Origin of the sequence: Aliidongia dinghuensis, from assembly GCF_014643535.1 — a bacterium.
GTDB classification, from domain to species: Bacteria; Pseudomonadota; Alphaproteobacteria; order ATCC43930; family CGMCC-115725; genus Aliidongia; species Aliidongia dinghuensis.
In genome coordinates this window covers 221782-277253 of record NZ_BMJQ01000010.1, presented here as the reverse complement: position 1 = coordinate 277253, position 55472 = coordinate 221782, and the positions used below count along the sequence as shown (strand labels likewise).

The following is a 55472-nucleotide window of genomic DNA, read 5'->3' as shown; positions in this document are numbered from 1 at the left end:
CGATCGACATGCCGCGCATGATGATCCCCGTGACCGAGGCGAGCAGGCACATGGGCACGATCAGCACGATCGACAGCGGCAGCTTCCAGCTCTCGTACTGGGCGACCAGCACGAGGAAGACGAAGAGGGCTGCGGCGCCGAACACCAAGAGCGTGGGCGTGCCCTTCTGCTGCTGCTGATAGGCGAGGTCGGTCCATTCGAACGCGATGCCCTTGGGCAGCACCTGGGTCGCCAGCTCCTCCATCCGGTGCAGCGCCGTGCCCGTGGCGACCCCCGGAGCGGCCACGCCCTGGACCTCGGCCGCCGGGAACAGGTTGTAGCGCGGCACGCGATAGGGGATCGTCCGGTCACGCATCTCGGCCACGGTGCCGATCGGCACCATTTCACCAACCGCGTTGCGGGCCTTGAGGCGCGAGATGTCGGAGGGCGTGCGCCGGAACGAGCCGTCGCCCTGCACGATCACCTCGTAGCTGCGGCCCAGGTAGTTGAAGTCGTTGACATATTGCGAGCCCATGTAGACCTGGAGCGTCGAAAACACGTCGGTCGGCGTGAGCCCCACTTTCTCGGCCTTCAACCGGTCGATGTCGGCATAGACCGAGGGCGAGCCGTTGTTGAAGAGCGTGAACACGCCGGCGAAGTCCGGGTCCTTGTTCGCGGCGGCGACGAGCGTGCGCGCCGCCTTGACCAGCGCGTCCGAGCCGAGGCCCGCGCGGTCTTCCAGCATCAGCTTGAAGCCGCCGGCGCTGCCCAGGCCCTGGACCGGCGGCGGCGGGATGGTCAGCACGAACGCGTCCTTGATGACCGAGAGCCGTTTCCGGAGGTCGGCCAGCACCATGTTCGCGTTCACGCCCGGCATGTCGTGGTTATAGAGCGACGGCAGGGCGGAGAAGATCGTGGCCGCGTTGGACGCGACGGTGAAGGTGGTGGCATCGAGGCCGGCGAACGGCGCCACATGCTCGACGCCCTTGGTGCCGAGGATGATGTCGATGCCGCGCTGCACGACCTTCTCGGTCCGGGCCAAGGTCGAGCCGGGCGGCAGCTGGATGACGTTGATGAGGTAGCCCTGGTCCTGCTCCGGGATGTAGCCGGTCGGCGTGCTGGCGAATTCGAGGCCCGCAACGCCGATCAGGCCGACATAGACGACGAGCACGATCGCCGTGCCGCGCACCAGCCGGCGGGTGAGCCCGCTGTAGCCTAAAGACAGCCGCTCGAAGCCGCGGTTGAAGCCGCCGAACGCGGCGTGGAGCCAGCGCGTCGCGCGATTGGCGTGGCTGTCGTCATGAACATAGTGCGGCTTGAACAGCACGGCGCAGAGCGCCGGGCTCAAGGTCAGCGACACGAAGCAGGAGATGACCGTCGAGGCCGAGATCGTGACGGCGAATTGCCGGAAGAACAGGCCCGTGATGCCGGAGAGGAAGGCCGACGGCACGAACACGGCGCAGAGCGTCAGCGCGATCGCAATGAGCGCGCCGCCGACCTCGTCCATGGTGCGGTGTGCTGCTTCGAGCGGCGACATGCCATCGCGCATGTTGCGCTCGACGTTCTCGACCACGACGATCGCGTCGTCGACCACGATGCCGACCGCCAGCACCAGGCCGAACAGCGACAGGTTGTTGATCGAGATGCCGGCGGCGGCGAGGACGGTAAAGGTGCCGACGAGCGAGACCGGGATCGCGATCACCGGGATGATGGTCGCGCGCCAGCTCTGCAGGAACACGAACACCACGCCCACGACCAGCAGGATCGCGACGAAGATCGTCCAGATGACCTCGTTCACCGAGTTCTGGATGAACGTGGTCGGGTCGTAGATGATGATCGAGTCGACGCCCGGCGGGAAATCCTTCTTCAGCGTGTCGACCTCGCCCAACACCTCATGCTCGACCGCGAGCGAGTTGGCGCCGGGCTGGGCATAGATGAGCAGGGTCGCGGCGTTGGCATGGTCCATATAGGCCGTGCTGCCGTAGTCGGCGGCGCCGACCTCGACCCGGCCGATGTCGCGGACGCGGGTGACTCGGCCGTTCGCATCGGACTTGACGATGATGTCGGCAAACTGGTCGGGCGAGGCCAGCCGGCCCAGGGCCTCGATATTGACCTGGTAAGCCTCGTCGCCGGCCGTCGGCGGCTGGTTCAGGATACCGGCCGAGACCTGCAGGTTCTGTGCGCGCAGCGCCGCCAGCACCTCGCTCGCGTTGATGTCATGCACCGCCGCCTTGTCCGGGTCGAGCCAGATACGCATGGCATATTCGCGGGCACCCTGGAACTGCACGTCGCCGACGCCTTGGAGCCGCGCGAGAGCGTCCTTGATGTGCAGCGTCGCGTAGTTCGAGAGATAGAGCGTGTCGCGCGTCTTGTCCGGCGAATAGAGATGGACGGCCAAGAGGATGCTGGGCGTCGATTTCCTCACCTGCACGCCCAGGCGCTGCACGTCGTCGGGTAGGCGCGACAGCGCGTCCTGCACCCGGTTCTGGGTCAGGTTCAGCGCCACGTTCAGGTCCGTGCCGATGCGGAACGTCACGGTGATGGTGAGGTTGCCGTCGCCGGTCGACTGGCTGCTCATGTAGAGCATGTTCTCCACGCCGTTGATCTGCTGCTCGAGCGGCGTTGCGACCGTGCGCGCGACCGTCTCGGCCGAGGCGCCGGGGTAGGAGGTCGTGATTTGCACGGTCGGCGGCACGATTTCCGGATATTGCGCGACCGGCAGGATCGCGAGCGCGCCCAGGCCGAGCAGGGTCACAAAGATACTGAGCACCGTCGCGAAGCGCGGCCGGTCGATGAAGAAATGAGTGAGGCGCATGGGTCTGGCTCAGTCCTGACCTTGGGCCGTTTGGCCGGCGGTTGCGGCGGCGAACTGGATCGCGCCGTCCTGCGGCGAGACCTTCGCGCCGGGTGCCGCGAAGGGAATGCCCTCGATGATTACCTTGTCGGTCGGCGTGAGGCCGGAGCGGATGATGCGCAGGCCGCCGCGCATATCGCCGATCTGCACCGGCTTCGGTGTCACGATCCCGTCCGGGGAGACCGTCAGCACGATATGTTCCGACTGGTCGGGCAGCACGGCCGCGTCCGGGACCAGCAGGGCCGCGACCGGCGTGCCGACGGAGAGCCGCACGCGGGCGAACTCGCCGGGCGTCAGCAGCAGGTCGGCGTTCGGCACGGTTGCGCGGGCATGGAGCGTGCCGCTGGACCGGTCGAGCACATTGTCGACGAAGTCGAGCGTGCCCTGCCGGCCGAAATCGCGCTCGTCACTGAGCTCGACCTCGACCTTGTCGGCGAGCGGGCCTTTCTGCTTGGCGCGATCGCGTGAAAAGGCGAGGTAGTCGCTCTCGCTCATGTCGAAATTGAGGTAGATCGGATCGACCGAGACGATCGTCGCGAGCAAGGTGGTGGGGCTCGTCGCGGTCCGGCTGCCGGCGACCAGGTTGCCGACGGAGACCTGGTGCGTACCGATGCGCCCGGTGAACGGCGCCGCGATCCGGCAATGCTCGAGGTCGAACCGGGCGTCCTGGATCTGCGCCTTGGCGTCGTCCACGGCACCCTGGGCCGCCTGCTGGTCGGCCGTGCGCTGCTCGACGTTTTCCGTGGAGCCGGCATCGCTCTTCTTCAGCGCCTGGGCACGGGCCAGTTCGCGATTGGCAAGCTCGAGCCGCGCCGTGGCGCTCTCCAGCTGTGCCGTCGCCTGGGCGAGCCGATATTCGTAGGGGCGCGGATCGATGACGAAGAGCAGGTCGCCCTTGTGGACGATGTCGCCGTCCTTGAAACGGATCTCGGTCAAGGTGCCGCCGACCTGGGCCCTGAGCTCGACCTGGTCGACTGCCGAGAATTGGCCGAGGAAGCCGAGCCGGGAATCGAGCGTGCGTTCGAGCGGCTTGCTCACCACGACCTGGGGCGGCGCCGGCGGGCCGGCGTGCTCCGCGGCCTCGCTCGCGTGATAGGAATAGGCGAACCACGCGACGCCGGCCGCCGCAATCACGGCGCCGGTGCCGGCCCAGAGTTTGACCGGCGCCCGTCGGCCGGCTCGCCCGCCTTGCTGTCCGGCGCCCGGCCGGCTGCTTGCTTCGCTCACTTTTTCGCTCTCTCCGTTCCGCGGAACTTGCCCGCCCGGTTTCGCTGGAGCTGGCCGGACCGGCGGCAGCGCCAGGTCGACCGGCGGCTGAGGGATTGTTGGTATAGAGGGTGCATGCCCTCTATATTGCGGCGTTAGATGGTGCGTGCCATCTAAAGGTCAAGAGAGGATCGCCAACCACAATCGGTCCGCGATGCAGGCCAGATACGATTCGAAATCCGGTTAGAGGGTGCCCATAATCAAAACCACGAAGCGGCGCCCAAGCCGCCTGGTGGAAGAGTTACGACGCATGAAGAAATCACGGGCCGAGACCGCCGAGACGCGGCGGCGGATCGTTGCCGCGGCCGCGGAGGAATTCCGCAAGAACGGCATTCACGAGACGAGCCTCTGCGAGCTCATGGCGGCCGCGGGCATGACCGAAGGCGGTTTCTACCGGCACTTCAATTCAAAGGACCAGCTGGTCGCGGAGGCCTGCGCCGCCGGATTGAAGTCGACCGCGGAGGCGATCAAGGCCGCGGCCGAGGACGGCGACGGCAAGACCGGCCTAGAGGCGATCGTCGAGACCTATCTCTCGCCCGAGCATCAACGGGACCGATGGCAAGGGTGCCCGTTCGTGTCGCTCGGCAGCGAGATGGCGCGCGCCGACGAGGCGACGCGCGCGGCCGCGACCGAGGGGTTCAAGCGGCTGGTCGACGTCGTCGCGACGCAATGTCCCGAGAACGATCCGGCGATCGCGAAGGAGCGCGCCGAATTCATCCTCTGCTCGCTGGTCGGCGTCATGACGATGGCACGCTTGGTGACGGATCCCGACCTGGCGATCGCCATCGTGGAGAACACCAGGAAATATCTCGCCAAGGCCTGAGCCGACCCGCGCCGCCGACGCCCCCAAGTAGGAAGGCCTAGAACCCCAGTCGTCGAAGATCGTCCGCGACCAGCGTCTGGCCGCTTCGGCTCCTGACACTCGGGATGTCCGCGACCTTCGCCCGCCATTTGGCGAGCGACGTCAAGTCGGCGGGGGCCGCGAGGCCGGCGACCTCGGCGAAGGCCAGGCCCATGAAGACTGTGATATCGGCCATGGAGAAGCTTTCGCCGGCGACGAACGGCCGGCCGCTCAGGATCTGGTCGAAATAGCGCATGCCGCGCAGCGCCCGCTCGCCCTCGCGCCGGCCCCAGTCCGCTCGATGCGCCCAGTCAGGGCTCTTGTGCGCCTGCAGCGTGGGGCCGAGGCCAGGCGTCGCATGATGGAAATAGTGGCCGACCGCGTCGATCAGTTCGGCCTCGGCCCGCCGCTGCATCATGTGAATGACGCCCTTGTCCCGCGCGGTGGTGCCGGTCAGGGTCGGCTGGCCGTCGAGATTATCGAGATATTCGGTGATCGCCGTGCATTCCGACAGCAGCGTGCCGTCGTCGAGCTCCAGCACGGGGATGACCCCCGACGGGTTCTTAGCGAGGAACGCCTCGCTCTTGTGCTCGGCGCCGATCACGTCGACGGGCATGAATTCGACCAGCTCGTCCAAACCCTTCGCTGCCAGCACAACGCGGATGCGGCCGGCGTTGGGGAAACCGGAACGGTCGTACAGCTTCATCTTCATCTCCTCTGAACTTACCAATCGATAGGTAAGCTCCCAGCGATATGAGCCTTGTCATGCGGCGAGTCAAGCTCTATCTACCGATTGGTAAGTTTGGAGATCGACGTGGCGACACCGGATACCCGCGAGGAGATCATGGGCCTAGCCAAGAGGACCGTGCAGGCCCGCGGTTACAACGCGCTCAGCTTTCGCGAGCTGGCGAAGGAAATCGGCGTGACCAGCGCCAGCATCCACTATCACTTTCCGACGAAAGGCGATCTCGCCGCCGCACTGGCGCGGCGCTATACGGAGGACGGTGCGCGCTATCTGGAAGAATTACTGGGTTCCGGCGCCGATGATGCGGCGTGCATGCGCCAGTACGCCGAGATCTTCCGGGCGGCGCTGTTGAACGGCAACCGCATGTGCCTGTGCGGCATCATGGCGGCCGAGCGCGACGACCTGCCTGATGCGGTCCGGGTCGAGGTCGACCGGTTCATCGACATGAACGTCACGTGGTTGACGAAGGTACTCTCCCGGGCCGAGACCGCAGCCCCGATCGCCGAACGTCGGGGTCGGGCCCTGGCGGTGTTCGCGGCGATTGAGGGTGCCCAGCTGATGGCGCGGGGGCGTGGCGACGTCGCGGCGTTCGACGACGCGATCGCCGCCTATCGGCACGCCGGGCTCGTGCCCTGAGTATCCGTCGCCGGATGAAATCCGGCGGCCGGCGCCGTCAGGCCGCCGGCGGGTAGTTCGACGGGAACATGGCGCGCCGGGCTTCCTCGTCCATCTCCTGCTTGAACTTGTGGTCGCTGCCGACGGCACGCGCGCGGGCGACGGCCGGCCGGCTGTTGATCGACTGGAACCAGCGCTTCAGGTTCGGGAAGGGGGCGAGCGGGTCGTCGTCACCCGGCAGCGCCACGGCCGCCCGGTCGAGCCAGCCCCAGGCCGACATGTCGACGATCGTGTAGCTCTCGCCGACGATCGTGGTGCGTCCGCCCAGATGCTTGTCGAGCACCTCGTAGTGGCGCTGGACCTCGCGGCGGTAGCGGTTGATGGCATAGGGCAGGGGCTCGGGTGCGGCCCGCTGGAAATGCACCGCCTGGCCGGAATAGGGGCCGATGCCGCTCGAGACGAAGAACAGCCAGGACAGGAGCTCGCCCCGGTCGGCCGGCGTGCCGACGAAGCGGTCGAGCTTGTCGCCCAGGTAGAGCAGGATGGCGCTTGAATCGAACACCCGGACCTCACCGCCGATGCCGTCGGTATCGACGATGGCCGGCAGCTTGCCGTTCGGATTGATCGCGCGGAACGACGGCGCGTGCTGCTCGCCCTTGCGCGTGTCGACCGGCACGACCTCGTAGGGCAGGCCGACCTCCTCGAGGAACAGCGCCACCTTCAATGGATTGGGCGTCGGATGGAAATAGAACCGGATCATGATCTTCCCTGGATTGTTGACCGACCGATCGATTATTCCCGACTTTCCCTGCCTCAGGGAACCATCGCCTTCAGGAGCGGCGCGAGGTCGGTGAGGCGCGCCACCCGCCAGTCGGGCTCCAGGCCCAGCCGCTCGGCCTGGCCGCGCACCAAGCGGGCGAACTCGGCCGGGCCGACGTCGGAATTCTGCGGAGCCGGCGCGCCCGCCGTCCGCTCGATGCGCGCCACCTTGAAGCCGAACTGCTTGGCACCGGCCACGTCGAACCCGTTCGACGAGACGAACAGCACCTCGTCCGGGGCGACGCCCAGCGCGGGCTCGACCAGCGCGTAGCAGGCGGGATCCGGCTTGAAGCTGCGGGCCCGGTCGACGCTGATGACGTCGGCGAAGCGCCCGGCGAGGCCCGACGACTCGACGAGCGCCTCCAGCATCCGCGGGTTGCCGTTCGACAGGATGGCGAGCGTATAGCCGCCGAGCGCATCCAGCGCCTCCTTCGCCTCGGCATAGAGGTCGAGGCGAAGGTATTTGCTCATGAGCGGCTCGCACAGCGCCGCAGTCGGCGTGATGCCGGCGCTCACCAGCGAGAATTCGAGCGCCGCGCGTGTTACCGGCCAGAAATCCTCGTATGTGCCCATCAGGCTGCGCAGCCAGCTGTATTCGAGCTGCTTCAGCCGCCAGAGCTGCGTCACGAGCTCGCCCTTGTCGCCGCACAGGTCGATGGCGAGGCTGCGCACCGACTGCACGTCATAGAGCGTGCCGTAGGCGTCGAAGACGAGCGCGCGAATGGTCATGACGAAGTCTCCCTTGCCGGACGACGAAAGGGATATGGGCAAGCCGCCCGAGTCTCTTTCGTCATCTCCCGTGTCCTGCGCCGTTTGTTTTCAACCGTCAAGATTGTGGTGGATCGCTTCGAAAGCAAAGTAAGCCAACCGTAATCACGATTGTGCGTCACTGCACTGCAATATGAAATTCCACCAATGATTGTGAGAAGCGCGACACACCGCGTTTTTGCAGGTCCGTCATAGGATCATGGCGCGGCTCGGCCTCTCGACGGCGCGTTCGCTGCAGGAATACTTTTCTTGTCCGCAGGCCCGGTTGTCGAGCTTTCGGTCGCTCAGGGCCCTTTTCGCCGGTGTGGCACCGTGCCGGCATGTTTCTCTTCCGATTTATTGCATTGCAGCATAAACTACGACGAATTCCCTGCTCGAAAGACAGCTCATGCGCCCGGTCCCCTTCAAAGGTAACCTCATCGTCACCAATCTGCCCGACGACATGACGGCACCGAAGCTTGCGGATCTGTTCGAGGACTACGGCATTGTAATCGGCGCGGAAATCCGCCAGATCCCGGCGAATTCGGGCCAGGCGCGGATCGGCGTCGTGGCGCTGGCGCCCGATGGCGCCGTCGAAAAGGCGATCAGCGCGGTCGACCGGACCATGGTCGGCAAGCGCAAGATCAAGGTCGGCCGCGCCAAGCCGCCGGCGCCGAAGTCGGCCAAGGCCGCCGCGGCGGCATCCCGGCCGAAGCCCGCGCCGATGCCGGCAGCGGGTCCGGCGCCCGTGCCGCGCCCGTTCGTGGCCGAGGCGCTCGATGGCAAAATCGCCGCGCCTGCGGCAAAAACTGCGCGAACCGTCGTCGTCGAATACAAAAAAAGTCGGATTGTTCGGCCATAAGGCTTATATGCGGTGCGGCCGATCCGTGGGTGGGGCGGTCGAGAGCCACTGTCCTTTTGATTTCGAGATGGTCCAGCCTGCATGAGCGAAGACGTCGAATTGGTGAAAGCTGCACGCTCCCTCATCGAACAGTTTGGCAAGAAGGCCGCCGACCAGGCGCGCAAACGGGCCGAGAACAGCAGCCTCGGCGGCAGCATGTCCGCCGCGCATCAGTGGGAACTGGTGGCGAAGAAAATCGAAGCGATGGCGCGATAGGCCGGGTTTAGGCCGGCATCGTTTCCTCAGGCATCGTTTCCTCTGGCATCGTCAGGTGACGATGTCGATCGCGTCCTTGGCGAGCTTGTCGACCGTCTTCAGCACCTTGGCATTTGCCTCGTAGCTGATCTTGGCGGCAGCGACCGAGATGAGATTGGTCGACAGGTCGCCCCCAGCGCCCCCAAGCTCCTGTTGGGCAAGGGCCTCGTGAACCTGGCCGGCGGCCGGGCCGATCTGGCCGCCCGTCAACGGTGGCGCATTTCCGGACGTCGCTGGGCCGGACGATGTCTCCGACGACGCAATTCCGTCGCTGGCGTTTGCGATATTGGACGCGGCCGTGGCGATGCGGTTCTGCGCAGCCTCGAGGCCACCCAGCGCGTTGGACGAGGCGCTCGCCAGCGAATCCACCATCGTCGTTGCTCCCAAGTTTTCGGTGCCGTTCCGCTCGCCGCGCCACCCTGAGTTGCCATCCTACGCCTGGGGCGCGGTTCTGGGCGGCGAAAATCCCTTGGCCGGTTCGGCCGCAGTTCCGGTCAGGCTAGTAGCGCCGAGTTAACACGGCGTTGAAGACCCTTGGGGGAAGATCCTTGGAGACGGCGATGGACGAGCTTCTGCACCCGATCGCGACCCGGCTCGAGGAGCGCGGCTTCGCGTTCGTCGAGGCGGATGCGATGACTTCGGTCTTTCGGCAGGCCGGCCTGGACGACTGGGCGCGGTTCGCCCAAAGCTGGAACGATCTCGGCCTCGATACCTATATGGCGGACGGCGGCCGCTATCGCCGTCGCCGCCACGCCGCCTTCGCCGTCTCGGCCGCCGGCATCCAGCGCAAGCCGCATCAGCCGCACTATCAGAGCCGCGACTACAACCCGCTGAACGGGGGGCTCGAACGCTGGTTCGAGCCGATCCTGCCCGAGGTGGGGACGCATCCCGCCATGACGGCGATCCTGACCGCGTGCTTCACGCTGTTCGACGGGCTGACGCCGGCCGCGACCCGGCCCGGGGCCTGGCATGTCGAGGTGCACCAGTTCCGCATCGAGGCGCGGGCGGGTGAGGAAGGCCGCCCGACGCCGGAAGGGCTGCATCGCGACGGCGTCGACTGGGTGCTGGTCCTGCTGGTGGCGCGCGACAATATCGCGAGCGGCGTCACGACGATCCACGACATCGATCAGAAGCCGCTCGGCAGCTTCACGCTGAAGCAGCCCCTGGATGCAGCGCTCGTCGATGACGGCCGGGTGTATCACGGCGTGACGCCGGTCGAGCCGCTCGACCCGGCGCAGCCGGCCTATCGCGACGTGCTGGTGGTGACGTTCCGCCGTTGAGGCGTGGCCGGCGCTGATCGGCGGGGTTGTGGTGCGCATTGCGCGCGTGAATTCGCTGAACTATATGCCGTTCAGTGCCCATAACCGCCCGGTGTCGAATTGTCGTTGCGCCTTGTCGTCGATCGGTTCCGTAACCCAGGATTGCTCGTTGCCGTTGCCGGGCTGATGTTGACGGTGGGGGCGCCCGCCCAGGCGGAAACCGCCGCCGAGGCGGCCAAGAAAGCGCCGCCGGCTGCAGCCCCGATCCCGCTGCCGACCCTGTCGCCGCTGGTGAAGCGCGTGCTGCCCTCGGTCGTCAATATCGTCGCCGAGGTCCCGGCCGAGGCGTCCGGCGACGGCAACGACATCGCCGGCAGCGAGGGCGGGCAGGGCGAAACGCCGTTCGACGAGTTCATGCGTCGCTATTTCGGCGAGCACGGTCAGCCGGTCCCGCCGTCGACGCCGCGGCCTGGCCAGAAGAACATCTCGCTCGGCTCCGGCTTCATCGTCGATCCAGCCGGCTTCGTCGTGACCAACAACCACGTCATCACGAACGCGAACAAGGTCACGGTCGTGTACCAGGACAATTCCCGGCATCCGGCAACCATCGTCGGGACCGACCCCAAGACCGACCTTGCCGTGCTCAAGATCGCGACCAAGGTCAAGCTGCCGGCGCTCACCTGGGGCGACAGCGACAAGATCGAGGTCGGCGACTGGGTGATGACGGTCGGCAATCCGTTCGGGCTCGGCGGCACGGTGACGACCGGCATCGTCTCCGCCCTCGGCCGCGACATCCAGCACGGGCCGTTCGACGATTTCCTGCAGATCGACGCGCCAATCAACCGCGGCAGTTCGGGCGGGCCGACCTTCGACACGTCGGGCCGCGTCGTCGGCATCAACACGGCGATTTATTCGCCGTCCGGCGGCAACATCGGCATCGGCTTCGCCATCCCGTCCAGCATCGCCCGGCTGGTCGTAAAGCATCTGCAGGAGGAAGGCCACGCGAACCACGGCTATCTGGGCGTCAGCGTCCAGGTCGTCGGGCCGGAGATCGCCGGTGCGCTGCACCAGGATCCGGACGATCCGCAGGGTCTGATCGTGGTCGAGGTCGTGCCGGGCGCGCCGGCCGACCAGGCGGGCCTGCAGGTCGGCGACGTGATCAAGAGCGCCGACGGCCATCTGACCCAGGCGGTGCACGATATCTCGCGCCTGGTCGGCCGCGCGCGGGTCGGCGACAAGCTCACGTTCAGCGTCGACCGCGACGGCACGCCGCTCAAGATCGAGGCGATCGTCGCGAAGGCGCTCCGGAACGATCCGAACGCCGAGGCGGCGGCCCCCACGGCCATGACCGGGGCGACCCAGGCCAACAGCGCCCGCGGGCTGTGGTTCGCGGCGCTGACCGCCGACGTGCGCCAGGAGGACAATCTGACGCCGGAAGCGCCGGGCGTCGTGATCGGTGGCATCGCCGACGACAGTCCCGCCGCGGCGGCCGGCCTCCTGCCCGGCGACGTCATCCTGTCGATCTCCCGGTTGCCGGTCGAAGACCCGCAGGATGCGGCCGAGAAATTGCGGCTGGCGTCGGCGACCGGCGACGTGCTGGTGCTCATCAACCGGCACGGCTCGACACTGTTCATGGCCATCTCGGCCGACGCCGATCCCAAGGGCGGGCCTGCGAAGAAATAGTCTCGAGGGCAGCCCTGGAACGGGGCCGTCTTTGATATTTCACGGCCTTTGATACTTCACGGCCTTTGATACTTCACGGTCGGGACGCATATCGAATTTTCATGCGCTTTCGGCCCAAGGTTCGGCGTTGCGGCAGGGCCACGGGGGATCCTGAGAGCGATCTTGCCGACCGCCGCGCCGTCTCGACCGCTGCCCGTGCAAGATGACGTTTGCAACATGACATTCCCGCTGGATCTGCTGCCGCCCGACCGCGTGTTCGGCGGGCTCAGCGCCACGAGCAAGGCCGAGGCCCTCGGCCAACTCGCCGCCCGAGCCGCCGCGGCGTTGGGCCTGCCGACGGGCCTCGTGCTTCAGTCGCTGCTGTGGCGCGAGGCGCTGGGCTCGACCGCGATCGGCCATGGCGTCGCCATCCCGCATGCGGTGTTGCCGGTGCTCGACCACAGCTTCGCGCTGTTCGCGCGCGCGGCGGTACCAATCCCGTTCGACGGGGTCGACGGCCGGCCGGTCTCGGCGATCTTCCTGCTGCTGACGCCGGAGGATTGCGCCGCCGAAAGCACGCATCTGCTGGCGCAGGTCTGCCGCGGCCTACGCGATCCGCAGGCGCTGCCGGCGCTCGACCGGGCGGGCTCCGATGCGGCGCTATACGCCACCCTGACCGGCCTGCTCGTCGGGCGCCGGGCCGCCTGACGGAGAGGGCGCTACGGTCAGGGCGCCGCGGCCACCACGGGCGGCGGGTCGAAGTCCACACCCTGCCAGCCGCCGCCCAGCGCCTTGTAGAGCGCGATTACATCCTGGACCAGGGCGAGGCGGCTCTGCGCCTCGAGATCCTCGGCCGCGAAGGCGGCGCGCTCGCTGTCCAGCACCTTGAGGAAGTCGGTGAGGCCGGCGCTATAGAGCTTCGTCGCGCGATCCTGCGCCAGGTCGCTGTCGGCCGCCGCCTCCTTGAGCGTGCCGTTGCGCTCCGTCTCGGTCTGGAAATTGACGAGCGCGTCCTCGACGTCGCGGAACGCGCCGCGCACGGTCTCCTCATAGCCGATGCGCGACGCCTCCGCGGCGGCCTTGGCGCTTTCGATCCGGGCGTCGGTCTTGCCGCCGTCATAAATAAGCGTGCCGGCGGCGAGGCCGACCGACCAGTCGAGGCTCTTTGCCAGGAACAGGCTGCCGATGGTGCCCGAGGTCGGCTCCAGCATCAGCGGGATCGAGAAATGCGGGAACAGGTCGGCCGTCGCGACGCCGATGCGCGCGGTCGCGGCGGCGTAGCGTCGCTCGGCCCGGCGGATGTCCGGCCGATTGACCAGCGTCTCCGACGGCAGCGCCACCGGCAGGGTCGCCGGCACGGCCATCAGGGGTGCCGGCTTCGAGAGCTCCTTCTCGAGATCGCCCGGGAAGCCGCCGAGGAGCAGGGCGATCGCATGGGCAAGCCGTGCGATCGACGCGCGCAAGGCCGGCGGGGCGGCCCGGACATTGTCCCATTGCGCGCGCGCCTGGGCGACCTCGAGATCCGTGCCGAGTCCGCGCTGGAACTCCTGCTGCGTCAGGTCGAACGCCTTGCGCGACGCCTCGATGTTGCGATTGGCGATGTCGAGGCGCAGCTGGCTGGCGCGCAGGCTGGCATAGTCGCCGGCGAGCTCGCCCAAGAGGCTCACCAGGATCGCGCGCCGGTCCTCGATCGCGGCGCCGATATCGGCGTCCGCCGCCTCTTTCGCCCGGCGCGTGCCGCCGAAGATGTCGATTTCCCACGAGGCGTCGAAGCCCAGTTCCCAGGTGCGGTACTGGCCGATGCCGGGCGGATAGTCGACCGTCGTGCTCGAGTTGGATTGCAGCCGCGCCGCCTTGGCCTGGACCTGCGGATAATCGACCGAACCAGCGATGGCGCGGGCCGCGCGCGCCTCGATAAGCCGCTGCCGGGCGATCTTAAGGTCCTCGTTGCCGGCGATTACCTGCTCGACCAGCCGGTTGAGCACCGGGTCGTTGAACGAGGCCCACCAGTTCCTGAGGCGCTCGAGTGCCACCTGGTCGGTCCCGGGTGGTTTCGCCTCGGTCCAATCGGCCGGCACCGCCATCTCGTCCGGCTTGTAGTCCGGGCCGACCGTGCAGGCGGCGGCGAGGCCGGCGAGGACGAACGGGCAGAGGCGGTGGAGCAGGGGGCGGTGGATGAGCGGGCGACGGCGCACGTCAGAGCACCTGGTCCAGTGCATCACGCAGGCGGCCGATCAGCGTCGTCGGGGCCTGGCCTTCTGCGCCGACCGAGATCGTGCAGGTCGAGCCGGCGGCGAGCGTTACGCCGTCCGGCACATGGTCGATGGCGATGCGCACCGGGATGCGCTGGGCGAGGCGGACCCAGGTGAATACCGGGTTCACGTCCTGCAGGCCCTGCTTGTCGGGCGAGGCGTTGCGGTCGTTGATGCCGCGCGCGATCGTGTCGACATGGCCGGTGATGATCGGTGCATAGCCCATGAGCTTGATCCGCGCCGGATCGCCGTTGTGGATCTTGCCGAGCTTCGTTTCCTCGAAATAGCCGCTGATCCAGAAGGAGTCGGAATCGATCACCGAGACGCGCGCCTGGCCGGCGGTCGCGTAGTCGCCGACGCGCAGGCGCAGATTGGTGACGTAGCCGTTGACCGGCGAATGGATGACGGAGCGCTCGAGATTGAGCTTGGCGAGATCGAGCGCCGCCTGCGCCGCCTCGAGTTGCGCGCTCGCGATCGAGGCGTTGCTGCGTGTATTCTCCTGCTCCTCGGCCGAGACGACGCCGGTCAGCCCCTGCCGGCGCCTGGCGTCCGACTGCCGGAGCTGCAGCTGCTCCTTGGCGCCGTCGACCGTCGCCTGGGCCTGGGCGATCGCGATCTTGAAGCGCACCGGGTCGATCGTGAACAGCACGTCGCCCTTGTGCACGAACTGATTGTCGCGCACCGGGACGTCGACGATGGTTCCGGGCACCTCGGGCGCGACGTCGACGACCTCGGCGCGCACCCGGCCGTCACGCGTCCAGGGCGCCAGCATGTAGCGCTGCCACAAGGCGGCGACGAGGAGGGCGGCCAGCAGCACCATGACCAGCGTGATCGCGGTGCGTGAGAATCTGACGAGAAAACGCATGGAAGGTCACATCCTTCAGGGAGCCGGCCAGAGCAGCACGAGAAGCGACAGGATCGACAGGAAAAGCGCCACCTCGAACAGGGCGGGGTGCCAGATGGCGCGCCAGAAGCCCAGCCGCGTGAGGACGACGCGGATGACGATAAAGATCGGCACTGCCGCAAGGACGAAGGCGACGATCGGCGCCATGTAGATGCCGGCGACGTCGAGCTCGGAAATCATGCGGCGAGCATCCTCGGCAGGAAGCAGGGCGGGACGGCGAACGCGTCAGGTCTCATGGTCGTTGCGCTCCGTCGCCTTGAGGGCGGTTGCCAGCACGTCGAATACGCGCCGCGTCGACGACAGGTCCGCTTCATCGGCCCCCTCGAGCAACCGATCCGCGACACGGCTCGTGACCGCAACGACCTGCTCGTAAACGCGCCGGCCGGCGGGCGTCATGACGATGGTCTTGGCACGTCGGTCGCCCGTATTCTCCCGGCGCTCGACCAGCCCGTCCCGCTCCAGATTGTCGAGCAGGCGGACGAGCGACGGGCCCTGGATCTCCATGGCCTCGGCCAGTTCCGTCTGGCGCAACCCATCGCCGAGCCGGCCCAGGTGGAACAGCGGCCGCCAGGTCGCGTCGGTCAGGCCGTAGCCCTGCAGCTCCTCATCGATGACTCGACGCCAGCGACGGCCTAGCTGGAACAGCTCGACGCCGATCTGCCACTTATGCTCAAGGTCTGGCATGGGGATATTCCCGCTCGGATAGGGTGACGGAAAGATCCATCTCAGATAATTTTCATCCTATTTATTATTTATCTATCTATTCTCTTTCTACGTAATTTACGCAGCAGGGCTGCATGAGGCGGCACAGGGGGCGTCTCCGGCGAAGCGTCTCACGATACCAGCAGGGTTGGATGATCGCACTCGGCGGAACGGCGGATCCCGCGCGCCAATACAGTTAAGGCATGGCTGCGCGGGTCGGTAATGTGCCCTCGAAGAAGCGGCGATGGCGGGTCAGCAGCAAGGCGATGTCGTGAAAGTCCGCAGCAACACGCAGCAGGCGGCCGCGCTCGGCCGGTGGCTCCAGCTCGCCGGCGGCAGCCAGCAGCCGGGCGGCGGCTATGCGCATGGTCTCGATTGCGGCGTCGGGCGCCGCCTCGACGCGACAGAGCGCGGCCCAGGCGGCCTCCACGCGGCGCGCCGGGTCCGGCGGCAAGGCGAGGCCGCCCAGCCAATGGTGTGCCCGCATCATGTCGCGGCCGATATGAATGGCCGCCATGCCGCCTTCGATCACCGCGGCGCGCTCCGGCGATGTCGCGAGCCGCGTGCCGAGCCGGGACAAGCGGTCGAGCATCGTGGTTTCCCACACGGTCGGTGAAGCCGGCATCCGTCGTCGCGCCAGGTCGCCGACGTCGTCCCGCATCTGGGCCATCAGGCGCCGGACGGACCGCGCCTGATTGGCCGGCCATAAGGTGCGGAAGACCAGGACGCCGCAGGCCGAGCCGAGGACGAAGGCGACATCCGTATTGAGCGCCTGGGCGACGTCGTACTGCATGGGATTGCGCAGGCTGAGGAACGTCGTGAAGAAGATGAGGAAGGCGGTTGACGAGCCGGCGTGCTTGGGGAGGGTCGAATAGAGGCAGGCCGTCACGAGAAACGGCGCCACCATGACCACGAGCAGTGGGAAGCCGTCGACCGACGCCAGGAGGTAGAACTCGCAGACGAACGCACAAACCGCGCCGAGCGCGATGCCGCGGGTGAAGGCGATGCTGGCCTGCTCCGGCGCGTCGGTGGTGCCGAGCAACGCGCAAACCGGCAGCAGCGCTGCCAGCATCTGCGTGCCGGATGACCAGGCGGTCGCGATCCAGAACGAGCCGGCGATCAGCGTGGCGATCGCGGCGCGCAGGCCGTTGATGACGGCGGCCTGCCGGTCGCGATGATAGGAGACGGGCGTCACCTTGCGGCCGGTTCGGTCGTGTTCGATGTCGTCGAGCAGGTCCCGCGCGAGCGTGAGTTGATCCACGACGTCCTCGAGCCGGATCGCAAGCGCCAGGGCGTCGAGGGTTTCAACGGTTGCCGGCGCCGCTGTGAGCTCTGCTGTCAGGGCTTGCCCGGCCTGGCGGGCGGCGGCGAGCGCTTCGCCGGTCGTCGGCGACAGGAAGGCTGCGGTGCCGCACTGCGTGCGCAGCAGATCGCGCACCATGTCGCGCAGCGGCGTGATCGCGGCCGCGACCGGGCTTTCGAACCTGAGCGCGGCCAGCGCTTCACGTACGCTCGTGGCCAGCGTCAAAAGATTGACAAGGATCGAGACGAACAGGCGGACGGCCGGAGCCTGCTGTGCCGTCTGTGCCGACTCATTGGCCGCGGCGACGATCAACGGATCGAGTGCCGCCAAGCGTTCGGCAACGGCGCGGCGCCGTTCGGGCAGGCCGGGCTCGAGGTCGAGCGCTCGGGCGGCGAGATCGGCGGTCGCCGACAAGGCACCCTCGAGCGCGGGCTGGAGCCGGAGTTGGCCGACCTGCAGCGCGAGCAGGCTCTTCACCAAGGCGGTGCACACGATACCGACGGTCACGACGGCAATGCGGCCGGTTGCCAGATAGAAGATCTGGTCCGGATCATCGAGGGCGGGCAATGCCACAAGGCTGATCGTGTAGCCGGCCAGCACGGCGGCATAGGCGCGGAAATGGCGCAGCAGCGAGGAGGTGTAGGTGCAGATGCCGAGCCAGATGGCAAGCGCCAGGATGAAGGCGAACGGGCTCTGGGCGAAGCGGGCGATAAGCGCGACCGAGATCGCGAGGCCGACGAGCGTGCCGATGAAGCGCCACAGGCCCTTCGACAGCACCATGCCCGGCAGCGGGCTCGACACGATGAGCACGGTGACCACCGCCGAGCCCGGGCTGTCGAGCTCGAGCGCGCAGGCGACATAGAACGCCAGCATCGCGGCCGCGTAGGTCCCCAAGGCATGGTACCAGGCCTTGGCCGGGAAATGCGGCAGCCAGCTGGGGCGCCAGGAGGGGCGGAGCGCGGCGGTCGTATGAGTCATCGTTGACATGAGGGTGATGGGAATAGGCTATTTATTCTCATGCTATTGATTAACATGCTACCGAATCGGCGCAAACCATCAGGAAGTGATCGGTACGCATGCCTGGCGTTCAAGCACCGAAGCCCCAGCGCTGGATCGTCGCGCGCTCGATCAGCCGGAAGATCAGGCCTTCGATCAAAAGCCCGATCGCGATCACGACCAATAGTCCGGCGAACACGCTGGCGATGTCGAGCTCGTTGCGGTTCTCGTAGATGAACCAGCCGATGCCGCCCGAGCGCGAGGAGACGCCGAAGACGAGCTCGGCCGCGATGAGCGTGCGCCAGGCGAAGGCCCATCCGATCTTGAGGCCGGACAGGATCGCCGGGAAGGCCGCCGGCACGAGGATGAGCGCCACATGGCGCCAGCCGCGGATGCCGAGGTTCCAGCCGACCATGCGCAGGGTCTGGTTGACGGCGCCGAAGCCGGCGTAGGCATTCAGGCTGACCGACCAGAGCACGGAATGGACGATGACGAAGATCAGGCTCGGCGCGCCGAGGCCGAACCAGAGCAGGGCGAGCGGCAGCAGCGCCACGGCCGGCAGCGGATTGAACATGGCGGTCAACGTCGAGAGCGCAGCACGTCCGACCAGGCTCGACATGGCAATGGTGGTGAAGACCGCGGCGGCGGCGAGCCCGAGCGCATAGCCGGTGACGAGGATGCGCAGGCTCGTGAACACGCGCGCCGGCAGCACGCCGTTCCGCGTTGCATCCCACAGCGCCGAGAGCGTCTCGCCCAGGGTCGGGAACAGCAGGTCGTTGCCGATCCAGCGGCCATAGCCTTCCCAGGCGACCGCCAGCACCAGCAGCACGACGAGCCGCCAGAACCCCAGACTGCCCCTGAGCCGCTGGAACGGGCCGAGCGGCGTTGCAAGATCGGCGATCTCCGGCAGCACGGCGCTCGAGATTTCGCGCTCCGGCCGATCATCCGGCATGGGACGGTTCCCCCATGTGATTGCTCGCCAAATGGTCACTCGCCATGACCAGGGCTTCGATCCGCTGCTTCAACCGTTCCTTGGCCGCGGGCGGCGCGTCGGGGGCGACGCCTGCGAATTCGGCGCGGACCCGGCCTGGATGCGCGCTCAGCACCAGGATGCGCGTGCCGATCAACAATGCCTCCTCGACCGAATGGGTGACGAACAGCACGGTCAGCGCCATGTCGAGGCTGAGGCCCAGGAGTTCGCGCTGCATGGTCGCGCGGGTGAGAGCATCGAGCGCCGCGAACGGCTCGTCCATCAGCAGCATGGCGGGCCTGAGCGCCAGCGCGCGGGCGAGGGCCGCCCGCTGCTTCATGCCGCCGGAGAGCGTGTGGGGATAGGCATCGGCGAACTTGGCGAGGCCGACGCGTTCGATCATCTCCGCGGCGCGTGCTTCGGCCGGGCCGCGCGCGAGGCCACCGGCGCGGCGCAGGGCCGAGACCACGTTGCCGGCGACCGTCTGCCAGGGCAGCAGCTGGTCCAGGTCCTGGAACACCATCATCCGGTCGGGCCCGGGCTCGCGCACCGCCTCGCCCTTGAGCCGGATCGCCCCGGCGCTGGGCCGCACGAAGCCGGCAATCGCCTTCAGCAGGCTCGACTTGCCGCAACCGGATGGGCCGAGCAGGACGAAGCGATCTCCGGTGAGCACGTCGAAGCTCACGTCGTGAACGGCGGTTACGAGCCGCCCGGGCACGCGGTACTGCAGCGAAACCCGGTCGACCGACAGCAACGCGGCGCCTAGTAACGGGGCGCCTGGTAACGGGGCGCCCGGCCCGTTCGGAGCGGTCGCCATCAGCTCCCCCTCATCAGCTGCCTGGCCGGTCGTGGATTTCCGGGAAGAACAGGTCGCGCCAGCCCGTCGCCTCGACCTTGACGGCGCCGGTCCGATAGAGGAAGCGGGCGGTCTTCAAGGTCTGCAGCGGCGTGGCGGTGAAATCGTTGGCCGGGTCGCGGATGACGGACTCGACGAAGTCCGGCGTCAGCTTGGAATTCTCCGCCTTGATATAAAGTGCCGCCGCACCGGTCGGGTCGGCCTTGATCGCCGCCATGGCCGCGTCAAGGGCCGCGAGCAGCGCGCGATAGGTCTTGGGGTTGGCCGCATGGAACTTCTCGGGCGCGTAGAGCACGTTGAAGGTCGCGGGACCGCCCATCTGGTCGTAGTTGCTCAGGACCTTGTGGATCTTGGGATTGGCCAGTTCCTGGTTCGAGAAGGGCGGGCTCGTGAAATGGGCGTCGATTTCGCTGGCGCCGCCCAGGAGCGCCGCCGCCGCGTCCGGATGCGCCATGCTGACGGTGATATCGTCGAGCCGGTTCTGCTGGCCTTGGCCGAATGCTTGCTCCGCTGCCATCTGCAGCATGACCGCCTGCGCGCCGATCTTGACCGCGGGCAGCGCGATTCGGTCCTTATCCGTGAAATCGGCGAGCGTCCTAATGTGCGGATTGGACGTGGTCAGGATGTTCGGCATGGCGCCCAGCGCCGCGACGCCTGCGATCTTCAGCGACGTGTGGGTGCGCGCCCAGACGATGATCATCGGGCCGACGCCGGCTGTGGCGATATCCAGGTTCCCGGAAATCAGCGCATCGTTCATCGCGGCCGCACCGCTGAACTGCGCCCAGGTCACCGTCGGCTGCGGCAGCCCGGCCTCGACCACCGCCTGCTCGAGCAGGTGGCGCTCCTTCATGACGATGAGTGGCAGGTACGAGATGCCGAATTGCTGGGCGATCCGGATCTCCGCCGTTTCGGCCGCAGCCGGGCTATGGACCGAGAGCAGAGTGCCGGGCGTCAGTAGTGCTGCGAGGACCAGACGGGGGTAGTTCGGCATGACATCCCTTCGTCGCTAGCGTTGTCCGACGAGTCGCCATGAAGCAGGAAATTGCCAGTTTGATCAAGATATTGGAGTGCCGCCGGCGGGCGACGGCATGACGGGCCTCGAACGGCCGTCGGCGCAACAAAAAAGGGGCGCCCTGGAGCGCCCCTTCTTCATGAGCCCAAATCGGCTCAGTTGGTCGAGGTCGAGGTCGACGTCGATGTGGAGGAATTCGAACCGTTGCTGTTGCTGCTCGATGAGGCCGCAGCGGCGATCCCGGCGACCGCGAGGACGCCGGCACCGACCGCGGCGAGCGTGCCAACCGACAGGCCGGCGACACCCGCCGTGCCGGCAGCACCAGCCGCAGCCGGTGCGGGGGCCGCTGATGTCGGTGCCACCGGTGCCGCCGGCGCGGTCTGGGCCACGGCGATGCCGGTCGAGGTCACGAGCAGGCCACCAACGGCGAGAGCGGCCACAACCTTGCTAAACATTCGATACCCCCGTGCCTGATTTGCGCAACTGGTTCGACAGGCGCCCCGATGCCGCTAGGACTCAACTCTGTCGTTTCAAAAATAACCTAGAGGAGGTTGTGGCGCCGCGCCAACCCTGAAAGCGGCAAATCTCCATGGTTTTCAGAATGTCCGCCGGTGATTGTGGCTTTTGTGCTGCACTGCGGCTGCGCTGACCGGCATCGACGACGTGCGATCGGCGGTTGCGTCGGAAGAAAGTCAGTCCGGCATGAGGCGCCGCGCAGGACACACGCAGTCGGCGGTTGCGACTCGCAACAAAAAAGCGCCCGATCGGGCGCCTTTCCGTTCCGGCCGGAGTCGGTTAGTTGGTCGAGGTCGAAGTCGACGTCGACGTGGAGGACGAGGTCGAGCCGCTGGCGCCGTTGCTCGACGAGGCGGCGGCGGCGATCGCGGCCACGGCGACGACGCCAGCGCCGATCGCGGCAAGCGTACCGACCGACAGGCCGGCGACACCCGCCGTGCCGGCAGCACCGGCGGCGGCCGGGGCGGGAGCTGCACCCGCAGGTGCTGTGGTCTGAGCGACGGCGATGCCAGTGGAGGTCACGAGCATGGCGCCGACGACGAGCGCGGTTAGGATTTGTTTGCGCATTCGAAGCTCCTGCCTTGGAAACACCAACTCGTTCTAAGGGCGTCGCGGCGCCGATAGGAATTAGCCCTGTCACTCACCCCTAAGGTAGTCGAGCTTGCCTTCGCCCGCCAACCCTGAATCCGCTTTCCTGGAGCAATTATTTCAGTATCCGCTTGGGATTGTGACATTCATGTTGCAGCGCGGCCGCTCCGGGCGGGTGCGTCGGCCTTGAGCTTGGCCATTCGTGCCAGGATTGCAGCATGGGACAGGATGCCGTTCTTGAGGCAGCGCAGCTCGAACTTCTCGTTCGGCGAATGGATGCGGTCGTCTTCCAGGCCGAAGCCGAGCAGGATCGATTCCAGCCCCAGATGCTCTTGCATCCAGCCGACGACGGGAATGGAGCTGCCTATGCCCATCAGCACCGCGTCGCGCCCGTAGATCTCTTTCAACCCGGCCTTGGCGGCGCTCATGTAAGGCGTGTCGGTCGCGACGCTGATCCCGGGCGACTGGCCGAAGAACTTGATGTCCCAGCGGCAATCCGGCGGCGTGCGTGCCTCGAAGAACGACTTGATGCCGGCGACGATGCGCTCGGGATCCTGCGCCGCGACCAGCCGGCAGCTGAGCTTCGCTGAGGCCTCGGCCGGGATCACGGTCTTGGCGCCGGCGCCGGTATAGCCGCCCCAGATGCCGTTGATATCGCAGGTCGGGCGCGACCAGAGCCGTTCGAGCGCATGCCGGCCGCCTTCGCCGCTCGCCGTCTTGAGGCCGATCTCGGACAGGAACCGTCGTTCGTCGAAGCCCAGGGACTTCCAGGCCGCGAGCTCGTCCTTCGAAATTTCGACCACGTCGTCATAGAAGCCCGGGATCTGCACCTGGCCGCGGTCGTCGCGCAACTGGCCCAGCACGTGGGTCAACGCGTTCAGCGGGTTGATCGCCAAGCCGCCGTAGAGGCCGGAATGCAGGTCGCGGGACGGGCCCTTGAGCGTCACTTCGGCATAGACCAGGCCGCGCAGCTTTGTCGTGATCGCGGGCGTGTCGATGTTCCAGCTGTTCGTATCCGTCACGACCGCCACGTCGGCCTTGAGCAGGTCGCGATGCGTCTTCAGGAAGTCGGGCAAGGACGGGCTGCCCGTCTCCTCCTCGCCCTCGATCATGACCGTGATCTTGACCGGCAGCTTGCCGTGGATCTTGTGCCAGCCGCGGAACGCCTCGAGGAAGGTCATGACCTGCCCCTTGTCGTCGACGGCGCCGCGCGCGACCACGCGCGGGCCGTGCTCGGCCTCGACGATGGTCGGCTCGAACGGCGGATGGTCCCAGAGCTCGAGCGGATCGGCCGGCTGCACGTCGTAATGGCCGTAATAGAGCAGATGCGGCCCCTCGCTTTCCCTTGCGCCGCCGGGCGTCCCATCGGGGCCCGGGTAATGGGCGACCAGCACCGGGTGGCCGGGTGTTGCGTGCAGCGTCGCCGTGAACCCGAGCCCGGTCAGCTGGCTCGCGAGCCACTCCGCCGCGCGCCGCACTTCGCCGGCATAGGCCGGATCGGTCGAAATGCTCGGGATGCGCAGAAACTCGAGATAGCGGGCGACGGCCTGGTCGAAGTCTTGTTCGAGATGACGCAGGACGGAAGTTGCTTCTGACATCGGCGGATCCGGGGACGATGGGGCGAGACAGTCACCATGCCGGATCGCTCGCGCTCAGAGAAGAGGGAAGGGTTGCATCCCAAACAATCTTATTCGATATATATCAAATTAGATAATGATCTATCCAGGTGCGCCATGACCGCGGACTCATTGCCGATCCTGCTCGACTTCTTCCGGGCGCTTGCGAACGAGAGCCGGCTGAAGCTCGTCGGCTTGCTGGCGGCGCGTGAGCGCAGCGGCCAGGAACTGGCGGCCCTCCTGACCTTGAGCGAGCCGACCGTTTCCCATCATCTGGCGCTGCTGAAGACGCTGGGCCTGGTGCGGCAGCGCCCCGACGGCAATACCCATTGGTGGTCGCTCGACATCGACGCGCTGGTGGCGCTCAATCGCCGGCTCTCGTCGCGCGCCGAGATCGTGGCCCTTGCCGACGGCGTGGCGCTCGATGCCTGGGACCGGCGGGTGCTCGACAATTTCCTTGGGCCGGACGGCCGGCTGAAGGAGATCCCGGCGAGCCGCAAGAAGCGCTGGGTCATCCTGCGCTTCCTCGCCGAGCGCTTTGCGACCGACCAGCGCTACGCGGAGGCGGAGTTGAACGAGATCCTGAAACGCTACCACGAGGACAGCGCCACGCTCAGGCGCGAGCTCGTGGGATATCGCATGATGGCGCGCGACCGCGGCGTCTATTGGCGGCTGCCGGAAGATCAGTGGCTGCCGGCCTGACGCAGCCGCCCTGGATTACTGGGGTGTGAAGCATGGCGGCCCGGCGGCGCGGTCGGTTGCGCCGGCTGCGCGGGATGCGCTAGAAACGCCGCCGTGTGGACGGACGAGAGCGCGCCGCCGCCCCAAATTTCCGTCAAATGACGACAAGTTCCCGCGAGTTGGAGAGGTCGATGGCCGGCTATCAGTACATCTATGTGATGAAGGGCTTGAACAAGTCCTATCCAGGTGGCCGCGAAGTGCTGAAGGACGTCTGGCTGTCGTTCCTGCCCGGCGCCAAGATCGGCGTGCTGGGTCCGAACGGCGCCGGCAAGTCGACCCTGCTCAAGATCATGGCCGGGGTCGACAAGGAGATCAACGGCGAGGCCTGGGCGGCCGACGGGGTGCGCGTCGGCTACCTGGCGCAGGAGCCGCAGCTCGACCCGACGCTCGACGTGCAGGGCAACGTCATGCTCGGCCTGAAGGAGACGAAGCACCTGCTCGAGCGGTTCGAGGCGGTGAGCGCGCGCTTCGCCGAGGAACTGACCGACGACGAGATGAACGATCTCATCACCGAGCAGGGCGAGCTGCAGGAGAAGATCGACGCGGTCAACGGCTGGGAGCTCGACCGCACGATCGAGATCGCCATGGACGCGCTCAATTGCCCGCCGGGCGACGCCAAGGTCGACAAGCTGTCCGGCGGCGAGAAGCGCCGCGTGGCGCTCTGCCGCCTGCTGCTCGAAAAGCCGGATATGCTGCTGCTCGACGAGCCGACGAACCATCTGGACGCGGCCTCGGTCGCCTGGCTGCAGCGTTTTCTGAAGGATTTCGCGGGCACCGTCGTGACGGTGACCCACGATCGCTATTTCCTTGACGATGTCGCGAACTGGATCCTCGAGGTCGACCGCGGTCGTACCTTCCCGCACGAGGGCAACTATAGCTCGTGGCTGGTCGAGAAGCAGAAGCGGCTCGAGCTCGAGAACAAGACCGAGATCGCGCGCCAGCGCACGATCGCCCGCGAGCTCGAATGGGTGCGGGCGAGCCCGCGCGCCCGCCAGGCCAAGTCCAAGGCGCGCATCCAGGCGTTCGACGAATTGGTGGCGCATTCCAAGGAAAAGGTGCCGGACACGGCGCAGATCGTGCTGCCGCCGGGCCCGCGCCTGGGCGACCTCGTCATCGAGGCCGGCCATATCAACAAGAGCTTCGGCGACCGCATGCTGATCGAGGACCTGTCGTTCCGGCTGCCGCCGGGCGGCATCGTCGGCGTGATCGGCCCGAACGGCGCCGGCAAGACCACGCTGTTCCGCATGATCACCGGCCAGGACAAGCCGGACTCGGGCGACTTCCGGGTCGGCGACACGGTCAAGCTCGGCTATGTCGACCAGTCGCGCGACGCGCTCGATCCCAACAAGAACGTCTGGGAAGTGGTCTCGGACGGGCTCGACGAGATCGACCTCGGCCGGCGCAAGATGAACAGCCGCTCCTATGTGGCGCTGTTCAACTTCAAGGGCACGGACCAGCAGAAGAAAGTCGGCCAGCTGTCGGGCGGTGAGCGCAACCGCGTCCATATCGCGCGCATGCTGAAGACCGGCGCCAACGTGCTGCTGCTCGACGAGCCGACGAACGATCTCGACGTCGATACGCTGCGGGCCCTCGAGGATGCGCTCGAGGAATATGCCGGCTGCGCCGTGGTCATCACCCACGATCGCTGGTTCCTCGATCGCCTGGCGACCCACATTCTCGCCTTCGAGGGCGAGGCCCAGGTCGTCTGGTTCGAAGGCAACTACCAGATGTACGAGGCCGACCGGAAGCAGCGCCTGGGCGTTGCGGCCGACGAGCCGCACCGCTTCCAGTACAAGCCGCTCACCCGCGGCTGAGCCAAGGACGGGCGGGCCAGTGCGGACCCGCCCGTTGCATTTCAAGGAGCGGCGATCTCGGTAGCGGTGACAGGCCGGATACCGTCACCTCGGCCACCAGCTTGCGGCGCATGGCGTCGGCGAAGCTGTCCAGGTCCTGGGCCACGATCACGAAGGCGCCCGGGCCGCCGATGACATAGAGCGTATAGTAGGTCTCGAGCCACGGCTCCTCGGTCAGGATCGGCAGGCCGTTGATGGTGATGCCGTCGGTGACCAGCTTGTCGCGCACCTCCTCGATCGGTGGGCCGATGTTGCTCATGCCGTCGCCCGACACGTCCACCACCCGCCGCGTGGCCGGCCAGGGCGAGTCGACGAGCAGGTCCTCGGCGGCGAGGAGCGCGTTCGCGATGCCGGTAAGCCCGCTCGAGCTACGATGGACCTGGTGCAGCTTCTGGGCGAAGGCCTGGGCGTCGGCGGCGGAGGCGATTCGGGTCCACGGCATGACGACGATCTGCCGGTCGGGGTCGGAAAATTCCATGACGGTGACGGCGACCGCGCCGTTCGGGCCGGCCGAGACCGCCTTGGTGAAATCCGGGCTCGCGATCGCTGCTGCTGTGCCGTCGCGCTGCAGCTCGTAGCGTTCGTCGTTCACGCTCAGGCTGACGTCGACTGCGATGACGAGCGCCGTGTCGACAGGCTCGGCGGCCCGGGCGCCGGTCGCGATTGGAAGGGAGGCGGCGGCGAGCAGCAGGATTGCGGTCAGCCAATGTTTCATGCTCCGAACCTCCCGACAGGAGCAGCCGATCAGTCGGCGCGCACCAGCTCGTAAAGCGCGATTGCGGCAGCATTCGAGACGTTGAGGCTCGCGACGGGACCCTGGGTCGGCAGGCGGGCCATGAGGTCGCACGATTCGCGTGTCAGGCGCCGGAGGCCGTCGCCTTCCGACCCCAGGACCAGGCAAACCCGTCCCCCGAGCTTGTGGCTGGCGAGCGTCGCGTCGGCCTCGCCGGCGAGGCCGACGCTCCAGAAGCCGGCCTTCTTCAGCTGATCGAGCGCGCGCGCGAGGTTGACGACGCGAACGAGCGGCACGTGCTCGACCGCGCCCGAGGCGGATTTCGCGAGCGTGCCAGAGACTTCGGGGGCATTGCGGTCGGGCAGGATGACCGCGGCGGCGCCGAACGCCGCGGCCGAACGCAGGATGGCGCCGATGTTGTGCGGGTCGGTCACCTGATCGAGCGCGACGACGATCGCCCGCTCGCGCGTGCCCAGATGCCGGATCACATCCTCGAGAAGCCAGGGGGCGAGCGGCTTCGCCAGCAGTGCCACGCCCTGGTGCACGGCGCCGGGCGGCAGGAGCTTCGCGATCGCGTCGCGCGGCACGATCTGCGGCTCGATCGAGCTCGCGTCCCCGAGCAGGCTTTCGAGCTCGGCCGCGGCCTCCTCGGTCGCGACCAGGCGCTGGATCTTGCGGACCGGGTTGCGGAGCGCCGCCTCGACGGCGTGATAGCCCCAGAGCCAGGGCGCGCCGCCCGCGGCCTCGTCGCTGCCCATGGGCTTTCCGCTCGACGGCTTCCCGCTTGACGGCTTCCCACCGGCCGGCCGTGCTTCGGCCGACTTGCCGCGCCCGGCGACTCTGGCGGCGCCGGCCGGGTGTGCGGCCGGCGCCGCCGCCGACGGCGAGGGATGCTGGGAGGCGTGATGTGAGGCTGGGCGAGGGCGCTTGCGCATGACAGGGTTTCCAGAACGAGTGTCGGCGACGGCTCTTAGGCGTAAATCCTTGCGCTGCATAGGGGTGCTGCGGCGCATCGGCCCTGCGCAACCCGCTTTCGCCAGTTGACATTGCCTCGGAAATTTACATAGTGCGCTCCTCCGCTGCGCCGGACGATGGTCGTAGCGCTGTGGAGGGGTGGCCGAGCGGTCAATGGCAGCAGACTGTAAATCTGCCGACGTATGTCTACGTTGGTTCAAATCCAACCCCCTCCACCATGCGACCATCGGCGCGGTTGACGAGCGAACGGCTCGGCGGGTGTAGCTCAATGGTAGAGCACCAGCCTTCCAAGCTGGCTGTGAGGGTTCGATTCCCTTCACCCGCTCCAGTCGACCCGCTCTAGGCGCTGGCCGGTAATATTGGTTTGTTCATTTTCCTCTGATCGGGCATGTGAGGCGTCAACGAAATGGCGAAGGCGAAGTTTGAGCGGACGAAGCCGCATTGCAACATCGGGACGATTGGTCACGTTGACCATGGCAAGACGTCTCTGACGGCAGCGATCACGAAGGTTTTGGCCGAGACTGGCGGCGCGACGTTCACGGCGTACGACCAGATCGACAAGGCGCCGGAAGAGCGGGCGCGCGGCATCACGATCTCGACGGCGCACGTCGAGTACGAGACGACGAACCGGCACTATGCGCACGTCGACTGCCCGGGCCATGCGGACTACGTGAAGAACATGATCACGGGTGCGGCGCAGATGGACGGTGCGATCCTGGTGGTGTCGGCGGCGGACGGCCCGATGCCGCAGACGCGCGAGCACATCCTGTTGGCGCGCCAGGTCGGCGTTCCGGCGCTGGTCGTGTTCATGAACAAGGTCGACATGGTCGACGATCCGGAGCTCCTGGAGCTGGTCGAGCTCGAGGTGCGCGAGCTGCTGTCGAGCTACAATTTCCCGGGCGACGACATTCCGGTGATCAAGGGCTCGGCGCTGATGGCGCTCGAGGACAAGAACCCGGCGCTCGGCCATGACGCGATCCTGGAGCTGATGAAGGCGGTCGACGCCTACATCCCGCAGCCGGAGCGTGCGATTGACGGTGCGTTCCTGATGCCGGTCGAGGACGTGTTCTCGATCTCGGGCCGCGGCACGGTGGTGACCGGCCGCGTCGAGCGCGGTGTGATCAAGGTCGGCGAGGAAATCGAGATCGTCGGCCTGAAGGACACGCTGAAGACGACGGTGACGGGCGTCGAGATGTTCCGCAAGCTCCTGGACCAGGGCCAGGCGGGCGACAACATCGGCGCGCTCTTGCGCGGCACCAAGCGCGAGGAAGTCGAGCGCGGCCAGGTGCTGGCGAAGCCGGGCTCGATCACGCCGCACACGAAGTTCAAGGCCGAGGCGTACATCCTGACGAAGGAAGAGGGCGGCCGTCACACGCCGTTCTTCACGAACTATCGTCCGCAGTTCTATTTCCGCACGACCGACGTCACGGGCATCGTGAGCCTGCCGGCCGGCGTGGAGATGGTCATGCCGGGCGACAACGTGGCGATGGACGTCGAGCTGATCGCGCCGATCGCCATGGACGAGGGTCTGCGCTTCGCGATCCGCGAGGGCGGCCGCACCGTCGGTGCCGGCGTCGTCTCCGCTATCACGAAGTAACTAGCCAAAGGGCGGGAAACCGCCTATAACACTCGGCCGGCCGTCGCAATGCAATGGGCGAACCCCTCTTTGCGTCGGTCGGCTCGGTGTTCCGGGCCTGGAGGAGTGTAGCTCAATTGGTAGAGCACCGGTCTCCAAAACCGGGGGTTGGGGGTTCGAGCCCCTCCTCTCCTGCCAGCCCAGAGTTTCGAATGGACAGCACCGCCACGGGGCAACCCGTGGTGTCGCGTTTCTGGATGGTCTGATCAGGTACCATGGCTAAAACGAGCCCGGCAGAGTTTGTGCGGCAGGTCCGCCAGGAAGTGACGAAAGTCACCTGGCCTACCCGGAAGGAGACCTCCGTGACGACCGTAATGGTGTTCGTCATGGTGTTCATCGCCGCCACTTTCTTCTTTACGGTCGATCAGCTCCTGTCGCAAGGCGTGCGCTGGATCCTGAGCCTAGGGGCCTGATTCTATGGCGCATCGTTGGTACGTGCTGCACGTCTATTCCGGCTTCGAGAAGAAGGTTGCCCAGTCGATCCGCGAGCAGGCGGAGCAGAAGGGCATGACGGATTTCTTCGCCGAGATTCTGGTGCCGACCGAAGAGGTGCAGGAAGTGAAGCGCGGGTCGAAGATCTCGACCGAGCGCAAGTTCTTCCCGGGCTACGTGCTCTTGAAGATGGACCTGACCGACGACACCTGGCACCTGGTCAAGAACACGCCGAAGGTCACGGGTTTCCTCGGCGGCAAGGGCCTGCGCCCCGCGCCGATCACCGAGGCCGAGGCGACCCGGATCATGAAGCAGGTCCAGGAAGGCATCGAGCGGCCGAAGCGCTCGATCGTCTACGAGGTCGGCGACCAGGTGCGCGTGTGCGACGGTCCGTTCACCTCGTTCAACGGCCTGGTGGAAGAGGTCGACGAGGAGAAGGGGCGTCTCAAGGTTGCCGTCTCGATCTTCGGCCGGGCCACCCCGGTCGATCTGGAGTATTCCCAGGTCGAGAAGGTGTGACGACGTTTTGACGAATTCGGCGCGCGGCCTCGGCGAACGGGGCCGTCGCGTCGTTCTGTCTGGTGGGCTCGCCCGTTGATGGGCCCGCCCGGCCAGGCGCAAACCGCGCGGGAGGCTCGCCATGGCCGCAACCGCGCTTCGCTCTCCCATAGGAGTGAGTTGAATTGGCAAAGAAGATTGTCGGCTACATCAAGCTGCAGGTGCCGGCAGGCAAGGCTAACCCGTCGCCGCCGATCGGTCCGGCGCTGGGTCAGCGCGGCCTGAACATCATGCAGTTCTGCAAGGACTTCAACGCGAAGACCCAGGGCATGGAGCCGGGGATGCCGATTCCGGTCGTCATCACCGCCTATGCGGACCGGTCGTTCACGTTCGTGACCAAGACGCCGCCGAACACCTATTTCCTCAAGAAGGCCGCTGGCATCGACAAGGGCACGCAGACCCCGGGCAAGGGCGCCAAGGTCGGCAAGGTGACCATGGATCAGATCCGCGACATCGCCCAGAAGAAGATGGCGGACTTGAACGCCAAGGACCTCGAGGGCGCTTGCTCGATGCTGATCGGTTCGGCCCGCTCGATGGGCCTCGAAGTCGTGGGGGAGTAAGGTCATGGCTTTCGTTGGCAAGCGTCTGAAGGCCGCCAAGGCCACCATCGACCGGACCCAGGCTTACGCCCTCGACAAGGCGATCGAGCTGGTGAAGTCGAACGCGACGTCGAAGTTCGACGAGACCGTCGAGATCTCGATGAACCTCGGCATCGACCCGCGTAAGGCCGACCAGAACCTGCGCGGCACCGTGCTGCTGCCGAACGGCACCGGCAAGACACTGCGCGTCGCGGTGTTCGCCCGCGGCGACAAGGCGAAGGAAGCCGAGGCCGCCGGCGCCGACATCGTCGGTGCGGAAGACCTGGCCGAGAAGGTCCAGGCCGGCCAGATGGACTTCGACCGCTGCATCGCGACGCCGGACATGATGGTGCTCGTCGGCCGTCTCGGTAAGGTGCTGGGTCCGCGCGGCCTGATGCCGAACCCGAAGCTCGGCACGGTCACGGTCAACGTCGCCGAGGCGGTCAAGGCGGCCAAGGGCGGCCAGGTCGAGTTCCGCGCCGAGAAGGCCGGTATCGTCCATGCCGGCATCGGCAAGGCCTCGTTCGGCGCCGAGCAGCTCGCCGAGAACGTGCGCGCCTTCATCGGCGCCATCAACCGGGCGAAGCCGAGCGGTGCCAAGGGCACGTACATCAAGAAGGTTTCGCTCAGCTCGACCATGGGCCCGGGGCTCAAGGTCGAACTGTCGAGCGTGGCGTCCGAGTAAGGCGCCCACGCAGTTGGGAATTCCCGGGCGGGCTCGCCCGTCCGGGTCTAGCGGCAGACAAGGCCTCGGCTCCTTCGGGTGCCGGGGCCGAGTTTGCCTAACCTGTCCGAGATTGCGGGTGCCTGCGTCCCTTAAGGGGGCAACGGCCTAAGATCCTCGCCTAAAAACGGGATGCCGGCATGAGACGGGAGTTCGACGACCACGGCTCTTTCGCGCCTTCCTCACCAAAGGCAGCGCGGCCGATCCCGTGGCCATGAAGACTTCTGGGACAGGCGAACCGGGTTCGTCCAAGAGCGTCAAGCTCCCAAGCGAATCCTCGTGCAAACGTCCCGGAGAGGCCAGGCGTTCCCGCCTGGACGCATCCGGGGCTAGGTCGGAGACGAGCAGTGGACCGCTCTTCAAAGGAAAAGCTGGTCGGTGATCTGCATGGGGCCTTGTTGGCCGCCTCCTGCCTCGTCGTCACCCATCAGGTCGGCCTCGATGCCGACGAGGTGACGTCGCTGCGCAGGAACATGCGGGCTGCCGGATGCAGCTTCAAAGTGACGAAGAACCGGCTCGCGCGTCTCGCCCTCGCAGGCACGAAGTTCGAGCATCTTTCGCCGATGTTCACGGGTCCGACGGCTATTGCCTTCTCGAAGGACCCCGTGGCAGCGGCGAAGGTCGCGGTCGAGTTCGCCGGTAAGAATGACAAGCTTACGATCATCGGGGGTGGCCTCGATGCGACTAAGCTGGACGCCAGTGGCGTCAAGGCGCTCGCGACCATGCCTTCTCTCGACGAGCTGCGCGGCAAGCTTCTGGGCTTGCTGCAGGCTCCCGCGACGAAGGTTGCCGGTGTGCTGCAAGCACCGGCCGGCCAGCTCGCACGGGTCTTCAATGCCTACGCGACCAAGGGCGAAGCCGCCTGAGCTTTATCTCTCATTCGAAACTAACCATATCCCTGGAGTACTATCATGGCCGATCTCGGCAAGCTGGTTGACGAACTCTCGAGCCTCACCGTCATCGAGGCGGCGGAACTCTCGAAGCTGTTGGAAGAGAAGTGGGGCGTGAGCGCCGCCGCTCCGGTCGCGGTTGCGGCCGTCGGTGCTCCCGCCGGCGGCGGTGCCGCCGCTGCTCCGGCCGAGGAGCAGACGGAGTTCACCGTGACGCTCGCCGATGCGGGCGACAAGAAGATCAACGTCATCAAGGAAGTCCGCGCGATCACCGGCCTTGGCCTCAAGGAAGCCAAGGACCTGGTCGAGGCGGCGCCGAAGGCTGTCAAGGAAGGCGTCAGCAAGGACGAAGCTGCGAAGATCAAGAAGCAGCTCGAAGAGGCCGGCGCCAAGGTCGAGGTCAAGTAATCTCCTTGATCGACCTGACGCTTACCCTGGGATCGGACCGGCGCTTGCGTGCCGGGACGGCCTTGGGCTGAAAACGAAAGTTCCAGCCGGTCGTCGCATGGTCGCGGCGGCCGGCTGAAGCCGTTTCTCGGAGCTCGTCTCCGGCGGTATCGCTGATTTTGAGTACTTGGGTCGAACGGCGCGTCCTCGCCTAATGCGGGTGCTGCGCGACGAACGATCGAGACGCGGCGCCGGCTCGTTGGCCGGCGGCCAAACCACGAGAGGCTTTCATGGCTAAGTCCTTCACGGGTCGCAAGCGCATCCGCAAGAGCTTCGGGCGTATTCCCGAGGTCGCGCCGATGCCGAATCTGATCGAGGTGCAGAAGAGCTCCTACGATCACTTCCTGCAGATGGGGGTAGCACCCGAGGACCGTCAGGCCGTCGGTATCCAGGAAGTCTTCAAGTCAGTCTTCCCGATCAAGGATTTCTCGGACCGCGCCCAGCTCGAGTTCGTGCGCTACGAGCTCGAGGAGCCGAAGTACGACGTCGAGGAATGCCAGCAGCGCGGCATCACCTTCGCAGCGCCGCTCAAGGTGACGCTGCGTCTGGTCGTCTGGGATGTCGACGAGGACACGGGCGCCCGCTCGATCCGCGACATCAAGGAACAGGACGTCTACATGGGCGACATGCCGCTCATGACCAAGAACGGCACGTTCATCATCAACGGCACCGAGCGCGTCATCGTCTCGCAGATGCACCGCAGCCCGGGCGTGTTCTTCGACCACGACAAGGGCAAGACCCATTCGTCGGGCAAGTACCTGTTCGCCGCCCGCGTCATTCCCTATCGCGGCTCCTGGCTCGACTTCGAGTTCGACGCCAAGGACCATGTCTATGTCCGCATCGACCGCCGCCGCAAGCTGCCGGCGACGACGCTGCTGCTGGCACTCTACGATCAGGCGACCCAGGCCTATCTCGCCGAGTGCGAGGCCGAGAGCAAGACGCCGGACCGCGCCCACATCACGGGCATGACGAAGGAGGAGATCCTCTCCTACTTCTACGACATCAACCCGTTCAGCCGCACGGCGAACGGCTGGGCGACCGCGTTCGACCCGAACCGCTTCAAGGGCGGCGGCAAGCTTGCGGCCGACCTCAAGGACGCGAAGACCGGCGAGGTGCGCGCCGAGGCCGGCGCCAAGATGACGCCGCGGCTTGCCCGCAAGCTCAAGGAAGACGGCCTCGAGGAGGTCCTGGTCGCCGATGACGAGCTGATCGGCCAGTATCTGGCCGAGGACGTGATCAACACCTCCACCGGCGAGATCTATGCCGAGGCGGGTGACGAGATCACGGCGAACCTGCTCGAGCTGCTGACCGACATCGGCATCACCGAGCTGCCGGCGCTGGCGATCGACCATCTGAACGTGGGCGCCTACATGCGCAACACGCTGATGATCGACAAGAACCAGACCCGCGAAGACGCGCTCATCGACATCTACCGCGTCATGCGCCCGGGCGAGCCGCCGACGCTCGAGACGGCGGAGGCGCTGTTCAAGGGCCTGTTCTTCGACGCCGAGCGTTACGACCTGTCGGCGGTCGGCCGCGTCAAGATGAACTCGCGGCTCAATCAGAAGACTGAGGATACGATCCGCGTGCTCCGCAAGGAGGACATCCTCGCCATCCTCAAGGTCCTGGTCGACCTCAAGGACGGCCGCGGCGAGATCGACGACATCGACCACCTGGGCAACCGCCGGGTGCGCTCGGTCGGCGAGCTCATGGAGAACCAGTACCGCGTCGGCCTCTTGCGCATGGAGCGCGCGATCCGCGAGCGCATGAGCTCGGTCGAGATCGACACGGTCATGCCGCATGACTTGATCAACGCGAAGCCGGCCGCCGCCGCCGTGCGCGAGTTCTTCGGCTCGTCGCAGCTGTCGCAGTTCATGGACCAGACCAACCCGCTGTCGGAAATCACCCACAAGCGGCGTCTGTCGGCCCTTGGGCCGGGCGGCCTCACGCGTGAGCGCGCCGGCTTCGAGGTGCGCGACGTGCATCCGACGCACTACGGCCGCATCTGCCCGATCGAGACGCCGGAAGGTCCGAATATCGGTCTCATCAACTCGCTCGCGACATACGCCCGCGTCAACCAGTACGGCTTCATCGAGAGCCCGTACCGCAAGGTGGTCGACGGTATCGTGACCGACGAGGTGGTCTATCTCTCCGCGATGGAAGAGGGCCGCTACGCGATCGCCCAGGCGAACACGCCGCTCGACGAGAACAACCTCGTGCTGGCGGACCTCACGAACTGCCGCAAGAACGGCGACTTCGTGATGGCCCGCCCGCAGGACATCGACTTCCTCGACGTCTCGCCGAAGCAGCTCGTGTCCGTGGCCGCAGCACTCATCCCGTTCCTCGAGAACGACGACGCGAACCGCGCGCTCATGGGCTCGAACATGCAGCGTCAGGCTGTGCCGCTCATCCGCGCCGAGGCGCCGCTCGTCGGCACCGGCATGGAGGAGACGGTCGCGCGGGACTCGGGCGTCACCATCGTCGCCAAGCGCTCGGGCGTGATCGACCAGGTGGATGCGACCCGCATCGTCATCCGGGCGTTCGAGACCGACGCGGCCGCGACTGGCGTCGACATCTACAACTTGTTGAAGTTCCAGCGCTCGAACCAGAACACCTGCATCACCCAGCGGCCGCTGGTGAAGGTCGGCGACGTGGTCCAGGCCGGCGACATCATCGCCGACGGTCCCTCGACGCAGCTGGGCGAGCTGGCGCTCGGCCGGAACGTGCTCGTCGCGTTCATGCCGTGGAACGGCTACAACTTCGAAGACTCGATCCTCATCAACGAGCGCATCGTGTCGGAGGACGTGTTCACCTCGATCCATATCGAAGAGTTCGAGGTCATGGCCCGCGACACCAAGCTCGGCCAGGAAGAGATCACGCGCGACATCCCGAACGTCGGCGAAGAGCAGCTGAAGAACCTCGACGAGGCCGGCATCGTCTACATCGGTGCCGAGGTCAAGGCGGGCGACATTCTGGTCGGTAAGGTGACGCCGAAGGGCGAATCGCCGATGACGCCGGAAGAGAAGCTGCTGCGCGCCATCTTCGGCGAAAAGGCGTCGGACGTGCGCGACACGTCGCTCAGGCTGCCGCCGGGCGTGTCGGGCACGATCGTCGAGGTCCGCGTCTTCTCCCGCCGCGGCGTCGACAAGGACGAGCGCGCGCTTGCGATCGAGCGGGCCGAGATCGAGCGTCTCGCCAAGGACCGCGACGACGAGCGGCACATCATCGAGCGCAGCTTCTACGCCCGTCTCAAGGAACTGCTGCTCAGCCAGGAAGCGGTCTCGGGCCCGAAGGGCATGAAGTCGGGCTCGGTGATCGACGAGGCGCTCTTGGCCGAGTTCACGCAGGGCCAGTGGAAGCAGTTCACGATCCGCGACGACGCCCGCATGGCGGATGTCGAAGCCTTGAAGAAGCAGATGGAGAAGGCCGAGGAGGCGCTCCAGGCCCGCTTCGAGAGCAAGGTCGAGAAGCTGCAGCGCGGCGACGAGCTGCCGCCGGGCGTCATGAAGATGGTCAAGGTCTTCGTGGCCGTGAAGCGCAAGCTGCAGCCGGGCGACAAGATGGCCGGCCGTCACGGCAACAAGGGTGTGATCTCCAAGATCATGCCGTCGGAAGACATGCCGTATCTGGAGGACGGTCGTCCGGTCGACATCTGCCTGAACCCGCTGGGCGTGCCGTCGCGCATGAACGTGGGGCAGATCCTCGAGACGCACCTGGGCTGGGCGTCGGCCGGTCTCGGCCGCCAGATCGCCGAGGTGCTGAACCAGGTGCAGAAGAACAACGACGTGGCGCCGCTGAAGAAGCTGCTCGACGGCATCTACACCAAGGACGACGATGCCTCGACCGTCGCCGAGATGAACGAGGTGCAGCTGAAGGAGCTGGCCCATAACCTCAGGCCGGGCGTGCCGATGGCCTCGCCCGTGTTCGACGGCGCGCGTGAGGAGGACATCAACGCGATGCTCCGCCAGGCGGGCCTCGACAGCTCGGGCCAGGTCACGCTCGTCGACGGCCGCACCGGCGAGCCGTTCGACCGCAAGGTCACGGTCGGCTACATCTATATGCTGAAGCTGCACCACCTGGTGGACGACAAGATCCACGCGCGCTCGATCGGCCCCTACAGCCTCGTCACCCAGCAGCCGCTGGGCGGTAAGGCACAGTTCGGCGGCCAGCGCTTCGGCGAAATGGAGGTGTGGGCGCTCGAAGCCTACGGCGCCGCCTACACGCTGCAGGAAATGCTGACGGTGAAGTCGGACGACGTGTCCGGCCGTACCAAGGTCTACGAGGCGATCGTCCGCGGCGACGATAACTTCGAGGCCGGCATCCCGGAATCGTTCAACGTGTTGGTGAAGGAACTGCGTTCGCTCGGCCTCAATGTCGAGCTCGACCAGCGCGATTTCTGATCAGGTAAGCAGTTTAGTCACTCGGCAAGGCGGGCGGCGGCGCTGATGAACGGCGCCGCCGCCCCGATCCGGCAGACGGATCGGCCCCGCCACGGGTCACCAGGAGACATCGTTCATGAACGAGTTGATGAACATCTTCGGCCAGGTCAGCGGCCCGCAGAGCTTCGATCAGATCCGCATCTCGATCGCGAGCCCGGAACGCATTCGCTCCTGGTCCTTCGGTGAGATCAAGAAGCCCGAAACGATCAACTACCGCACGTTCAAGCCGGAGCGGGACGGCCTGTTCTGCGCCCGGATCTTCGGGCCGATCAAGGACTACGAGTGCTTGTGCGGCAAGTACAAGCGCATGAAGTACCGCGGCATCATCTGCGAGAAGTGCGGCGTCGAGGTGACGCTCTCCAAGGTGCGCCGCGACCGCATGGGCCATATCGAGCTGGCCTCGCCGGTGGCCCACATCTGGTTCCTGAAGTCGCTGCCGAGCCGCATCGGCCTGCTGCTCGACATGACGCTCAAGGATCTCGAGCGGATCCTCTATTTCGAGAACTACGTCGTCATCGAGCCGGGCCTGACCTCGCTCAAGCTGCATCAGCTCTTGACCGAGGAAGAGTACATCAAGGCGCAGGAAGATTTCGGCGAGGACACGTTCACCGCCAAGATCGGTGCCGAGGCCTTGAAGGACATGCTCTCCGCCATCAATCTGGAGGAAGAGCTCACCCAGCTTCGCGTCGACCTCAAGGAGACCAACTCCGAGGCCCGTCGCAAGAAGCTGGTGAAGCGCCTGAAGCTGGTCGAGGCGTTCGTCGAGTCGAACTCGCGGCCGGAATGGATGATCCTCGAGGTCGTCCCGGTCATCCCGCCCGAGCTGCGCCCGCTGGTGCCGCTCGACGGCGGCCGCTTCGCGACGTCGGACCTGAACGACCTCTACCGTCGCGTCATCAACCGCAACAACCGCCTGAAGCGCCTCATCGAGTTGCGCGCGCCCGACATCATCGTGCGCAACGAGAAGCGCATGCTGCAGGAGGCGGTCGACGCGCTCTTCGACAACGGCCGGCGCGGCCGCGTCATCACCGGCGCCAACAAGCGCCCGCTGAAGTCGCTGTCGGACATGCTCAAGGGCAAGCAGGGCCGGTTCCGTCAGAACCTGCTCGGCAAGCGCGTCGACTACTCGGGCCGTTCGGTCATCGTGGTCGGCCCCGAGCTCAAGCTGCACCAGTGCGGCCTGCCGAAGAAGATGGCGCTCGAGCTGTTCAAGCCGTTCATCTATTCGAAGCTCGAGCTCTACGGCCTCGCCTCCACCATCAAGGCGGCGAAGCGCATGGTCGAGAAGGAGCGGCCGGAGGTCTGGGATATCCTCGAAGAGGTCATCCGCGAGCATCCGGTCATGCTGAACCGCGCGCCGACGCTGCACCGTCTCGGCATCCAGGCGTTCGAGCCGACGCTCATCGAAGGCAAGGCGATCCAGCTGCATCCGCTGGTCTGCACCGCCTTCAACGCCGACTTCGACGGTGACCAGATGGCGGTCCACGTGCCGCTGTCGCTGGAAGCCCAGCTCGAAGCCCGCGTGCTCATGATGTCGACCAACAACATCCTGTCGCCGGCGTCGGGCAAGCCGATCATCGTGCCGTCGCAGGATATCGTGCTCGGCCTCTACTACATCTCCATGATCCGCCCGGGCGAGAAGGGCGAGGGCATGGTGTTCCGCGACCTGGCGGAAGTGCTGCAGGCGATCGACACCAAGCAGGTGTCGCTGCACGCCAAGGTCAAGGCGCGCGTGCCGCACATGAAGGACGGCAAGAAGGTCGTCGGCATCATCGAGACGACGCCGGGCCGCCTCCTGATGCAGGACATCCTGCCGAACTCGAACCTGATGGGCTTCGAGCTGGTGAACAAGCTGCTCACCAAGAAGGAGATCACCAACGTCATCGACCACGTCTACCGTCACTGCGGCCAGAAAGAGACGGTGATCTTCTGCGACCGCTTGATGGGCCTGGGCTTCCATCAGGCGTTCAAGGCCGGCCTCTCGTTCGGCAAGGACGACCTCATCGTGCCCGCCGCGAAGCACGACCTGGTCGCCTCCGCCCAGGAGAAGGTCAAGGAGTACGAGCAGCAGTACCTGGACGGCCTCATCACCCAGGGCGAGAAGTACAACAAGGTCGTCGACGTGTGGTCGAGCTGCACCGAAAAGGTCGCGGACGAGATGATGAAGGTCATCCGCACGCCGACCCCGGGCCAGCCGATCAACTCGGTCTGGATGATGTCGGACTCGGGCGCCCGCGGTTCGGCGGCGCAGATCAAGCAGCTGGCCGGCATGCGCGGCCTGATGGCCAAGCCCTCGGGCGAGATCATCGAGACGCCGATCATCTCGAACTTCAAGGAAGGCTTGACCGTTCTCGAGTACTTCAACTCGACGCACGGCGCCCGTAAGGGCTTGGCCGACACCGCCTTGAAGACGGCGAACTCGGGTTACCTCACCCGTCGTCTCGTCGACGTGGCGCAGGACGCGATCATCACCGAGCATGATTGCGGCACGACGCAGGGCCTGACCGTGCGCGCGGTCGTGGAAGGCGGCGAGATCATCGCGCCGCTCTCCGACCGGATCCTCGGCCGCACGGTCGCGGTCGACCTGATCGATCCGCTCACGGGCGAGGTGGTCGCCAAGGCCGGCGAGCTCATCGTCGAGTCCACGGTCGATCGGATCGAGCGCTCGGGCATCGACGCGGTGCAGATCCGCTCGGTCCTGACCTGCGAGACCCGCAACGGCGTCTGCGCGCTCTGCTACGGTCGCGACCTCGCCCGCGGCACCATGGTCAACATGGGCGAAGCGGTCGGCGTCATCGCGGCCCAGTCGATCGGCGAGCCGGGCACGCAGCTCACCATGCGTACCTTCCACATCGGCGGTGCCGTGCAGCGCGGCGCCGAAGTCTCCTCGGTCGAGGCGGCGTTCGATGCCAAGGTCCGCATCAAGAACCGCAACGTGGTCATCAACTCGGCCGGCGTGCCGGTCGTGATGGGCCGCAACTGCGAGGTGACGCTGCTCGACGAGGTCGGCCGCGAGAAGGCGCGCCACCGCGTGCCTTACGGCTCGAAGCTGCTGGCGGACGAGGGTGCTCAGGTCAAGAAGGGCCAGAAGCTGGCCGAGTGGGACCCGTACACCATTCCGATCATCACCGAGAAGGATGGTGTTGCCCATTATGTCGACCTGATCGAGGGCACCTCGGTGCGCGAGGTCGTCGACGAGGCGACCGGCATCGCGTCCAAGGTGGTCATCGACTGGAAGCAGCAGCCGCGCGGTAATGATCTCAAGCCGCGGATCACGCTGCGCGACGCCAGCGGCGAAGCGCTCGTGCTCGGCAACGGTCTCGAGGCTCGCTACTTCATGTCGGTCGACGCCATCCTGTCGGTCGAGAACCGTGCGGACGTCCGCGCCGGCGACGTGCTGGCGCGTATCCCGCGTGAAAGCTCGAAGACGCGCGACATCACCGGCGGTCTGCCGCGTGTGGCCGAGCTGTTCGAGGCGCGCAAGCCCAAGGACTTCGCGATCATCAGCGAGTGCGACGGCCGCGTCGAGTTCGGCAAGGACTACAAGACCAAGCGGCGCATCCTGGTCGTGCCGAGCGACGAGGGCGCGCAGCCGGTCGAGTACCTGATCCCGAAGGGCAAGCACATCTCCGTGCAGGAGGGCGACTATGTCCAGAAGGGCGACCTGCTGATGGACGGCAACCCGGTGCCGCACGACATCCTCAGCATCCTGGGGGTCGAGGCGCTGGCGAACTACCTCATCAACGAGATCCAGGAGGTCTATCGTCTGCAGGGCGTGAAGATCAACGACAAGCACATCGAGGTGATCGTTCGCCAGATGCTGCAGAAGATCGAGATCGACGAGCCCGGCGACACGACCTTCCTGGTGGGCGAGCAGATCGACCGCGGCGACTTCGAGGAAGAGAACAGCAAGGCCGAAAAGCTCGACGGCCGTCCGGCCAAGGGTCGGCCGGTGCTGCAGGGCATCACCAAGGCGAGCCTGCAGACCAAGTCGTTCATCTCGGCGGCGTCCTTCCAGGAGACCACCCGCGTCCTCACCGAGGCTTCGGTCTCGGGCCGGGTCGACGGACTGGTCGGCCTCAAGGAGAACGTCATCGTCGGCCGCCTCATCCCGGCGGGTACCGGCAGTGTGATGGCGCATTGGCGCGAGATCGCCGCCCAGCGCGACCGGGAGCTGGCCGACGCCTCGCCGTCGAGCGACGGTGCGGTGACGGTGGCGGACTCCGAAGTCGCCTAAATCTGGGCGTTAGGCGCCTAGGTACTAGAACGGGCGAGGCCCGCGCTCTCCTGAACGGAGGGCGCGGGCCTCGTCGTTTCTGGGGTGAGGCGAGGGGCCTAGAAGCCAGCCAGCGCAGTCAATTCCATCGTACTCGCCGATGACGAGCGAGCGCCCGGAAATGGCCATGCCGGCTCGGTTCCCCGCAACCGGCCTGGCAAGCCTGATTACACAGGTTTAACGTGCGATCGAGCGCAGCGCCCGCTACCGTTCCTGCCGCGTCCGCGACCGCGCGACCTCTTTGAGCTCGCAGAGGGGGAGTCTGTTCATGGCCTCGCTTATGCCGCCAAGATCGGTGCAGGTCGCAGCCGGCCTGATCATCTGCATCGGTTTGACCGTCGTCGCCAGCGCTGATGCCTGCCGGGCGGCGTCGGGTGACGCATTGCTCTCGGCGCGCCTCAAAAGGCAAACCCAGGAAGTCCTCGATGCCGGACAGCGCGGCGATGCGGCGGTGCTGGCACGCTATCTCGATCCTGCCGCGATCTTCACCAACGAGACCGGCGAGATCCTGAGCAAGCAGCAGATCGTCGATCGCGTGCAGCCGCTGGCGCCCGGCGCGGCGGATCGGCATATCGCCGTGACGAAATGGGCGTTGCATCGCCAGGGCGATGTCGCGACCTCGACCTTCGTCGACGAGCTGACGATCAGCTGCCACGGCCAGACCCTGGTGCGGCGCTATCAATCAACCGAGACCTGGGCCAGGCGGTCCGGCGGCTGGAAGATGATCACCAGCCACACGATGAGCCTGCCGTACGATCCGGCCGCGATTACCTAGGCGGCAGTTTCAGCGGAGGGCGGCGCCAAGCGCGGCTCGGGCATTGCCGCCTCGATTGGTAGGCGGGCTTCAACCTCGTCGTCTCCGCGCATACGTTCGAGGATCGCGTTGTCGAAAGCGGCTCCGGTCATCACGCGGGCCTCCCTTTGCGTCGCCCCATAACGGCGCGTTTCTGCGTCATTCGCGTGAAACCAGGCAGTGCGCGGACAGGGCCTGCGACCATCTGGCCACCGCTTTCCGCTCGGCATTTCATCATACCATTGGCTAAAACTGAGAGATCTTTGCAACGGCGGTCGGCCTCTCCGGGGACGGCCCTTTGTCCTCGGAGATGCGCTTATGGCCAATGAGACCTCACCCGTCTGGTTCATCACCGGCTGCTCGACCGGTTTCGGGCTCGAGCTTGCCCGTGTGGTGCTTACCCGCGGCGGGCGCGCCGTGGTCACGGCGCGCGACAAGTCCCGGCTCGTCGATCTCGTCGAAGGGGCAGGCCCGCGGGCGCTGGCGCTCGACCTCGACGTGACCCGGTCCGACCAGATCGCGGCGGCGGTCACCGCGGCCGAGCAGCAGTTCGGCGGCATCGACGTGCTCGTCAACAATGCCGGCTACGGCTACCAGGCGACGATCGAGGAGGGCGAAGAGGCCGAGATCCGCGCCATGTTCGACGCCAATGTGTTCGGTCTCTTCGCGCTCACCCGCGCCGTGCTGCCCGGCATGCGGGCGCGGCGGAAGGGCCATATCATCAGCCTCTCGTCCCAGGCGGGCTTCATCGGCTTCCCGGGCTCGGGCTATTACGCCGCGACCAAGCACGCGGTCGAAGGCTGGTCGGACGCGCTCCTGGCCGAGGTGAAGCCGCTCGGCATCAAGGTCTCCTGCGTCGAGCCGGGCCCGTTCCGCACCGACTGGGCCGGCCGCTCGCTTCGGCAGACGCCGACCAACATCGCTGACTACGAGCCCACGGCCGGTGCGCGCCTCAAGGCGACGGCGGCGATCAGCGGCACCCAGGCGGGCGATCCGGTGCGCGCGGCAGAGGCGATGATCCGGCTGGCCGAGACCGAGAGCCCGCCGCGCCATCTCGTGCTGGGCGCCATCGCGGTCAATGGCGTCACCGCCAAGCTCAAGGAGCGCCTGGCCGAGATCGAAGCCTGGCGCGATGTGGGCGTGGCGACGGATTTTCCGCAGGAATAGCGGCAACGAGGCCGTTGCATGCCGGCAATTCACTGCGTAAAGCTGCGGCCGGCATTTTCCTTTCCCGGCCCTCGATGATTCTCTTTCGCTTGTTGATCGCCGGACTGCTCGTCGTCGCGGTCCGTGCAGAAGCCGGCTGCTATCGGCCGGTCGACGGCGCGATCATCGCCCAGGAAGGGTCGGCCTTCGGCGCCAAGGACGGCATCTCCTACGTATCCACGGTCACCCGGCCGCCGGCGCCGCAGACGCTGCCCCGGGCGAGCCTGATGCTCTACGACGGACAATGCCGTTTGCTGCACCAGGAGTCGTTCGACGAGGCCGCCGGTATCCTCCTGGAGCCGGTCGCGCTCGGGTCGACGGAGCTGCTACAGGCCACCGTGAAATTCCCGGGCGGGTCGGGGGCGAGCTTTCTCCATCTGCTGTTCAACAGGCAGAAGTGGGACGGCGTCATTGCGGCACTGGCCCCGACGGCGCTCGAGCACACCAATATGGGCGGTTTCCATGTTGGCGACCTTGGCGGCGGGCGGGGGCCGGGCATCGCGATATGGGACGCCCAATGGGACGACGGTGCCCATTACGATCCGCATCCCTATGTGCTGACGCTCTATCGATGGGACGGGAAGGCGTTTGTCGGGCCGGAGGTGCTGAAGACACCAGGCAAGCTCAATCCGAACCTGCCGGATGCGGTGCCGGCTGCGTTCGGGCTGCCGTTCAAGAACGATACGCAGCCCGAGCGGTTCGAGAATCTCATGTCCGTATCCGGCCCGATCGGCGCCAAAACGCCGACTCCGGCGCAGTAAAACCATGCGACTCGCGAGTCTTCGGCCTCTACCCCGAGTCGTGCTGCGGTGCGACGAAGTGCTTCCGCGTGATGACAGTCCCCGGACACTTGCATGGCGGTCTTCCCCTATTCCGCTTGACGGAGCAGGGGGCGCGTAATAGGTTCCGCCAGTTTTCCGAGCTGGCCGTAGGTGCGCCAACCTAAACGCAGCTCACGCGGTATCGTAAATTTGGCGCTGCCGGGTCCCCTTGGGGCTCGGCGTTTTTGCCTGTGGGTTGCGTACTGCAAGTCAGCCATGCCGGCGGCGTCGGTTAGCGCCGCTCGGCATTTATCGTTTTGCAAGGGTGTGATTGATGCCGACCATCAACCAGTTGATCCGGAACCCCCGGGCGCCCCAAGTGACCCGTAACAAGGTCCCGGCGCTCGAAGCCTGCCCGCAGAAGCGCGGCGTGTGCACCCGGGTCTATACGACGACCCCGAAGAAGCCGAACTCGGCGCTCCGCAAGGTGGCCCGCGTGCGGCTGACCAACGGCTTCGAGGTGACGAGCTACATCCCCGGTGAAGGCCATAACCTCCAGGAGCACTCGGTCGTCATGATCCGCGGTGGTCGTGTGAAGGATCTGCCCGGTGTGCGCTATCACATCATCCGCGGCACGCTCGACACGCAGGGCGTCAAGGACCGTCGCCAGCGTCGTTCGAAGTACGGCGCCAAGCGGCCCAAGTAAGAATAGCGAAGAAGGAAACCGAGCATGTCGCGTCGTCGCGCAGCGATTAAGCGGGAAGTTCTGCCGGACGCCAAGTTTGGCGATTTGGTGCTGACCAAGTTCATGAACTGCCTGATGTATCAGGGCAAGAAGTCGGTCGCCGAGGCGATCGTCTACAATGCCTTCGATCGCATCGCGAAGCGTTCGGGTCAGGACCCGCTGAAGGTGTTCCATGACGCGCTTCAGAACGTTCGTCCGGCCATCGAAGTCCGGTCGCGCCGGGTCGGTGGTGCGACCTATCAGGTGCCGGTCGAGGTTCGGTCGGACCGTGGCCAGGCGCTCGCCATCCGCTGGCTGATCGGCTCGTCGCGGGCCCGCAGCGAGAACAGCATGGAAGAGCGCCTGTCGGGCGAGCTGCTCGATGCGTCGAACAACCGTGGCGCTGCGGTCAAGAAGCGGGAAGACACCCACCGTATGGCGGACGCCAACAAGGCGTTCTCGCACTATCGGTGGTAAGGCACTGACGGAACTCCACCCGTGCCGCGGACCATCCCCCTCGACCGTTACCGGAACATCGGCATCCTGGCGCGCCTCGATGCCGGTCGGACGACGGTCACCGAGCGGATCCTGGCGGTCGCAGACCGTCCGGATGCGGCGGCAACGGGGGCGCGGGCCGCGTTGGGCATGCCCGCCTGGGTGGAGCAGGATAACGAGCGGCAGATCACGCTCACTTCCGCGGCGACGAGCTGCGTGTGGCGCGACTGCCGGATCACCATCGTCGAACTGCCGGCTAGCCGGCGGAACGACGATCAGGCGCTGGCGGTGCTCGATGGCACGGTGCTGGTGATCGATGGTGTTGGGGGTGTCACGGACGGCGTTGCCGCCTTGTTCGACGAGATCGAGGCCCAGGGCCTGGCCCGGCTGGTGTTCGTCAACAAGCTGGACCTCGAAGGCGCCGATCTCTCCGCTGTGGTCGCGGCGATCGCGGCGCGCGGCACGGCCAAGCCGGTGCTGCTGCAGCTGCCGATCGGTGCCGGCGCAGGCCTGAGGGGCATCGTCGACCTGATCGAGATGCGGGCGACCCTCTGGCGGACGGCCGGTCACGACGCGCCGGCGGAAGAGGTCGAGATCCCGTCGGATCTTCTTGCTGCGGCCCAGCTGGCACGCGCGGAGATCGGGGTGGCGGTCGGGGCCAAGGGGGCGGACGTGGTAGCGTTGCGCCAGGCGGTGAAGGTGGCGGTCCGGTCGGGCATGGTCGTGCCGGTGCTGTGCGGCTCGGCGTTCCGCAACCGGGGTGTGCGCCGCTTGTTGGATGCGGTCGTGGATTTCCTGCCGGCGCCGTCCGACATGGCGGCGCATGCGGGTGTCGCGGCCGATGGTCACCGGGTGGAGCGTCGCCCGGCGGATGACGAGCCCTTCTCGGGGGTCGCCTTCCAGACGGTCGACGACCCGATGTCGGGTCGTTTGACGTTTGTGCGGATTTATTCGGGCGTGGTCGCCACGGGCAGCAGCATGCTGAACTCGGTGACGGCCAGCCCAGAGAAGATCGGCCGTATGGTGCGCATGCACGCGAACCATGCGGAGGAAATCAAGGAGGCCCGCGCAGGCGACATCGTCGCCCTCGCGGGTCTTGAGCATACCACTACTGGGGACACGCTTTGCGACCCCGACGCGCCAGTGATCCTGGAGCGGATGCCGGCCACGGCCGGGCGCGCAGGGCACTGAAGGTTTAGGATCGGAGAACGGCCATGGCGAAGGCGAAGTTTGAGCGGACGAAGCCGCATTGCAACATCGGGACGATTGGTCACGTTGACCATGGCAAGACGTCTCTGACGGCAGCGATCACGAAGGTTTTGGCCGAGACTGGCGGCGCGACGTTCACGGCGTACGACCAGATCGACAAGGCGCCGGAAGAGCGGGCGCGCGGCATCACGATCTCGACGGCGCACGTCGAGTACGAGACGACGAACCGGCACTATGCGCACGTCGACTGCCCGGGCCATGCGGACTACGTGAAGAACATGATCACGGGTGCGGCGCAGATGGACGGTGCCATCCTGGTGGTGTCGGCGGCGGACGGCCCGATGCCGCAGACGCGCGAGCACATCCTGTTGGCGCGCCAGGTCGGCGTTCCGGCGCTGGTCGTGTTCATGAACAAGGTCGACATGGTCGACGATCCGGAGCTCCTGGAGCTGGTCGAGCTCGAGGTGCGCGAGCTGCTGTCGAGCTACAATTTCCCGGGCGACGACATTCCGGTGATCAAGGGCTCGGCGCTGATGGCGCTCGAGGACAAGAACCCGGCGCTCGGCCATGACGCGATCCTGGAGCTGATGAAGGCGGTCGACGCCTACATCCCGCAGCCGGAGCGTGCGATTGACGGTGCGTTCCTGATGCCGGTCGAGGACGTGTTCTCGATCTCGGGCCGCGGCACGGTGGTGACCGGCCGCGTCGAGCGCGGTGTGATCAAGGTCGGCGAGGAAATCGAGATCGTCGGCCTGAAGGACACGCTGAAGACGACGGTGACGGGCGTCGAGATGTTCCGCAAGCTCCTGGACCAGGGCCAGGCGGGCGACAACATCGGCGCGCTCTTGCGCGGCACCAAGCGCGAGGAAGTCGAGCGCGGCCAGGTGCTGGCGAAGCCGGGCTCGATCACGCCGCACACGAAGTTCAAGGCCGAGGCGTACATCCTGACGAAGGAAGAGGGCGGCCGTCACACGCCGTTCTTCACGAACTATCGTCCGCAGTTCTATTTCCGCACGACCGACGTCACGGGCATCGTGAGCCTGCCGGCCGGCGTGGAGATGGTCATGCCGGGCGACAACGTGGCGATGGACGTCGAGCTGATCGCGCCGATCGCCATGGACGAGGGTCTGCGCTTCGCGATCCGCGAGGGCGGCCGCACCGTCGGTGCCGGCGTCGTCTCCGCTATCACGAAGTAAGGCGTTCTAAAGGAAGCGGACTCCGCTTCGAGAAGAAGAACGAAAACAACGGTCCCGGCGACACCAACCCCCGATAACCGGGGTGAACGTCGCCAAACGATGGACAGGGATGGGGGCGGTGTTTCGGCACCGACCCCCCGCTCCCAGATGAAACGGAAGTCTGTTTGATGGACAGTCAAAGCATTCGCATCCGCCTCCGGGCGTATGATCATCGCGTGCTCGACCAGTCGACGAGCGAGATCGTGAACACGGCGAAGCGCACCGGCGCCCGCGTCCGTGGCCCGATCCCGCTGCCGACCAAGATCGAGAAGTTCACGGTCAACCGCTCGCCGCACATCGACAAGAAGTCGCGCGAGCAGTTCGAGATCCGCACCCACAAGCGCGTGCTGGACATCGTTGACCCGACCCCGCAGACGGTGGACGCGCTCATGAAGCTCGACCTCGCCGCCGGCGTCGATGTTGAGATCAAGATCTGATCATGCGCACTGGTCTCCTCGCCCAGAAGCTGGGCATGACCCGCATTTTCACGGAAGACGGCAACCACGTCCCCGTGACCGTGCTGAAGGTCGATAGCTGCCAGGTCGTGGCCGTTCGCACCGAAGAGAAGGACGGCTACTCCGCCGTCCAGCTCGGCGTCGGCAAGGCCAAGGTGAAGAACGTCGCCAAGGCCGAGCGCGAGCGCTTCGCCGCGGCCAAGGTCGAGCCGAAGAAGAAGCTGGCCGAGTTCCGCGTCTCCGCGGACGCGCTGCTCGAAGTCGGCGCCGAACTCTCGGTCGAGCACTTCCTCGCGGGGCAGTTCGTCGACGTCACCGGCACGACGATCGGCAAGGGTTTCGCCGGCGTCATGAAGCGCCATAATTTCGGCGGCCTTCGCGCGACGCACGGCGTCTCGGTCTCGCACCGCTCGCACGGCTCCACCGGTCAGCGCCAGGACCCCGGCAAGGTCTTCAAGAACAAGAAGATGGCTGGTCATCTGGGCCAGGTGCGTGTGACCACGCAGAATCTGAAGGTCGTTTCGACCGACGCAGCCCGCGGCCTGATCCTGATCCTGGGCGCCGTCCCGGGTTCGGAAGGCGGCTACGTGATGGTGAAGGACGCGGTCAAGCGCAAGGCGCCGGCCGATCTGCCGTTCCCCGCCGCGATCAAGGCTGCCGAGGCTTCGGCCGAAGCGACGAAGGGCGAATGATCATGAAACTGGCTGTCAAGAACCTGGACAACCAGGAAGTCGGCTCGATCGATCTGGCCGAGGAGATTTTTGGTCTCGAAGTCCGCAAGGACCTCTTGGCGCGCATGGTGAACTACCAGCTCGCCAAGCGCCGTGCGGGCACGCATAAGACCAAGCTCATCGGCGACATCGCGGGCACCACCAAGAAGCCTTACAAGCAGAAGGGCACCGGCCGCGCCCGCCAGGGCAGCCTGCGCTCGCCGCAGTTCCGCGGCGGTGCGGTGATCTTCGGCCCGGTCGTGCGCAGCCACGCGCATGACCTGCAGAAGAAGGTCCGCAAGCTGGCGCTCAAGACGGCGCTGTCGGCCAAGCAGGCCGAGGGCAAGCTGATCGTCCTCGACCGCGCCGCGGTCGAGACGCCGAAGACCAAGGCGCTCGTCGAGCGCTTCGAGAAGCTCGGCTGGACGTCCGTGCTGATCATCGACGGCCCCGAGGTCGACGAGGGTTTTGCGCGCGCCGCCCGCAACATTCCGAAGGTCGATGTGCTGCCGCAGCAGGGCGCCAACGTCTACGACATCCTGCGCCGCGACACGCTGGTTCTGACCCAGGCGGCCGTCGAACACCTGGAGGCTCGCCTGAAATGAGCAGGTTCCGCGTGATCCCGAACGCTCAGCCGAAGATCTCGGCCGAGCGGCTCTACGACCTGGTCCGTTCCCCCGTCATCACCGAAAAGGCGACGATGGCGTCGGAGCACAACCAGGTGACCTTCCGCGTGCCGCTCGATGCGACCAAGCGGGAGATCAAGCTCGCCGTCGAGACCCTGTTCAAGGTCAAGGTCACGGCAGTCAACACGATCCGGACGCTCGGCAAGATCAAGCGCTTCCGTGGCCAGCTGGGTAAGCGGGGCGACGAGAAGAAGGCTATGGTCACACTCGCCGAGGGCTCCAAGATCGACGTGACCACGGGAATCTAAGGCCATGGCACTAAAGACTTTTAAGCCGACCACGCCGTCAACGCGGCAGCTGGTCATCGTCGACCGCAGCGAGCTGTGGAAGGGCGAACCCGTCAAGGCGCTGACCGAGGGTCTGAAGCGCCAGGGCGGCCGCAACAACACGGGCCGCATCACCATGCGGCGCGTCGGTGGCGGCCATAAGCGCCGCTATCGCCTCGTCGACTTCAAGCGTCGCAAGTTCGACGTTCCGGCGACGGTCGAGCGGCTCGAGTACGACCCGAACCGCACGGCTTTCATCGCGCTCGTGAAGTACGAGGATGGCGAGCTCGCCTACATCCTGGCGCCGCAGCGCATCAAGGTCGGCGACATGGTCGTCTCGGGCGACAAGGTCGACGTCAAGCCCGGCAACGCCATGCCGATGAAGAACATGCCGATCGGCACCATCGTCCACAATGTGGAGATGAAGCCGGGCAAGGGCGGCCAGATCGCGCGCGCCGGCGGCACGTACGCCCAGCTCGTCGGCCGCGATGCCGGCTACGCGCTCCTGCGTCTCGCCTCCGGCGAAGTGCGCATGGTGCGGGCCGAATGCATGGCGACCGTCGGTGCGGTGTCGAACCCGGACCAGAAGAATATCGTCATTGCCAAGGCGGGCCGTTCCCGCTGGCTCGGCATTCGCCCGTCCGTCCGCGGCGTGGCGATGAACCCGATCGACCATCCGCACGGTGGTGGTGAGGGTCGTACCTCCGGCGGCCGGCATCCGGTCACGCCGTGGGGCAAGCCGACCAAGGGCAAGAAGACGCGTCACAACAAGGCGACCGACGGTCTCATCGTCCGTCGTCGCAACGCGAAGTAACGGAGACCCGCTGTGGCACGTTCCGTTTGGAAGGGACCGTTCATCGACGGCTATCTGCTGAAGAAGGCAGAGAAGTCGCGCTCGTCGTCCCGCAACGAGATCATCAAGACCTGGTCGCGTCGTTCGACCATTTTCCCGCAGTTCGTCGGTCTGACGTTCGGCGTCTATAACGGGCATAAGTTCATCCCCGTGCTGGTGACCGAGAACATGGTCGGCCACAAGCTCGGCGAGTTCGCGCCCACGCGGACCTTCTACGGCCATGCGGCCGACAAGAAGGCTAAGAGGGGCTAACCGAGATGAGCAAGCCACAGGCACCGCGCAAGGTCGAGGACGTGGAGGCAATGGCGTTCGCCAAGGCCATCCGCATCAGCCCGCGCAAGCTGAACCTGGTCGCGCAGTCGATCCGCGGCAAGAAGGCGAGTGCTGCAATCGCCGAGCTCACCTTCTCGCGCCGGCGCATCGCGCAGGACGTGAAGAAGGTGCTGCAGTCCGCGATCGCCAATGCCGAGAACAATCACCAGCTCGACGTCGACCGTCTCTACGTCAAGGAGGCGCATGTCGGCCGGGCGCTGGTGATGAAGCGGTTCCACGCCCGCGGCCGCGGCCGCGCGGCGCAGGTCCAGAAGTTCTTCAGCAATCTCACGGTCATCGTCCGCGAGCGGGACGAGGAGCAGGCGTAATGGGTCAGAAGATCAATCCGATCGGGCTCCGGCTCGGCATCAATCGGACCTGGGACAGCCGCTGGTTCGCCCGCAAGGAATACGGCCAGATGCTTCACGAGGACCTGCGCCTGCGCAAGTACCTCATGGGCCGCCTGAACCAGGCCGGCATCAGCCGCGTGGTGATCGAGCGCGCCGCCAAGAAGGCGCGCGTCACGATCCACACGGCGCGCCCGGGCGTGGTCATCGGCAAGAAGGGTGCGGATATCGAGAAGCTGCGCCTCGAGGTCGGCAAGATGACCGGCAGCGAGGTCAGCCTCAACATCGTCGAGATCCGCAAGCCCGAGCTGGACGCCAAGCTGATCGCCGAGGGCATCGCCCAGCAGCTCGAGCGTCGCGTCGCCTTCCGCCGCGCCATGAAGCGCGCGGTCCAGTCGGCCATGCGCCTCGGCGCGGGCGGCATCCGTATCAACTGCTCGGGTCGCCTGGGCGGTGCGGAAATCGCGCGCATGGAGTGGTACCGCGAAGGCCGTGTGCCGCTGCACACGCTGCGCGCCGACGTCGATTACGGCATCGGCACCGCCAAGACCACCTACGGCACCTGCGGCGTCAAGGTCTGGGTCTTCAAGGGCGAGATCATCGCCCACGACCCGATGGCGTCCGAGCGTCGGGCCGAGCAGGCCGGCGGCGAGCGGAGCGAGCGTCCGGAGCGGGCCGAGCGGGGTGATCGCGAGCATCGCGACCGGCGTCCGCGCGGCGATCACGCCTGAGGTTAACTGGTCCATGAGGTTTGAGCGGGGCCGGGTTGCTCGGTTCCCGCTTGAATGATTTGTGAAAGAGGTCGATGACCCATGCTTAGTCCAAAGCGGACCAAGTACCGGAAGGCGTTCAAGGGGCGCATTCACGGTTTGGCAAAGGGCGGTACGGCGCTGAACTTCGGCGCCTACGGCTTGAAGGCGGTCGAACCGGGCCGGATCACGGCACGTCAGATCGAAGCGGCGCGACGCGCGATCAGCCGGCACATCCGCCGCGTTGGTCGTGTCTGGATCCGTGTTTTCCCGGATGTTCCGGTCTCCTCGAAGCCTGCCGAAGTCCGTATGGGCAGCGGCAAGGGCTCGCCGGAGTTCTGGGTCTGCCGGGTGAAGCCGGGCCGGATCATGTTCGAGCTGGATGGCGTGCCGGCGGAGACGGCGCGCGAGGCGTTCAGCCTCGCGGCGGCGAAGCTCCCGATCGGCGTGCGCTTCGTCCAGCGTCTGGGCGAGGAGGCTTGAAATGAAGGCGAGCGACGTTCGGGCCAAGTCGGCCGACGAGCTTAAGACGGAGTTGCTGGGGCTGAAGAAGGAGCAGTTCAACCTGCGCTTTCAGAAGGCGTCCGGTCAGCTCGAGAATACCGCCCGTGTGTTCCAGGTTCGCCGGGACATCGCGCGGATCAAGACCATCCTGGCGGAGCGTCAAGCTCAGTCGGGTCGGGTGGAGTAAAGGGACATGCCGAAGCGCATTCTGCAGGGCCTGGTGGTGAGCGACAAGCAGGACAAGACCGTCGTGGTCCGCGTCGAGCGTCGTGTCATGCATCCGGTCTACAAGAAGTTCATCACGCGGTCGAAGAAGTACGCCGCGCACGATGAGCAGAACACGTTCAAGGTCGGCGACGTCGTCCGCATCGAGGAATGCCGTCCGATCTCGAAGAACAAGTGCTGGGTTGTGCTGGCGGATAACGCCGGGACGCCGTCCCAGACTGGAGTGTAAAACATGATTCAGATGCAAACCAACCTGGACGTGGCCGATAACTCTGGGGCCCGCCGGGTGCAGTGCATCAAGGTGCTGGGTGGCTCCCACCGGAGGACTGCGACCGTCGGCGACATCATCGTCGTGTCGATCAAGGAAGCCATTCCGCGCGGCAAGGTGAAGAAGGGCGACGTGCATCGCGCGGTCATCGTGCGCACGGCCAAGGAGATTCGCCGCGTGGATGGCAGCGCCATCCGCTTCGACCGCAACGCCGCGGTGCTCATCAACAAGCAGGGCGAGCCGATCGGCACCCGTATCTTCGGGCCCGTGACGCGCGAGCTTCGCGCCAAGAAGTTCATGAAGATCGTCTCGCTGGCGCCGGAGGTGCTCTAACCATGGCGTTGAAGATCAAGAAGGGCGACAAGGTCGTCGTCATCTCCGGCTCCGACAAGGGCAAGACCGGCGAGGTGCTCCGCACGTTGCCGAGCGAGAACCGTGTGGTCGTCCAGGGGGTCAACCTGGTCAAGCGCCACACGCGCGCCTCGGCCACGAGCCAGGGCGGCATCATCGAGAAGGAGGCGACCATTCACGTCTCCAACGTCGCGCATGTCGACCCGAAGGACAACAAGCCGACCCGCGTCGGCTTCAAGCTCGTCGATGATCGCAAGGTCCGCGTTGCCAAGCGGTCCGGCGAACAGCTCGACCGGTGAGGTGAGAGATGGCTGCCCGTTTCCAAGAACTCTACGAGTCGAAGGTCCGCCAGGCCCTTGTCGCCCAGTTCGGCTACAAGAACCCGATGGAAGTGCCGAAGCTCGATAAGATCGTCATCAACATCGGCGTCGGCGAGGCCGTGCAGGACTCGAAGAAGGTCGATGCCGCTGTGCGCGATCTCACCCTCATCGCCGGCCAGAAGCCGGTCGTGACGCGCGCTAAGAAGTCGATCGCCACGTTCAAGCTGCGCGAGAACATGCCGATCGGCTGCAAGGTGACGCTCCGCCGCAAGCAGATGTACGAGTTCCTCGACCGTCTGATCACCATCGCGCTGCCGCGCGTCCGCGACTTCCGCGGCGTCAACGGCAAGAGCTTCGATGGCAAGGGCAATTACGCGCTGGGCCTCAAGGAGCAGCTCGTGTTCCCGGAAATCGATTACGACAAGGTCGACGCCATGCGCGGCATGGACATCGTGATCTGTACCACGGCGAAGACCGACGAGGAGGCGAAGGCGCTCCTCAAGGGCTTCCAGATGCCGTTCGTGAACTGAGCGGCGAGGGATCTGACAGATGGCTAAGACTAGTTCCGTCCAGAAGAACCAGAAGCGCCAGAAGCTGGCCGACCGGTTCGCCGCCAAGCGCGCTCGCCTGAAGGCGATCGTCGGCGACCGTAGCGCCTCGCCGGAAGATCGCTTCGTGGCTCAGCTGAAGCTCGCCGCCCTGCCGCGCAACAGCGCCAGGGTCCGCGTGCGCAACCGTTGTGCGTTGTCAGGCCGCCCGCGCGCCTACTACCGCAAATTCAAGCTCTCGCGCATCGCGTTGCGCGAACTCGCATCGGCCGGCCAGATTCCTGGCATGGTCAAGTCGAGCTGGTAAGGGAGTCCCAGGTTATGACCATGAGCGATCCCCTGGGGGATATGCTGACCCGCATCCGCAACGGCCAGCGGGCGCGTTCGTCCAGCGTGAACTCGCCGGCCTCCCGGATCCGTGCAAACGTGCTCGAAGTGCTGCGTCGCGAAGGCTACATCCGCGGCTTCACGAAGTCGGATGTTCGCGCCGGCATCTCCGAGTTCACGATCGAGCT

61 protein-coding genes and 3 tRNA genes (2 of these 64 only partly in view) are annotated in these 55472 nt (G+C 66.2%); 44 read left to right on the top strand and 20 right to left on the bottom strand.

Annotation, left to right across the window (positions count from 1 at the left end; translation table 11 throughout):
* Both IEY58_RS20125 and IEY58_RS20120 read right to left on the bottom strand, forming a co-directional pair.
* On the bottom strand, window positions 1-2794 hold the 5' portion of the coding sequence (locus IEY58_RS20125; protein ID WP_189049050.1) for an efflux RND transporter permease subunit. The gene continues 347 nt to the left of window position 1, outside the view; only the first 2794 of its 3141 coding nucleotides appear in the window; it begins with the start codon at window positions 2792-2794; its stop codon lies beyond the left edge, outside the window.
* Between the two features lie 9 nt (window positions 2795-2803).
* Window positions 2804-4060: an efflux RND transporter periplasmic adaptor subunit gene (locus IEY58_RS20120; RefSeq protein WP_189049048.1), complete on the bottom strand. Its 1257-nt coding sequence runs from the start codon at window positions 4058-4060 to the stop codon at window positions 2804-2806.
* Between the two features lie 289 nt (window positions 4061-4349).
* On the opposite strand from IEY58_RS20120, the gene IEY58_RS20115 reads away from it, so the two are divergent.
* A complete protein-coding gene (locus IEY58_RS20115) occupies window positions 4350-4922 on the top strand; it encodes a TetR/AcrR family transcriptional regulator (RefSeq protein WP_189049046.1) in 573 nt (190 codons plus the stop codon).
* A gap of 37 nt (window positions 4923-4959) precedes the next feature.
* On the opposite strand, the gene IEY58_RS20110 is transcribed toward IEY58_RS20115, so the two are convergent.
* Window positions 4960-5646, bottom strand: coding sequence for a glutathione S-transferase family protein (locus tag IEY58_RS20110; RefSeq protein ID WP_189049044.1), 687 nt, complete (start codon window positions 5644-5646; stop codon window positions 4960-4962).
* A 96-nt stretch (window positions 5647-5742) separates the two neighbouring features.
* Here IEY58_RS20110 and IEY58_RS20105 point away from each other — a divergent pair, with 96 nt between their 5' ends.
* On the top strand, window positions 5743-6321 hold the full coding sequence (locus tag IEY58_RS20105) for a TetR/AcrR family transcriptional regulator (RefSeq protein ID WP_229743835.1): 579 nt from the start codon (window positions 5743-5745) through the stop codon (window positions 6319-6321).
* 37 nt (window positions 6322-6358) lie between these two features.
* On the opposite strand, the gene IEY58_RS20100 is transcribed toward IEY58_RS20105, so the two are convergent.
* Together IEY58_RS20100 and IEY58_RS20095 are read right to left on the bottom strand one after the other, a co-directional pair.
* Entirely contained in the window at window positions 6359-7060 is a 702-nt protein-coding gene (locus IEY58_RS20100; protein ID WP_189049042.1) for a glutathione S-transferase family protein, read from the bottom strand.
* A 53-nt stretch (window positions 7061-7113) separates the two neighbouring features.
* Window positions 7114-7848 (bottom strand): haloacid dehalogenase type II, encoded by a 735-nt coding sequence (locus IEY58_RS20095; RefSeq protein ID WP_189049040.1) that lies wholly within the window; start codon window positions 7846-7848, stop codon window positions 7114-7116.
* Between the two features lie 427 nt (window positions 7849-8275).
* Between IEY58_RS20095 and IEY58_RS20090 the strand changes: the two genes are divergently transcribed.
* Complete coding sequence (locus IEY58_RS20090; RefSeq protein WP_189049038.1) at window positions 8276-8728, top strand: RNA recognition motif domain-containing protein; 453 nt, start codon at window positions 8276-8278, stop codon at window positions 8726-8728.
* A gap of 81 nt (window positions 8729-8809) precedes the next feature.
* On the top strand, window positions 8810-8983 hold the full coding sequence (locus IEY58_RS20085) for a hypothetical protein (protein ID WP_189049036.1): 174 nt from the start codon (window positions 8810-8812) through the stop codon (window positions 8981-8983).
* Between the two features lie 51 nt (window positions 8984-9034).
* Here the strand turns inward: IEY58_RS20085 and IEY58_RS20080 are convergent, their stop codons facing one another.
* Window positions 9035-9394, bottom strand: coding sequence for a flagellar basal body protein (locus IEY58_RS20080; protein ID WP_189049034.1), 360 nt, complete (start codon window positions 9392-9394; stop codon window positions 9035-9037).
* A 188-nt stretch (window positions 9395-9582) separates the two neighbouring features.
* Between IEY58_RS20080 and IEY58_RS20075 the strand changes: the two genes are divergently transcribed.
* The 3 genes from IEY58_RS20075 to IEY58_RS20065 all read left to right on the top strand — a co-directional run bounded on the left by IEY58_RS20075 (window position 9583) and on the right by IEY58_RS20065 (window position 12651).
* Window positions 9583-10302, top strand: a complete 720-nt coding sequence (locus IEY58_RS20075) for a 2OG-Fe dioxygenase family protein (RefSeq protein WP_189049032.1) — start codon at window positions 9583-9585, stop codon at window positions 10300-10302.
* Between the two features lie 99 nt (window positions 10303-10401).
* Window positions 10402-11964 carry a Do family serine endopeptidase gene (locus IEY58_RS20070; RefSeq protein ID WP_189049030.1) on the top strand — a complete coding sequence of 521 codons (1563 nt, stop codon included), beginning with the start codon at window positions 10402-10404 and terminating at the stop codon, window positions 11962-11964.
* A 216-nt stretch (window positions 11965-12180) separates the two neighbouring features.
* Entirely contained in the window at window positions 12181-12651 is a 471-nt protein-coding gene (locus tag IEY58_RS20065) for a PTS sugar transporter subunit IIA (RefSeq protein ID WP_189049029.1), read from the top strand.
* Window positions 12652-12668: 17 nt separating this feature from the next.
* Here IEY58_RS20065 and IEY58_RS20060 read toward each other — a convergent pair whose 3' ends face one another.
* The 11 genes from IEY58_RS20060 to IEY58_RS20010 all read right to left on the bottom strand — a co-directional run bounded on the left by IEY58_RS20060 (window position 12669) and on the right by IEY58_RS20010 (window position 23640).
* Window positions 12669-14138, bottom strand: coding sequence for an efflux transporter outer membrane subunit (locus tag IEY58_RS20060; protein ID WP_189049027.1), 1470 nt, complete (start codon window positions 14136-14138; stop codon window positions 12669-12671).
* Between the two features lies 1 nt (window position 14139).
* Window positions 14140-15060, bottom strand: a complete 921-nt coding sequence (locus tag IEY58_RS20055) for an efflux RND transporter periplasmic adaptor subunit (protein WP_189049025.1) — start codon at window positions 15058-15060, stop codon at window positions 14140-14142.
* A 15-nt stretch (window positions 15061-15075) separates the two neighbouring features.
* On the bottom strand, window positions 15076-15279 hold the full coding sequence (locus IEY58_RS20050) for a DUF1656 domain-containing protein (RefSeq protein ID WP_189049023.1): 204 nt from the start codon (window positions 15277-15279) through the stop codon (window positions 15076-15078).
* 45 nt (window positions 15280-15324) lie between these two features.
* Window positions 15325-15783 carry a MarR family winged helix-turn-helix transcriptional regulator gene (locus tag IEY58_RS20045; RefSeq protein WP_189049021.1) on the bottom strand — a complete coding sequence of 153 codons (459 nt, stop codon included), beginning with the start codon at window positions 15781-15783 and terminating at the stop codon, window positions 15325-15327.
* Between the two features lie 214 nt (window positions 15784-15997).
* On the bottom strand, window positions 15998-18082 hold the full coding sequence (locus tag IEY58_RS20040) for an FUSC family protein (protein WP_189049019.1): 2085 nt from the start codon (window positions 18080-18082) through the stop codon (window positions 15998-16000).
* A 109-nt stretch (window positions 18083-18191) separates the two neighbouring features.
* Window positions 18192-19052 carry an ABC transporter permease gene (locus IEY58_RS20035; RefSeq protein WP_189049017.1) on the bottom strand — a complete coding sequence of 287 codons (861 nt, stop codon included), beginning with the start codon at window positions 19050-19052 and terminating at the stop codon, window positions 18192-18194.
* Entirely contained in the window at window positions 19042-19887 is an 846-nt protein-coding gene (locus IEY58_RS20030; protein WP_189049015.1) for an ABC transporter ATP-binding protein, read from the bottom strand. The genes IEY58_RS20035 and IEY58_RS20030 overlap by 11 nt, the downstream gene beginning before the upstream one ends.
* Before the next feature lie 13 nt (window positions 19888-19900).
* Entirely contained in the window at window positions 19901-20917 is a 1017-nt protein-coding gene (locus IEY58_RS20025) for an ABC transporter substrate-binding protein (RefSeq protein WP_189049013.1), read from the bottom strand.
* Between the two features lie 176 nt (window positions 20918-21093).
* Complete coding sequence (locus IEY58_RS20020) at window positions 21094-21393, bottom strand: hypothetical protein (protein WP_189049011.1); 300 nt, start codon at window positions 21391-21393, stop codon at window positions 21094-21096.
* A gap of 340 nt (window positions 21394-21733) precedes the next feature.
* A complete protein-coding gene (locus IEY58_RS20015) occupies window positions 21734-22021 on the bottom strand; it encodes a hypothetical protein (RefSeq protein ID WP_189049009.1) in 288 nt (95 codons plus the stop codon).
* Window positions 22022-22188: 167 nt separating this feature from the next.
* The gene (locus IEY58_RS20010) at window positions 22189-23640 is read right to left on the bottom strand and encodes a M20/M25/M40 family metallo-hydrolase (RefSeq protein ID WP_189049007.1); all 1452 of its coding nucleotides are present in this window, start codon (window positions 23638-23640) and stop codon (window positions 22189-22191) included.
* Window positions 23641-23775: 135 nt separating this feature from the next.
* Between IEY58_RS20010 and IEY58_RS20005 the strand changes: the two genes are divergently transcribed.
* Both IEY58_RS20005 and ettA read left to right on the top strand, forming a co-directional pair.
* Window positions 23776-24360 (top strand): DUF2087 domain-containing protein, encoded by a 585-nt coding sequence (locus IEY58_RS20005; protein ID WP_189049005.1) that lies wholly within the window; start codon window positions 23776-23778, stop codon window positions 24358-24360.
* 170 nt (window positions 24361-24530) lie between these two features.
* On the top strand, window positions 24531-26213 hold the full coding sequence (ettA, locus tag IEY58_RS20000; RefSeq protein ID WP_189049003.1) for an energy-dependent translational throttle protein EttA: 1683 nt from the start codon (window positions 24531-24533) through the stop codon (window positions 26211-26213).
* On the opposite strand, the gene IEY58_RS19995 is transcribed toward ettA, so the two are convergent.
* A complete protein-coding gene (locus tag IEY58_RS19995; protein WP_189049001.1) occupies window positions 26200-26967 on the bottom strand; it encodes a DUF1194 domain-containing protein in 768 nt (255 codons plus the stop codon). The genes ettA and IEY58_RS19995 overlap by 14 nt on opposite strands.
* Before the next feature lie 29 nt (window positions 26968-26996).
* A complete protein-coding gene (gene rlmB, locus IEY58_RS19990; protein ID WP_189048999.1) occupies window positions 26997-27743 on the bottom strand; it encodes a 23S rRNA (guanosine(2251)-2'-O)-methyltransferase RlmB in 747 nt (248 codons plus the stop codon).
* A gap of 349 nt (window positions 27744-28092) precedes the next feature.
* Between rlmB and IEY58_RS19985 the strand changes: the two genes are divergently transcribed.
* The 13 genes from IEY58_RS19985 (at window position 28093) to IEY58_RS19925 (ending at window position 42715) form a co-directional block, all read left to right on the top strand.
* A tRNA-Tyr gene (locus IEY58_RS19985) sits at window positions 28093-28178 on the top strand.
* Between the two features lie 36 nt (window positions 28179-28214).
* A tRNA-Gly gene (locus tag IEY58_RS19980) sits at window positions 28215-28288 on the top strand.
* Between the two features lie 78 nt (window positions 28289-28366).
* Complete coding sequence (gene tuf, locus IEY58_RS19975; protein WP_189048969.1) at window positions 28367-29557, top strand: elongation factor Tu; 1191 nt, start codon at window positions 28367-28369, stop codon at window positions 29555-29557.
* Window positions 29558-29658: 101 nt separating this feature from the next.
* A tRNA-Trp gene (locus tag IEY58_RS19970) sits at window positions 29659-29734 on the top strand.
* A 77-nt stretch (window positions 29735-29811) separates the two neighbouring features.
* Window positions 29812-30009, top strand: a complete 198-nt coding sequence (gene secE, locus IEY58_RS19965; RefSeq protein WP_189048997.1) for a preprotein translocase subunit SecE — start codon at window positions 29812-29814, stop codon at window positions 30007-30009.
* Window positions 30010-30013: 4 nt separating this feature from the next.
* Window positions 30014-30547, top strand: a complete 534-nt coding sequence (gene nusG, locus IEY58_RS19960) for a transcription termination/antitermination protein NusG (protein WP_189048995.1) — start codon at window positions 30014-30016, stop codon at window positions 30545-30547.
* 164 nt (window positions 30548-30711) lie between these two features.
* Window positions 30712-31146, top strand: coding sequence for a 50S ribosomal protein L11 (gene rplK / locus IEY58_RS19955; protein WP_189048993.1), 435 nt, complete (start codon window positions 30712-30714; stop codon window positions 31144-31146).
* Window positions 31147-31150: 4 nt separating this feature from the next.
* The gene (gene rplA, locus IEY58_RS19950; RefSeq protein WP_189048991.1) at window positions 31151-31849 is read left to right on the top strand and encodes a 50S ribosomal protein L1; all 699 of its coding nucleotides are present in this window, start codon (window positions 31151-31153) and stop codon (window positions 31847-31849) included.
* A gap of 386 nt (window positions 31850-32235) precedes the next feature.
* A complete protein-coding gene (rplJ, locus tag IEY58_RS19945) occupies window positions 32236-32754 on the top strand; it encodes a 50S ribosomal protein L10 (RefSeq protein ID WP_189048989.1) in 519 nt (172 codons plus the stop codon).
* A gap of 45 nt (window positions 32755-32799) precedes the next feature.
* Window positions 32800-33186 (top strand): 50S ribosomal protein L7/L12, encoded by a 387-nt coding sequence (gene rplL, locus IEY58_RS19940; RefSeq protein WP_189048987.1) that lies wholly within the window; start codon window positions 32800-32802, stop codon window positions 33184-33186.
* A gap of 269 nt (window positions 33187-33455) precedes the next feature.
* Window positions 33456-37625, top strand: coding sequence for a DNA-directed RNA polymerase subunit beta (gene rpoB, locus IEY58_RS19935; RefSeq protein WP_189048985.1), 4170 nt, complete (start codon window positions 33456-33458; stop codon window positions 37623-37625).
* Window positions 37626-37740: 115 nt separating this feature from the next.
* A complete protein-coding gene (rpoC, locus tag IEY58_RS19930; RefSeq protein WP_189048983.1) occupies window positions 37741-41901 on the top strand; it encodes a DNA-directed RNA polymerase subunit beta' in 4161 nt (1386 codons plus the stop codon).
* Window positions 41902-42208: 307 nt separating this feature from the next.
* Complete coding sequence (locus IEY58_RS19925; RefSeq protein ID WP_189048981.1) at window positions 42209-42715, top strand: nuclear transport factor 2 family protein; 507 nt, start codon at window positions 42209-42211, stop codon at window positions 42713-42715.
* Here the strand turns inward: IEY58_RS19925 and IEY58_RS34660 are convergent.
* Window positions 42712-42846, bottom strand: a complete 135-nt coding sequence (locus tag IEY58_RS34660) for a hypothetical protein (RefSeq protein ID WP_268237584.1) — start codon at window positions 42844-42846, stop codon at window positions 42712-42714. The two genes, IEY58_RS19925 and IEY58_RS34660, sit on opposite strands and share 4 nt — an antisense overlap.
* A 205-nt stretch (window positions 42847-43051) precedes the next feature.
* On the opposite strand from IEY58_RS34660, the gene IEY58_RS19920 reads away from it, so the two are divergent.
* The 22 genes from IEY58_RS19920 to rpsH all read left to right on the top strand — a co-directional run.
* The gene (locus IEY58_RS19920; RefSeq protein ID WP_189048979.1) at window positions 43052-43900 is read left to right on the top strand and encodes an oxidoreductase; all 849 of its coding nucleotides are present in this window, start codon (window positions 43052-43054) and stop codon (window positions 43898-43900) included.
* 89 nt (window positions 43901-43989) lie between these two features.
* A complete protein-coding gene (locus IEY58_RS19915; RefSeq protein WP_189048976.1) occupies window positions 43990-44700 on the top strand; it encodes a hypothetical protein in 711 nt (236 codons plus the stop codon).
* 334 nt (window positions 44701-45034) lie between these two features.
* Window positions 45035-45406 carry a 30S ribosomal protein S12 gene (rpsL, locus tag IEY58_RS19910; RefSeq protein ID WP_189048974.1) on the top strand — a complete coding sequence of 124 codons (372 nt, stop codon included), beginning with the start codon at window positions 45035-45037 and terminating at the stop codon, window positions 45404-45406.
* A gap of 24 nt (window positions 45407-45430) precedes the next feature.
* Complete coding sequence (gene rpsG / locus IEY58_RS19905; RefSeq protein WP_189048973.1) at window positions 45431-45901, top strand: 30S ribosomal protein S7; 471 nt, start codon at window positions 45431-45433, stop codon at window positions 45899-45901.
* Between the two features lie 21 nt (window positions 45902-45922).
* Window positions 45923-47110 (top strand): GTP-binding protein, encoded by a 1188-nt coding sequence (locus tag IEY58_RS19900; RefSeq protein WP_189048971.1) that lies wholly within the window; start codon window positions 45923-45925, stop codon window positions 47108-47110.
* A gap of 23 nt (window positions 47111-47133) precedes the next feature.
* Window positions 47134-48324: an elongation factor Tu gene (gene tuf, locus IEY58_RS19895; protein WP_189048969.1), complete on the top strand. Its 1191-nt coding sequence runs from the start codon at window positions 47134-47136 to the stop codon at window positions 48322-48324.
* Between the two features lie 167 nt (window positions 48325-48491).
* Window positions 48492-48800 carry a 30S ribosomal protein S10 gene (gene rpsJ, locus IEY58_RS19890; protein ID WP_189048967.1) on the top strand — a complete coding sequence of 103 codons (309 nt, stop codon included), beginning with the start codon at window positions 48492-48494 and terminating at the stop codon, window positions 48798-48800.
* A gap of 2 nt (window positions 48801-48802) precedes the next feature.
* A complete protein-coding gene (gene rplC / locus IEY58_RS19885) occupies window positions 48803-49510 on the top strand; it encodes a 50S ribosomal protein L3 (protein WP_189048965.1) in 708 nt (235 codons plus the stop codon).
* A gap of 2 nt (window positions 49511-49512) precedes the next feature.
* The gene (gene rplD / locus IEY58_RS19880) at window positions 49513-50133 is read left to right on the top strand and encodes a 50S ribosomal protein L4 (protein WP_189048963.1); all 621 of its coding nucleotides are present in this window, start codon (window positions 49513-49515) and stop codon (window positions 50131-50133) included.
* Entirely contained in the window at window positions 50130-50462 is a 333-nt protein-coding gene (locus IEY58_RS19875; RefSeq protein WP_189048961.1) for a 50S ribosomal protein L23, read from the top strand. The genes rplD and IEY58_RS19875 overlap by 4 nt, the downstream gene beginning before the upstream one ends.
* A gap of 4 nt (window positions 50463-50466) precedes the next feature.
* Window positions 50467-51294, top strand: coding sequence for a 50S ribosomal protein L2 (rplB, locus tag IEY58_RS19870; RefSeq protein WP_189048960.1), 828 nt, complete (start codon window positions 50467-50469; stop codon window positions 51292-51294).
* Window positions 51295-51306: 12 nt separating this feature from the next.
* Entirely contained in the window at window positions 51307-51585 is a 279-nt protein-coding gene (rpsS, locus tag IEY58_RS19865) for a 30S ribosomal protein S19 (protein ID WP_189048958.1), read from the top strand.
* Window positions 51586-51590: 5 nt separating this feature from the next.
* On the top strand, window positions 51591-51974 hold the full coding sequence (rplV, locus tag IEY58_RS19860) for a 50S ribosomal protein L22 (RefSeq protein ID WP_189048956.1): 384 nt from the start codon (window positions 51591-51593) through the stop codon (window positions 51972-51974).
* Window positions 51974-52723 carry a 30S ribosomal protein S3 gene (rpsC, locus tag IEY58_RS19855; RefSeq protein WP_189048954.1) on the top strand — a complete coding sequence of 250 codons (750 nt, stop codon included), beginning with the start codon at window positions 51974-51976 and terminating at the stop codon, window positions 52721-52723. Before rplV ends, rpsC begins: the two co-directional genes overlap by 1 nt.
* An 81-nt stretch (window positions 52724-52804) precedes the next feature.
* Window positions 52805-53224, top strand: coding sequence for a 50S ribosomal protein L16 (gene rplP / locus IEY58_RS19850; RefSeq protein WP_189048952.1), 420 nt, complete (start codon window positions 52805-52807; stop codon window positions 53222-53224).
* Between the two features lies 1 nt (window position 53225).
* Window positions 53226-53432 carry a 50S ribosomal protein L29 gene (gene rpmC, locus IEY58_RS19845; protein ID WP_189048950.1) on the top strand — a complete coding sequence of 69 codons (207 nt, stop codon included), beginning with the start codon at window positions 53226-53228 and terminating at the stop codon, window positions 53430-53432.
* 6 nt (window positions 53433-53438) lie between these two features.
* Window positions 53439-53699, top strand: a complete 261-nt coding sequence (gene rpsQ, locus IEY58_RS19840) for a 30S ribosomal protein S17 (protein WP_189048948.1) — start codon at window positions 53439-53441, stop codon at window positions 53697-53699.
* 3 nt (window positions 53700-53702) lie between these two features.
* A complete protein-coding gene (gene rplN / locus IEY58_RS19835) occupies window positions 53703-54071 on the top strand; it encodes a 50S ribosomal protein L14 (RefSeq protein WP_189048946.1) in 369 nt (122 codons plus the stop codon).
* A gap of 2 nt (window positions 54072-54073) precedes the next feature.
* Window positions 54074-54388 (top strand): 50S ribosomal protein L24, encoded by a 315-nt coding sequence (rplX, locus tag IEY58_RS19830; RefSeq protein ID WP_229743834.1) that lies wholly within the window; start codon window positions 54074-54076, stop codon window positions 54386-54388.
* Window positions 54389-54396: 8 nt separating this feature from the next.
* Entirely contained in the window at window positions 54397-54939 is a 543-nt protein-coding gene (rplE, locus tag IEY58_RS19825) for a 50S ribosomal protein L5 (protein ID WP_189048944.1), read from the top strand.
* Window positions 54940-54958: 19 nt separating this feature from the next.
* The gene (gene rpsN, locus IEY58_RS19820; protein WP_189048942.1) at window positions 54959-55264 is read left to right on the top strand and encodes a 30S ribosomal protein S14; all 306 of its coding nucleotides are present in this window, start codon (window positions 54959-54961) and stop codon (window positions 55262-55264) included.
* Window positions 55265-55278: 14 nt separating this feature from the next.
* Window positions 55279-55472: the 5' end (the start) of a 30S ribosomal protein S8 gene (gene rpsH / locus IEY58_RS19815; protein WP_189048940.1), read on the top strand. It continues 205 nt past the right edge of the window; 194 of the gene's 399 nt are visible here — the first part of the coding sequence; the start codon lies at window positions 55279-55281; its stop codon lies beyond the right edge, outside the window.

Coding starts and splice junctions, on each gene's coding strand:
- IEY58_RS20115 (WP_189049046.1), top strand. CDS start 4,350: ATGAAGAAATCACGGGCCGAGACCGCCGAGACGCGGCGGCGGATCGTT.
- IEY58_RS20110 (WP_189049044.1), bottom strand. CDS start 5,646: ATGAAGCTGTACGACCGTTCCGGTTTCCCCAACGCCGGCCGCATCCGC.
- IEY58_RS20100 (WP_189049042.1), bottom strand. CDS start 7,060: ATGATCCGGTTCTATTTCCATCCGACGCCCAATCCATTGAAGGTGGCG.
- IEY58_RS20095 (WP_189049040.1), bottom strand. CDS start 7,848: ATGACCATTCGCGCGCTCGTCTTCGACGCCTACGGCACGCTCTATGAC.
- IEY58_RS20090 (WP_189049038.1), top strand. CDS start 8,276: ATGCGCCCGGTCCCCTTCAAAGGTAACCTCATCGTCACCAATCTGCCC.
- IEY58_RS20085 (WP_189049036.1), top strand. CDS start 8,810: ATGAGCGAAGACGTCGAATTGGTGAAAGCTGCACGCTCCCTCATCGAA.
- IEY58_RS20080 (WP_189049034.1), bottom strand. CDS start 9,394: ATGGTGGATTCGCTGGCGAGCGCCTCGTCCAACGCGCTGGGTGGCCTC.
- IEY58_RS20075 (WP_189049032.1), top strand. CDS start 9,583: ATGGACGAGCTTCTGCACCCGATCGCGACCCGGCTCGAGGAGCGCGGC.
- IEY58_RS20065 (WP_189049029.1), top strand. CDS start 12,181: ATGACATTCCCGCTGGATCTGCTGCCGCCCGACCGCGTGTTCGGCGGG.
- IEY58_RS20055 (WP_189049025.1), bottom strand. CDS start 15,060: ATGCGTTTTCTCGTCAGATTCTCACGCACCGCGATCACGCTGGTCATG.
- IEY58_RS20050 (WP_189049023.1), bottom strand. CDS start 15,279: ATGATTTCCGAGCTCGACGTCGCCGGCATCTACATGGCGCCGATCGTC.
- IEY58_RS20045 (WP_189049021.1), bottom strand. CDS start 15,783: ATGCCAGACCTTGAGCATAAGTGGCAGATCGGCGTCGAGCTGTTCCAG.
- IEY58_RS20040 (WP_189049019.1), bottom strand. CDS start 18,082: ATGACTCATACGACCGCCGCGCTCCGCCCCTCCTGGCGCCCCAGCTGG.
- IEY58_RS20035 (WP_189049017.1), bottom strand. CDS start 19,052: ATGCCGGATGATCGGCCGGAGCGCGAAATCTCGAGCGCCGTGCTGCCG.
- IEY58_RS20030 (WP_189049015.1), bottom strand. CDS start 19,887: ATGGCGACCGCTCCGAACGGGCCGGGCGCCCCGTTACCAGGCGCCCCG.
- IEY58_RS20025 (WP_189049013.1), bottom strand. CDS start 20,917: ATGCCGAACTACCCCCGTCTGGTCCTCGCAGCACTACTGACGCCCGGC.
- IEY58_RS20020 (WP_189049011.1), bottom strand. CDS start 21,393: ATGTTTAGCAAGGTTGTGGCCGCTCTCGCCGTTGGTGGCCTGCTCGTG.
- IEY58_RS20015 (WP_189049009.1), bottom strand. CDS start 22,021: ATGCGCAAACAAATCCTAACCGCGCTCGTCGTCGGCGCCATGCTCGTG.
- IEY58_RS20010 (WP_189049007.1), bottom strand. CDS start 23,640: ATGTCAGAAGCAACTTCCGTCCTGCGTCATCTCGAACAAGACTTCGAC.
- IEY58_RS20005 (WP_189049005.1), top strand. CDS start 23,776: ATGACCGCGGACTCATTGCCGATCCTGCTCGACTTCTTCCGGGCGCTT.
- ettA (WP_189049003.1), top strand. CDS start 24,531: ATGGCCGGCTATCAGTACATCTATGTGATGAAGGGCTTGAACAAGTCC.
- IEY58_RS19995 (WP_189049001.1), bottom strand. CDS start 26,967: ATGAAACATTGGCTGACCGCAATCCTGCTGCTCGCCGCCGCCTCCCTT.
- rlmB (WP_189048999.1), bottom strand. CDS start 27,743: ATGGGCAGCGACGAGGCCGCGGGCGGCGCGCCCTGGCTCTGGGGCTAT.
- tuf (WP_189048969.1), top strand. CDS start 28,367: ATGGCGAAGGCGAAGTTTGAGCGGACGAAGCCGCATTGCAACATCGGG.
- secE (WP_189048997.1), top strand. CDS start 29,812: ATGGCTAAAACGAGCCCGGCAGAGTTTGTGCGGCAGGTCCGCCAGGAA.
- nusG (WP_189048995.1), top strand. CDS start 30,014: ATGGCGCATCGTTGGTACGTGCTGCACGTCTATTCCGGCTTCGAGAAG.
- rplA (WP_189048991.1), top strand. CDS start 31,151: ATGGCTTTCGTTGGCAAGCGTCTGAAGGCCGCCAAGGCCACCATCGAC.
- rplL (WP_189048987.1), top strand. CDS start 32,800: ATGGCCGATCTCGGCAAGCTGGTTGACGAACTCTCGAGCCTCACCGTC.
- rpoB (WP_189048985.1), top strand. CDS start 33,456: ATGGCTAAGTCCTTCACGGGTCGCAAGCGCATCCGCAAGAGCTTCGGG.
- rpoC (WP_189048983.1), top strand. CDS start 37,741: ATGAACGAGTTGATGAACATCTTCGGCCAGGTCAGCGGCCCGCAGAGC.
- IEY58_RS19925 (WP_189048981.1), top strand. CDS start 42,209: ATGGCCTCGCTTATGCCGCCAAGATCGGTGCAGGTCGCAGCCGGCCTG.
- IEY58_RS34660 (WP_268237584.1), bottom strand. CDS start 42,846: ATGACCGGAGCCGCTTTCGACAACGCGATCCTCGAACGTATGCGCGGA.
- IEY58_RS19920 (WP_189048979.1), top strand. CDS start 43,052: ATGGCCAATGAGACCTCACCCGTCTGGTTCATCACCGGCTGCTCGACC.
- rpsL (WP_189048974.1), top strand. CDS start 45,035: ATGCCGACCATCAACCAGTTGATCCGGAACCCCCGGGCGCCCCAAGTG.
- rpsG (WP_189048973.1), top strand. CDS start 45,431: ATGTCGCGTCGTCGCGCAGCGATTAAGCGGGAAGTTCTGCCGGACGCC.
- tuf (WP_189048969.1), top strand. CDS start 47,134: ATGGCGAAGGCGAAGTTTGAGCGGACGAAGCCGCATTGCAACATCGGG.
- rpsJ (WP_189048967.1), top strand. CDS start 48,492: ATGGACAGTCAAAGCATTCGCATCCGCCTCCGGGCGTATGATCATCGC.
- rplC (WP_189048965.1), top strand. CDS start 48,803: ATGCGCACTGGTCTCCTCGCCCAGAAGCTGGGCATGACCCGCATTTTC.
- rplD (WP_189048963.1), top strand. CDS start 49,513: ATGAAACTGGCTGTCAAGAACCTGGACAACCAGGAAGTCGGCTCGATC.
- IEY58_RS19875 (WP_189048961.1), top strand. CDS start 50,130: ATGAGCAGGTTCCGCGTGATCCCGAACGCTCAGCCGAAGATCTCGGCC.
- rplB (WP_189048960.1), top strand. CDS start 50,467: ATGGCACTAAAGACTTTTAAGCCGACCACGCCGTCAACGCGGCAGCTG.
- rplV (WP_189048956.1), top strand. CDS start 51,591: ATGAGCAAGCCACAGGCACCGCGCAAGGTCGAGGACGTGGAGGCAATG.
- rpsC (WP_189048954.1), top strand. CDS start 51,974: ATGGGTCAGAAGATCAATCCGATCGGGCTCCGGCTCGGCATCAATCGG.
- rplP (WP_189048952.1), top strand. CDS start 52,805: ATGCTTAGTCCAAAGCGGACCAAGTACCGGAAGGCGTTCAAGGGGCGC.
- rpmC (WP_189048950.1), top strand. CDS start 53,226: ATGAAGGCGAGCGACGTTCGGGCCAAGTCGGCCGACGAGCTTAAGACG.
- rpsQ (WP_189048948.1), top strand. CDS start 53,439: ATGCCGAAGCGCATTCTGCAGGGCCTGGTGGTGAGCGACAAGCAGGAC.
- rplN (WP_189048946.1), top strand. CDS start 53,703: ATGATTCAGATGCAAACCAACCTGGACGTGGCCGATAACTCTGGGGCC.
- rplX (WP_229743834.1), top strand. CDS start 54,074: ATGGCGTTGAAGATCAAGAAGGGCGACAAGGTCGTCGTCATCTCCGGC.
- rplE (WP_189048944.1), top strand. CDS start 54,397: ATGGCTGCCCGTTTCCAAGAACTCTACGAGTCGAAGGTCCGCCAGGCC.
- rpsN (WP_189048942.1), top strand. CDS start 54,959: ATGGCTAAGACTAGTTCCGTCCAGAAGAACCAGAAGCGCCAGAAGCTG.